Annotated in this window: 52 protein-coding genes and 1 tRNA gene (2 of these 53 running past the window's edge); 30 read left to right on the top strand and 23 right to left on the bottom strand. The window is 70.6% G+C overall.

What is annotated here, in order from left to right; all coding sequences use genetic code 11:
* Window positions 1-179, top strand: partial view of a transglycosylase domain-containing protein gene (locus JOD54_RS08130; protein ID WP_307859884.1) — the 3' end only. The gene continues 2,326 nt to the left of window position 1, outside the view; 179 of the gene's 2,505 nt are visible here — the last part of the coding sequence; its start codon lies beyond the left edge, outside the window; it ends in the stop codon at window positions 177-179.
* Between the two features lie 43 nt (window positions 180-222).
* On the opposite strand, the gene JOD54_RS08135 is transcribed toward JOD54_RS08130, so the two are convergent.
* A complete protein-coding gene (locus tag JOD54_RS08135) occupies window positions 223-1,014 on the bottom strand; it encodes an MBL fold metallo-hydrolase (protein WP_204449939.1) in 792 nt (263 codons plus the stop codon).
* 86 nt (window positions 1,015-1,100) lie between these two features.
* Between JOD54_RS08135 and JOD54_RS08140 the strand changes: the two genes are divergently transcribed.
* Together JOD54_RS08140 and JOD54_RS08145 are read left to right on the top strand one after the other, a co-directional pair.
* Window positions 1,101-1,889: an NUDIX hydrolase gene (locus JOD54_RS08140; protein WP_204456146.1), complete on the top strand. Its 789-nt coding sequence runs from the start codon at window positions 1,101-1,103 to the stop codon at window positions 1,887-1,889.
* 46 nt (window positions 1,890-1,935) lie between these two features.
* A complete protein-coding gene (locus JOD54_RS08145) occupies window positions 1,936-2,820 on the top strand; it encodes a Gfo/Idh/MocA family protein (protein WP_204449940.1) in 885 nt (294 codons plus the stop codon).
* 36 nt (window positions 2,821-2,856) lie between these two features.
* On the opposite strand, the gene dnaN is transcribed toward JOD54_RS08145, so the two are convergent.
* The 4 genes from dnaN to JOD54_RS08165 form a co-directional block, all read right to left on the bottom strand.
* Window positions 2,857-3,954, bottom strand: coding sequence for a DNA polymerase III subunit beta (gene dnaN / locus JOD54_RS08150; RefSeq protein WP_204449941.1), 1,098 nt, complete (start codon window positions 3,952-3,954; stop codon window positions 2,857-2,859).
* A 77-nt stretch (window positions 3,955-4,031) separates the two neighbouring features.
* A complete protein-coding gene (locus JOD54_RS08155; protein WP_204449942.1) occupies window positions 4,032-5,270 on the bottom strand; it encodes an MFS transporter in 1,239 nt (412 codons plus the stop codon).
* 401 nt (window positions 5,271-5,671) lie between these two features.
* Complete coding sequence (locus JOD54_RS08160; protein ID WP_018683904.1) at window positions 5,672-6,346, bottom strand: Crp/Fnr family transcriptional regulator; 675 nt, start codon at window positions 6,344-6,346, stop codon at window positions 5,672-5,674.
* A gap of 165 nt (window positions 6,347-6,511) precedes the next feature.
* A complete protein-coding gene (locus JOD54_RS08165) occupies window positions 6,512-6,760 on the bottom strand; it encodes a hypothetical protein (protein ID WP_092779188.1) in 249 nt (82 codons plus the stop codon).
* 218 nt (window positions 6,761-6,978) lie between these two features.
* Here JOD54_RS08165 and nth point away from each other — a divergent pair, with 218 nt between their 5' ends.
* Genes nth through JOD54_RS08185 form a run of 4 tightly spaced genes read left to right on the top strand, consistent with a single transcriptional unit; the run spans window position 6,979 to window position 10,158 of the window.
* Entirely contained in the window at window positions 6,979-7,695 is a 717-nt protein-coding gene (gene nth / locus JOD54_RS08170) for an endonuclease III (RefSeq protein ID WP_204456147.1), read from the top strand.
* The gene (locus JOD54_RS08175; RefSeq protein ID WP_204449943.1) at window positions 7,692-8,294 is read left to right on the top strand and encodes a TlpA disulfide reductase family protein; all 603 of its coding nucleotides are present in this window, start codon (window positions 7,692-7,694) and stop codon (window positions 8,292-8,294) included. The genes nth and JOD54_RS08175 overlap by 4 nt, the downstream gene beginning before the upstream one ends.
* Window positions 8,291-8,977: an NUDIX hydrolase gene (locus tag JOD54_RS08180; RefSeq protein ID WP_204449944.1), complete on the top strand. Its 687-nt coding sequence runs from the start codon at window positions 8,291-8,293 to the stop codon at window positions 8,975-8,977. Before JOD54_RS08175 ends, JOD54_RS08180 begins: the two co-directional genes overlap by 4 nt.
* Window positions 8,974-10,158: a MarP family serine protease gene (locus JOD54_RS08185; RefSeq protein WP_204449945.1), complete on the top strand. Its 1,185-nt coding sequence runs from the start codon at window positions 8,974-8,976 to the stop codon at window positions 10,156-10,158. The genes JOD54_RS08180 and JOD54_RS08185 overlap by 4 nt, the downstream gene beginning before the upstream one ends.
* Here JOD54_RS08185 and JOD54_RS08190 read toward each other — a convergent pair.
* The 4 genes from JOD54_RS08190 to JOD54_RS08205 form a co-directional block, all read right to left on the bottom strand.
* Window positions 10,155-11,084, bottom strand: coding sequence for an alpha/beta fold hydrolase (locus JOD54_RS08190; protein ID WP_204449946.1), 930 nt, complete (start codon window positions 11,082-11,084; stop codon window positions 10,155-10,157). The two genes, JOD54_RS08185 and JOD54_RS08190, sit on opposite strands and share 4 nt — an antisense overlap.
* A 7-nt stretch (window positions 11,085-11,091) precedes the next feature.
* Window positions 11,092-11,577, bottom strand: a complete 486-nt coding sequence (locus JOD54_RS08195) for a phage holin family protein (RefSeq protein ID WP_204449947.1) — start codon at window positions 11,575-11,577, stop codon at window positions 11,092-11,094.
* 14 nt (window positions 11,578-11,591) lie between these two features.
* Window positions 11,592-12,821: a Na+/H+ antiporter NhaA gene (nhaA, locus tag JOD54_RS08200; protein WP_204449948.1), complete on the bottom strand. Its 1,230-nt coding sequence runs from the start codon at window positions 12,819-12,821 to the stop codon at window positions 11,592-11,594.
* A gap of 80 nt (window positions 12,822-12,901) precedes the next feature.
* Window positions 12,902-13,624 (bottom strand): VIT1/CCC1 transporter family protein, encoded by a 723-nt coding sequence (locus tag JOD54_RS08205; RefSeq protein ID WP_204449949.1) that lies wholly within the window; start codon window positions 13,622-13,624, stop codon window positions 12,902-12,904.
* A 41-nt stretch (window positions 13,625-13,665) separates the two neighbouring features.
* On the opposite strand from JOD54_RS08205, the gene JOD54_RS08210 reads away from it, so the two are divergent.
* Window positions 13,666-14,403 carry a lysophospholipid acyltransferase family protein gene (locus tag JOD54_RS08210; RefSeq protein ID WP_372440279.1) on the top strand — a complete coding sequence of 246 codons (738 nt, stop codon included), beginning with the start codon at window positions 13,666-13,668 and terminating at the stop codon, window positions 14,401-14,403.
* 26 nt (window positions 14,404-14,429) lie between these two features.
* Here JOD54_RS08210 and acs read toward each other — a convergent pair whose 3' ends face one another.
* Window positions 14,430-16,406 (bottom strand): acetate--CoA ligase, encoded by a 1,977-nt coding sequence (gene acs / locus JOD54_RS08215; RefSeq protein ID WP_204456149.1) that lies wholly within the window; start codon window positions 16,404-16,406, stop codon window positions 14,430-14,432.
* Between the two features lie 277 nt (window positions 16,407-16,683).
* Between acs and JOD54_RS08220 the strand changes: the two genes are divergently transcribed.
* From JOD54_RS08220 to JOD54_RS08230, 3 genes are all read left to right on the top strand, one after another.
* On the top strand, window positions 16,684-17,871 hold the full coding sequence (locus tag JOD54_RS08220; protein ID WP_204449950.1) for an MFS transporter: 1,188 nt from the start codon (window positions 16,684-16,686) through the stop codon (window positions 17,869-17,871).
* 217 nt (window positions 17,872-18,088) lie between these two features.
* The gene (locus tag JOD54_RS08225) at window positions 18,089-19,480 is read left to right on the top strand and encodes a GGDEF domain-containing protein (protein WP_204449951.1); all 1,392 of its coding nucleotides are present in this window, start codon (window positions 18,089-18,091) and stop codon (window positions 19,478-19,480) included.
* A gap of 32 nt (window positions 19,481-19,512) precedes the next feature.
* Entirely contained in the window at window positions 19,513-20,241 is a 729-nt protein-coding gene (locus tag JOD54_RS08230) for a Fic family protein (protein WP_204449952.1), read from the top strand.
* Here JOD54_RS08230 and JOD54_RS08235 read toward each other — a convergent pair whose 3' ends face one another.
* The 5 genes from JOD54_RS08235 to JOD54_RS08255 form a co-directional block, all read right to left on the bottom strand.
* A complete protein-coding gene (locus JOD54_RS08235) occupies window positions 20,242-21,168 on the bottom strand; it encodes an N-acetylmuramic acid 6-phosphate etherase (RefSeq protein ID WP_204449953.1) in 927 nt (308 codons plus the stop codon).
* 43 nt (window positions 21,169-21,211) lie between these two features.
* The gene (locus JOD54_RS08240; protein WP_204456150.1) at window positions 21,212-22,129 is read right to left on the bottom strand and encodes a MurR/RpiR family transcriptional regulator; all 918 of its coding nucleotides are present in this window, start codon (window positions 22,127-22,129) and stop codon (window positions 21,212-21,214) included.
* A 167-nt stretch (window positions 22,130-22,296) separates the two neighbouring features.
* On the bottom strand, window positions 22,297-23,955 hold the full coding sequence (locus tag JOD54_RS08245) for a serine hydrolase domain-containing protein (protein ID WP_204449954.1): 1,659 nt from the start codon (window positions 23,953-23,955) through the stop codon (window positions 22,297-22,299).
* 6 nt (window positions 23,956-23,961) lie between these two features.
* Window positions 23,962-25,827, bottom strand: a complete 1,866-nt coding sequence (locus JOD54_RS08250) for a glycoside hydrolase family 3 protein (RefSeq protein ID WP_372440280.1) — start codon at window positions 25,825-25,827, stop codon at window positions 23,962-23,964.
* Window positions 25,828-26,326: 499 nt separating this feature from the next.
* Complete coding sequence (locus JOD54_RS08255; protein WP_307859886.1) at window positions 26,327-27,151, bottom strand: HAD-IB family hydrolase; 825 nt, start codon at window positions 27,149-27,151, stop codon at window positions 26,327-26,329.
* A gap of 486 nt (window positions 27,152-27,637) precedes the next feature.
* On the opposite strand from JOD54_RS08255, the gene ssd reads away from it, so the two are divergent.
* The 8 genes from ssd to JOD54_RS08295 all read left to right on the top strand — a co-directional run bounded on the left by ssd (window position 27,638) and on the right by JOD54_RS08295 (window position 33,437).
* Complete coding sequence (ssd, locus tag JOD54_RS08260) at window positions 27,638-28,699, top strand: septum site-determining protein Ssd (RefSeq protein ID WP_204449955.1); 1,062 nt, start codon at window positions 27,638-27,640, stop codon at window positions 28,697-28,699.
* Window positions 28,689-29,825, top strand: a complete 1,137-nt coding sequence (locus JOD54_RS08265; protein ID WP_204449956.1) for a TadA family conjugal transfer-associated ATPase — start codon at window positions 28,689-28,691, stop codon at window positions 29,823-29,825. Before ssd ends, JOD54_RS08265 begins: the two co-directional genes overlap by 11 nt.
* The gene (locus JOD54_RS08270; protein WP_204449957.1) at window positions 29,816-30,568 is read left to right on the top strand and encodes a type II secretion system F family protein; all 753 of its coding nucleotides are present in this window, start codon (window positions 29,816-29,818) and stop codon (window positions 30,566-30,568) included. Before JOD54_RS08265 ends, JOD54_RS08270 begins: the two co-directional genes overlap by 10 nt.
* A 523-nt stretch (window positions 30,569-31,091) precedes the next feature.
* Complete coding sequence (locus JOD54_RS08275; protein ID WP_204449958.1) at window positions 31,092-31,643, top strand: type II secretion system F family protein; 552 nt, start codon at window positions 31,092-31,094, stop codon at window positions 31,641-31,643.
* Entirely contained in the window at window positions 31,640-31,819 is a 180-nt protein-coding gene (locus tag JOD54_RS08280; RefSeq protein WP_204449959.1) for a DUF4244 domain-containing protein, read from the top strand. Before JOD54_RS08275 ends, JOD54_RS08280 begins: the two co-directional genes overlap by 4 nt.
* Window positions 31,816-32,139: a TadE family type IV pilus minor pilin gene (locus JOD54_RS08285; RefSeq protein WP_204449960.1), complete on the top strand. Its 324-nt coding sequence runs from the start codon at window positions 31,816-31,818 to the stop codon at window positions 32,137-32,139. The genes JOD54_RS08280 and JOD54_RS08285 overlap by 4 nt, the downstream gene beginning before the upstream one ends.
* Window positions 32,136-32,492 carry an Rv3654c family TadE-like protein gene (locus JOD54_RS08290; protein WP_204449961.1) on the top strand — a complete coding sequence of 119 codons (357 nt, stop codon included), beginning with the start codon at window positions 32,136-32,138 and terminating at the stop codon, window positions 32,490-32,492. The genes JOD54_RS08285 and JOD54_RS08290 overlap by 4 nt, the downstream gene beginning before the upstream one ends.
* Before the next feature lie 321 nt (window positions 32,493-32,813).
* Entirely contained in the window at window positions 32,814-33,437 is a 624-nt protein-coding gene (locus JOD54_RS08295) for a bifunctional DNA primase/polymerase (RefSeq protein WP_204449962.1), read from the top strand.
* Window positions 33,438-34,329: 892 nt separating this feature from the next.
* Here the strand turns inward: JOD54_RS08295 and sftH are convergent.
* Window positions 34,330-36,651 (bottom strand): DEAD/DEAH box helicase, encoded by a 2,322-nt coding sequence (gene sftH, locus JOD54_RS08300; RefSeq protein ID WP_307859887.1) that lies wholly within the window; start codon window positions 36,649-36,651, stop codon window positions 34,330-34,332.
* A 255-nt stretch (window positions 36,652-36,906) separates the two neighbouring features.
* Between sftH and JOD54_RS08305 the strand changes: the two genes are divergently transcribed.
* The 7 genes from JOD54_RS08305 (at window position 36,907) to JOD54_RS08335 (ending at window position 47,868) form a co-directional block, all read left to right on the top strand.
* Window positions 36,907-39,204: a sodium-translocating pyrophosphatase gene (locus JOD54_RS08305; RefSeq protein WP_204449963.1), complete on the top strand. Its 2,298-nt coding sequence runs from the start codon at window positions 36,907-36,909 to the stop codon at window positions 39,202-39,204.
* Between the two features lie 136 nt (window positions 39,205-39,340).
* The gene (locus tag JOD54_RS08310; RefSeq protein WP_204449964.1) at window positions 39,341-39,979 is read left to right on the top strand and encodes a hypothetical protein; all 639 of its coding nucleotides are present in this window, start codon (window positions 39,341-39,343) and stop codon (window positions 39,977-39,979) included.
* 122 nt (window positions 39,980-40,101) lie between these two features.
* On the top strand, window positions 40,102-40,512 hold the full coding sequence (locus JOD54_RS08315; protein ID WP_204449965.1) for a hypothetical protein: 411 nt from the start codon (window positions 40,102-40,104) through the stop codon (window positions 40,510-40,512).
* Window positions 40,513-40,626: 114 nt separating this feature from the next.
* Window positions 40,627-41,226: a hypothetical protein gene (locus JOD54_RS08320; RefSeq protein WP_307859888.1), complete on the top strand. Its 600-nt coding sequence runs from the start codon at window positions 40,627-40,629 to the stop codon at window positions 41,224-41,226.
* Between the two features lie 142 nt (window positions 41,227-41,368).
* A complete protein-coding gene (gene topA / locus JOD54_RS08325; protein WP_204449966.1) occupies window positions 41,369-44,239 on the top strand; it encodes a type I DNA topoisomerase in 2,871 nt (956 codons plus the stop codon).
* Between the two features lie 444 nt (window positions 44,240-44,683).
* On the top strand, window positions 44,684-46,678 hold the full coding sequence (locus tag JOD54_RS08330; RefSeq protein WP_239574118.1) for a bifunctional MFS transporter/dTMP kinase: 1,995 nt from the start codon (window positions 44,684-44,686) through the stop codon (window positions 46,676-46,678).
* A complete protein-coding gene (locus JOD54_RS08335) occupies window positions 46,678-47,868 on the top strand; it encodes a DNA polymerase III subunit delta' (protein WP_204449968.1) in 1,191 nt (396 codons plus the stop codon). Before JOD54_RS08330 ends, JOD54_RS08335 begins: the two co-directional genes overlap by 1 nt.
* Here the strand turns inward: JOD54_RS08335 and JOD54_RS08340 are convergent.
* The gene (locus tag JOD54_RS08340) at window positions 47,846-48,913 is read right to left on the bottom strand and encodes a hypothetical protein (RefSeq protein WP_307859889.1); all 1,068 of its coding nucleotides are present in this window, start codon (window positions 48,911-48,913) and stop codon (window positions 47,846-47,848) included. The genes JOD54_RS08335 and JOD54_RS08340 overlap by 23 nt on opposite strands.
* 555 nt (window positions 48,914-49,468) lie before the next feature.
* Here JOD54_RS08340 and JOD54_RS08345 point away from each other — a divergent pair.
* Both JOD54_RS08345 and JOD54_RS08350 read left to right on the top strand, forming a co-directional pair.
* Window positions 49,469-49,542 (top strand) — tRNA-Thr (locus tag JOD54_RS08345).
* A 102-nt stretch (window positions 49,543-49,644) separates the two neighbouring features.
* Window positions 49,645-50,274, top strand: coding sequence for an MSMEG_1061 family FMN-dependent PPOX-type flavoprotein (locus tag JOD54_RS08350; RefSeq protein WP_204449970.1), 630 nt, complete (start codon window positions 49,645-49,647; stop codon window positions 50,272-50,274).
* On the opposite strand, the gene JOD54_RS08355 is transcribed toward JOD54_RS08350, so the two are convergent.
* From JOD54_RS08355 to JOD54_RS08375, 5 genes are all read right to left on the bottom strand, one after another.
* Entirely contained in the window at window positions 50,271-50,747 is a 477-nt protein-coding gene (locus JOD54_RS08355) for a hypothetical protein (RefSeq protein ID WP_204449971.1), read from the bottom strand. The two genes, JOD54_RS08350 and JOD54_RS08355, sit on opposite strands and share 4 nt — an antisense overlap.
* Window positions 50,748-50,841: 94 nt before the next feature.
* Window positions 50,842-51,609 (bottom strand): phosphonate ABC transporter, permease protein PhnE, encoded by a 768-nt coding sequence (gene phnE, locus JOD54_RS08360; RefSeq protein ID WP_204449972.1) that lies wholly within the window; start codon window positions 51,607-51,609, stop codon window positions 50,842-50,844.
* Window positions 51,606-52,322, bottom strand: a complete 717-nt coding sequence (locus JOD54_RS08365; RefSeq protein WP_204449973.1) for a phosphonate ABC transporter ATP-binding protein — start codon at window positions 52,320-52,322, stop codon at window positions 51,606-51,608. The genes phnE and JOD54_RS08365 overlap by 4 nt, the downstream gene beginning before the upstream one ends.
* A gap of 276 nt (window positions 52,323-52,598) precedes the next feature.
* The gene (locus tag JOD54_RS08370) at window positions 52,599-53,495 is read right to left on the bottom strand and encodes a phosphate/phosphite/phosphonate ABC transporter substrate-binding protein (RefSeq protein WP_204449974.1); all 897 of its coding nucleotides are present in this window, start codon (window positions 53,493-53,495) and stop codon (window positions 52,599-52,601) included.
* Window positions 53,492-54,607, bottom strand: a complete 1,116-nt coding sequence (locus tag JOD54_RS08375; protein WP_204449975.1) for a TIGR03364 family FAD-dependent oxidoreductase — start codon at window positions 54,605-54,607, stop codon at window positions 53,492-53,494. Before JOD54_RS08375 ends, JOD54_RS08370 begins: the two co-directional genes overlap by 4 nt.
* Before the next feature lie 146 nt (window positions 54,608-54,753).
* On the opposite strand from JOD54_RS08375, the gene JOD54_RS08380 reads away from it, so the two are divergent.
* On the top strand, window positions 54,754-55,500 hold the full coding sequence (locus JOD54_RS08380) for a GntR family transcriptional regulator (protein ID WP_307859890.1): 747 nt from the start codon (window positions 54,754-54,756) through the stop codon (window positions 55,498-55,500).
* Entirely contained in the window at window positions 55,497-56,165 is a 669-nt protein-coding gene (locus JOD54_RS08385) for a phosphonatase-like hydrolase (RefSeq protein ID WP_204449977.1), read from the top strand. Before JOD54_RS08380 ends, JOD54_RS08385 begins: the two co-directional genes overlap by 4 nt.
* Before the next feature lie 193 nt (window positions 56,166-56,358).
* Here the strand turns inward: JOD54_RS08385 and JOD54_RS08390 are convergent, their stop codons facing one another.
* Window positions 56,359-57,170 carry the 3' end of a serine/threonine-protein kinase gene (locus JOD54_RS08390; RefSeq protein ID WP_204449978.1) on the bottom strand. Its footprint extends 913 nt past the window's final position, so the window shows 812 of its 1,725 coding nt (coding positions 914-1,725); its start codon lies beyond the right edge, outside the window — the gene reads right to left on this strand; it ends in the stop codon at window positions 56,359-56,361.

A 57,170-nucleotide genomic window follows, 5' to 3' on the forward strand; every position in this document is an offset into this window, starting at 1 on the left:
AGGTCAGCACCGGGTACGTGCCGCCGCCGCGCACCACCGACCCGTCGATCCCGCCGCCCCCGGGCACGACGGACATCCCAGGGCCGGGCAACGGCGGCGGGGGCGGCAACCCAGGCAGACCGGGTAACGGTGGTAGGCCCGGTGATCCGACCTTCACGATCATCCCGCCGATCCCCTAGCTGAAGAGACCGCCGGGCCCGTAGTGGCCCGGCGGTCTCTTGTTCAGGGCTGGCGGCGTAGGTATTCCAACTGCGCGCGGACCGACCACTCGGCAGGCGCCCATAGAGCCTGGTCGACGTCGGCGTAGACGACCTCGACGATCTGGCGTGGTGTCGCTGAGGGGCCTAGCTGTGCCAGGGCGCGCCGGATCTGGTCCAACCGCTGCTCTCTATGCGCGAGGTACTCCTGGGCGACAGCGGCCAGATCGGGCAGATCTGGGCCGTGCCCTGGAAGTACCGCCGCGCCTGGCTTGTGCGTTGCGAGGGTCTTAAGGGCATCGAGGTAAGAGCCCAGTTCACCGTCGGGCGGTGCGATGACGGTGGTGCCTCTGCCGAGGATGGTGTCTCCGGTGAGCACCGCGGAGCTGCCCGCGTGGTCTATGGCGATGCAGATCGAGTCGGCTGAGTGGCCGGGGGTGTGGAGGATTTCCAGGTCCAGCCCGGCGAGTTGGAGGATGTCGCCGTCGCGCAAGGGCCCCTCGCCGCGGCACAGGGCCGGGTCGAACGCGCGCACGGGCGCGCCCGCTTTCTCCGCCAGCCAGGTCGCGCCGCCGACGTGGTCGGCGTGGTGGTGGGTGATCAGGATGGATTCGATCTCCCCGGCCTCGGCCAGCACGCGCTCCAGGTGGGGGAGGTCCTCCTCGCCAGGGTCGACGACGACCGAGCCGGTCGAGCCCGGCGCCCGCAACACCCACGTGTTGGTGCCGTCCAGCGTCATCGGACCCGGGTTGTCCTCGAGCACGACGCTCGCGAACGGCGTCACCTGGCGCGGAACACCGTAGGCGGGGTGGGACATCGACACTCCGTTCGGGTGGAGGGCTGTTCGGCCAACGCGACAGTAACCCCGGTTAAGGTCGCACCGTGCCCGAGTTGCCTGACGAGATGGTCCTGCCGGAGGGGTTCGCCCCGCCGGAGGTACCCGATCCGCCCGCTGTCGCACGAGACGCCGCCACCGTGATGCTCGTCCGCGACGGCGCGACCGGCCTCGAGGTCTTCCTCCTGCGCCGCGTCATGGGCATGGCCTTCGCGGGCGGCATGACCGTCTTCCCCGGCGGCGGCGTGGACAAGCGCGACGCCGACGCGACCATCCGCTGGCACGGCGAGCCCCCGTCCTGGTGGGCCGCCCGCTTCCGCTGCGACGAGTCCCTCGCCAGGGCGCTCGTCTGCGCGGCGGTCCGCGAGACCTTCGAGGAGTCCGGCGTCCTGCTCGCTGGCCCCGACGGCAGCAGCGTCGTCTCAGACACCCGCCCGTTCCACGCCGCCCGCCAGGCCCTGGTCGACCGGGAGTACTCGTTCGGCGAGTTCCTGGCGGACAACGACCTCGTGCTGCGCGCGGACCTGCTGCGCCCGTGGTCCAACTGGGTCACCCCGGTGCCGGAACCCCGGCGGTACGACACCCGGTTCTTCCTCGCCGCGGTGCCGACCGGTCAGCAGGCCGACGGCGCCACCTCCGAGGCCGACGACGCGATCTGGCAGACCCCGGCCACCGCCATGGCCGACTGGAAAGCGGGGAACCGGGCGCTGCTGCCCCCCACCTGGATGACCTTGGCCGAACTCGACGAAGCGGGTTCCGTGGCCGCCGCCATGGCCGAGTCCCGCGTGATCGTCAAGACCACGCCGGAGATCATCCGCGACGGCGGCAAGCTCCGGGTGGTCCTCACCACCGCCTGAGGGGCCGGGGCTGTGCCGCCCGGGTGCAGTGGCCCAGGATGGGCGCATGAGCGGTGTGCTGCGGGTCGGGTTGGTCGGAGCGGGACCGTGGGCGAAGGCGGTCCACGGCCCGGGGTTGGCGGCGCACCCCGGGGTTGAGCTGACGGCGGTGTGGGCCCGGCGGCCGGAGGCGGCCGCGGAGCTGGGCGCGCCGGTGGTCGCGGACTTCACGGAGCTGCTCGAGCGGGTGGACGCGGTGGCGTTCGCGGTGCCGCCCGGCGTGCAGGAGGAGTTGGCGGTCCAGGCCGCCGAGGCTGGCAAGCACGTGATCCTGGAGAAGCCGATCGCCAGCGACCTCGCCGGTGCCGAACGCGTGGCGGCGGCGATCGGGCAGGCTGGGGTGGCCTCGATCGTGGTGTTCATCCGCCGGTTCGCGCCGGAGGTCGAGCAGTGGCTGGCCGAGATCCACGCCCGCGACGGCTGGGCCGGTGCCAGCGCCCGCTGGCTCTCCGGCGCCCTCCTCGGCGGTGCCTACTCCGGCTCGGCCTGGCGCCACACGGGCGGCGCCCTCGCCGACATCGGCCCCCACGTGGTCGACCTGCTCGACGCCGCCCTGGGCCCCGTCACCGACGTCCTCACCGCCCACAAGGGCGACCCGGACATCTGGCACCTGCTCCTGCGGCACGCAGGCGGCCAAACCAGCACAGCCACCCTGTCGATGGCCCTCCCCACCCGCCCCACAGTCACCGACCTCGCCACCTACGGCGTCAACGACCTCGGCTACCTGGAACTCTCCGGCCGAGCGACCCCAGCCCAAGACGCCTACACCCGCCTCCTGGACGAGTTCATCCCCCTCACCGCCACCCCCAACCCCACCCACCGAGTAGACGCCACCCGAGGCGTCCACATCCAACGCATCCTCGACAAAGCCCTCCGCCTAACCACCGACTGAGCCCACAACAAGCTGGCCTGCCCGGAGCGCCGCTCGCTATGCCTTGGGCGGGAGCATGGGCATGAGGATGTAGCGCAGCTCCACCTCCTCCGCCTCCACCGCTGTCACCACGGTGGCGCGCATGCCCGGCTGGATCGCCAGCTCCACCTGTCGACCGGCGAACGGGCGGAGGGCGTCCACCAGGTAGCGCGATTGGTACGACGGGCTGGTGCGGCCGCCGGTGGGGGTTGCTTTGACTGACTCCTCCGCTTCGCCCGCGTTCTGGTCGGTGGCCCTGAGGCGGACTTCGGCGTCGCCCACCTCAAGCCTCACCACGCCTCGGGCGTCGCTGTAGAGGGCGACTCGGCGGGTGGCGGCGGCCAGGGCGTCGGCGTCGACGGTCACCTTGGTGTCCACATCGGACAGGGCGAGTTTGGTTTCGCTGAGGTAGGAACCGTCCAGGACGGCGGTGGTCACCAGGGTTTGGCCCCAGGTGGCGGCGAACTGGTTGGGGGCGACCAGCAGTCGCACCCGGTCCACACCGGACACCTGTTTGGCCACCTCGACCAGCAGTGTCGCCGGGACCATCACGTCGATGTCGCCGTCGGCCGCCCACGGCAGGCTGGCGATCGCCATGCGGTAGCGGTCGGTGGCGCGCAGGACCAACCGGTCGGCCTCGGACCGCAACCGGACCCCGGTGAACACCGGCAGGGCCTCGTCGCGGGCGGCTGTGCTGGCGACCGTGGACAGGGCGGTCGCCAGGGCCGCGCCGGACACCACGCCGCCGGGGCCGGTGACCTGGGTGACGCCGGGGTGCAGTGCGTGGTCGAGCAGGGGCAGCGCGAAGCGGGCACCTTCGGCGCGGATCGCCAGCCGGTTGCCCTCCACCACCAGCCGGACCTCCGGGGCCGTCAGCGCCCGCAGCGTCTCAGCCAGCGGTTTCGCGGGCACCAGGACCTGGCCGTCGGTGTGCACGAGCGCCGAGCAGGCCACCCGTGCAGTGCGCTCCCGGTCGCTCGCGGCCAGTTCGACCCCGGCCGCCGTCGCCGTCAGCAGGACGCCGCTGAGGACGGGGTCGATGAGCTTGCCGGGGACGAGGCGCACGAGGTCCGCGGCTGCCGCGGCGAGCGCTCCGGTGGGGGCGGTGAGGTCCATGCGGTGAAGGTAGCGGCGCGGACCGACAGGCGGCGGAAGTTGTCCACAGGCCCGGGCAGGCCCCGAGCAGGCCCAGGTCAGGCCATGGCGGGGACGGCGTGCGGGTTCGGCGCGGCCGCCGCGGTGACCGTGGCCCGGCGGGCGTAGACCACGGCGGCGAACGCCAGCCCGACCCCCGTCGCCACCAGGTACGACGCCCAGATGCCCACGTGCTCGACCAGTTGCCCGCTGACCAGTTGCCCCAGCGCCAGGCCGAGGGTGACCGCGGTGATGATCCAGCCGAACGCCTCGGTGGCCGCGCTCGGCGGCGCGACCAGGTCGATCGCCGCCGAGTGGGTGGTGGCCTGCGGGGTGACCATGGTGCCGACCAGCAGCAACGCCACCGCCAGCCACACCAGGGTGGTCGGGATCGCCAGCACGGCCACCAGCACGGCGAACGCGGCGAGCAGCGCCGACAGCCGCAGGTTCAGCGCCCGCGGCCACGGCCGGATGCCGTAGACCACGCCGAAGAGCACCGAGCTGATCGACAGCAGCCCCAGCAGCAGCCCGCCCGCCGGGGTGTTCCCCGCCGCGGTCGCCGCCGCGGGGACCGCGACCTCCACGAACCCGATCACCGCGCCGAAGCCCATGGCGGCGATCGCGAGGGTGCGCATGCCGGGGTAGGCCAGTGGTCCGAGCAGGCCGGAGGAGTGCTCGACGGGTTCCGGGCGGTGCGTGCGGATGGTGTGCGTCATCGCGAACCAAACGCTGCCCAGGATCATGCACAGCGCGGCGGCCGCGAGTCCCGTTCCCGGCCACGGCAGTGCGATGAGCAGGCCGGAGATGGCGGGTCCGAGGATGAAGAAGACCTCCATGCTGATCGCCTCGTAGGCCAGCGCGGCGTCGCGGACCGGTCCTACTGGGGTGACCCGCGTCCACATCGTGCGCGAAGCGGAGGCCACCACCGGTTCCGTAGTGCCGACGAAGACGCCTAGCGCGACCAGCAGTGCGGTAGGCGCGCCTGACTCGGTCGCCACGATCGTCAGCCCGACGAACACGCCAAAGAGGGCCGTGGTGATCAGCAGCGGGATGGCGGCGCCGACCCGGTCCATGATCCGGCCCTGGCCGACCGACCCGATGGCCAGCCCGACCAGGGTGCCCGCCGACACGAGGCTCGCGGTGGCGTAGGAGCCGGTGGTCTCGCGGATGTAGAGCAGCATCGAGAAACCCACCATGGCCACCGGGAGCCTGCCCAGCACCGAGGCGAGCGCGGGCCCCCGGGCGCCCGGGGTGGTGAGGGCAGCGCGGTAGTCGGCGAGACCGGCGGAGTGGGACATGCGTACCAGTATGCATTTTCCGGTACGCCCGTACCAGTAATTTCCCCGGTGGTTTCCGCCACCCCGGATCGGGGTACATCTCGGTTGCGTAACAGTGACGCGGATTCTCCGTGAACCGAGGCAACGCGACCGGGACGAGGTGAGTCCTTGAGGGTGAAACCACTTGAGGTTGGGGTGGGCAACCGTGCGATGGTTTCCCGAGTGGGTACCCCCACCACGAGTTCCCTCCGGTAACGGGTCGGGGCCTGGGCCGGAGGGGCGGGGAGCGTGAGCCGTCGGGGGATGGTTCACGCGAACAGCGGGAGGTCGGTGCGCCGCGTCGGGGGCGGCGCCCGGCCTCTCGCCGAGGAACGCGAGAAGGCCCGGTCCGCGGGGGACCGGGCCTTCTCGTATCTCACGCTCTACCGCGCGCGGCGCGCCAGGCGCTCGGGGTCGAGGATCAGCACGCTCTTGCCCTCCAGCCGCAGCCAGCCGCGGTGGGCGAAGTCGGCGAGCGCCTTGTTGACGGTCTCCCGGGAGGCGCCGACGTACTGCGCGATCTCCTCCTGGGTGAGGTCGTGGGTGACCCGCAGCAGCCCGGCCTCCTGGCTGCCGAACCGCTGGGCCAGCTGCAGCAGCGCCTTGGCGACCCGGCCCGGCACGTCGGTGAAGATCAGGTCGGCCAGCATGCCGTTGGTGCGCCGCAACCGGCGGGCGATCACCCGCAGCAGCTGCTCGGCGATCTCCGGGCGGGTCGCGATCCACTGCCGCAGCGCGGGCCGGTCCATGGTGACCGCGCGGACCTCGGTGACCGTGGTCGCGGTGGACGTGCGCGGGCCCGGGTCGAAGATCGACAGCTCGCCGAACATGTCGGACGGGCCGAAGATGCCGAGCAGGTTCTCCCTGCCGTCCGGGCTCTTGCGGCCGAGCTTCACCTTGCCGGACTGGATGATGTAGAGCCGGTCGCCCGGTTCGCCCTCGGCGAAGATCACGTGCCCCCGCGGGAACTCCACGGCTTCCAGCGTTTGAGCGAGCGCTTCGGCCGCGGCCGGCTCGACCCCTTGGAAGATGCCCGCGCGGGCCAGGGTCTCATCCACCTCGGTCCTCCTGTTTCCACCCGACGTCAGCGCATTCCCGCGACGTCGATCACGACACACAGTGTAGGGCGTGCCCCGGGGATCTCCCGTCGGCTCGCCGCCTCGGCGGCGCTAAGACCACCCGCGACGTGCCTGCTCACGCACCCAGCCGCATGACCTTAGCGCTTAGGCCCCGCCCCGGCGACCGCGCTTGGCGGCCCGGCCACCGAGCCTGCGCAGCCGGAACAGCTCCAGCGCCCGGCCGATGCCGTGCCCGTAGAGCGCCCGCACCTCGTCCGGCCGCGCCGACTCGAGGAACTCCTCGACGTCGGTCTCCTGGACCGCGACGTGCCGCAGCCGGGCTTCCACGCGCTCCATGAACAGCGCGAAGAACATGATCACTAAAGGTACCGCGAACACGAACCAGACAGCCATGTCTCGTCGATCCTCGCTCCGTAGCCGCTACCGCCTCGCCGACCCCGGGTCCCGCCTCCGGTCCCGGTGCCGTGTCACCCTGGTTGACGTCCGGGGCGCACTTGGGGTTGTCCGACGGCCCGTAGGCTAGCGAGGTGCCGCCGACGACCCGACGCCCGCCCCAGCCAGCAGCCGAGGAGACCGGGCGCGACCTGGGCCTGACCAGGCGGGTGCGCAGGATGACCCGCGCGCTCGCGGAGGGCTACCCGGACGCGCACTGCGAGTTGGACTTCACCACCCCGCTGGAACTGGCCGTGGCCACGATCCTGTCCGCGCAGTGCACGGACGTCCGGGTCAACCTGACCACGCCCGCCCTCTTCGCGAAGTACCGGACGGCCGCCGACTACGCCTCCGCCGACCGCCTAGAGCTGGAGGAGTTCATCCGGCCGACGGGCTTCTACCGCAACAAGACGAGCTCTCTTATCGGTCTTGGCGCCGCGCTGGTCGAGAACCACGGCGGTGAGGTGCCCGGGAAGCTCGAGGAGCTCGTGAAGCTCCCAGGCATCGGCCGCAAGACCGCGAATGTGATCCTGGGCAACGCGTTCGGCGTGCCGGGGATCACTGTGGACACCCACTTCGGCAGGCTTGTGCGGCGCTGGGGGTGGACGGAGGAGGAAGACCCGGTCAAGGTCGAGCACGCGATCGGCGCTCTGGTCCCGCGCAAGGACTGGACGATGCTCTCGCACTGGGTGATCTTCCACGGCCGCCGCGTCTGCCACGCCCGCAAGCCCGCCTGCGGTGCCTGCCTGCTCTACCGCGACTGCCCCTCCTTCGGCGATGGACCCACTGAGCCGGAGCAGGCCGCGAAGCTGGTCAAGGGCGTCGAGGCACCGCACCTGATCACGCTTGCGGAGAAGACCCGCGACGGCTACAAGCCCGGGAAATCGACCGGGTGACCACGACCGCGAGGTGGGTGCTGGTAGCGGTGATCCTCGTGGTCGCCGGGGCGGTGGCGTTGTGGCCGCGCGGGTCGGACCCGGCCCCGGCCCAGCCGGGGCCGGACCTCACCGCCGAACGCACGGCCGCCGCCCTGCAGCCCTGCCCGACCGGCTCCGGTGTCCCCGGCCTGGCCGACGCAGGCGCCGAGTGCCTCGCCGACGGAACCCGGGTCAGCGCGGGCAACGTCCTCGGGGGTCGACCCGTCCTGGTCAACGTGTGGGCGACCTGGTGCATGCCGTGCCGCGACGAGCTCCCGCTGCTCGCTGAGTACGCGGCGAGCCCCGGCGCGGTCGAGGTCGTCGGGGTCGCGGTGCAGAGCCCGGACAAGGACGCGCTGCAGCTGCTGACCGCACTCGGCGTGCGGTTCCCGAACCTGCTAGACCGTGATGGTCAAGTTCAACGGGGGCTGCGGGTGCCGGACGCCCTCCCAGCCTCGTACCTGGTCGCCGCGGACGGCACCGCCACGCTGATCACGCAGCCACGGCTGTTCCGGTCGGTCGAGGAGGTCCGCTCGGCCGTGGAGAGCCACGTCAGCCAGGTCGGAGGGGGCCGATGAGCACGCATGGACCGCTGGTGGACCCGGCGGGGCTGCCGGACTGGCTCGGCCCCGTCGTCGCCGCGACCGAGAACCTGGACCTGGGGCTGTGGCGCCGGTTCGCCGCGCCGGGGCCTGGCTCGCGCGACGCCGCGGTGCTGATGCTGCTCGGCGAGACCGAGGACGGCCCCGACCTGCTCTTCCAGCTGCGCGCCGACACCGGCGGCAACCACTCCGGCCAGGTGGCCTTCCCCGGTGGTGGTGCCGAGCCAGGTGACGCCGGACCGGTGGACACCGCGGTGCGGGAGGCGGTCGAGGAGACCGGCTTGGACCCGACCGGTGTCCGACCGGTGGCGTTGCTGCCGAGGCTGCACGTCCCCGTGTCCGGGTTCGACGTGGCGCCGGTGCTGGCGCACTGGGAGCGGCCGAGTCCGGTGCGCGCGGTCGACGCGGCCGAGACGCAGGCCGTGGCCCGGATCCCGGTCGCGCACCTGGCCGATCCGGCGAACCGGTTCCGGGTGTCGCACCCGAGCGGCTACACCGGCCCTGCCTTCGCCGCCCCCGGCATGCTGATCTGGGGTTTCACCGCCGGGTTGTTGACCATGCTGCTGGCCGTGGGCGGCTGGGAGCGGCCTTGGGACACCGGTGACGTGCGCGACCTGGCCCAGGCGTGGCGCGGGGTCGGTTCGGGGGTCCGGTCGTGAACTGGGTGGATGTGCTGGTGATCGCGCTCGCCGTGCTGGCCGCGGTGTCCGGGGCGCGCCAGGGCGTGGTGACCGCGCTGCCCGCGTTCATCGGGGTGCTGATCGGCGCGATCGCCGGGATCAAGCTGGCGCCGCTGGTGGTCGAGCAGATCGACTCGACGCCGACCAGGGTGGCCTTCGCGGTGGCGGTGTTCGTGCTGCTGGTGGCCCTCGGCGAGACCTTCGGCGTGTGGATCGGCCGGACGATCCGGCAGAAGATCTCCTCGCCCAAGCTGGCCGGGGTGGACAGCGCGCTCGGCGCCGTCGTGCAGGGCGTGGTCGTGTTCGTCGTGGCGTGGTTGATCGCGCTGCCGCTGACCACCGTCGGCGGGTTGCCCGGCCTGGCGTCGGCGATCAACAACTCCGCGGTGCTCGGCGGCGTCAACGACGTGATGCCGCAGGCCGCGCGCGGGTTGCCCAACGAGCTGCGGCAGCTGCTGGACGTCTCCGGGTTCCCGGCCGCGGTCGACCCCTTCGACCGGACGCCGAACAAGGAGGTCGACCCGCCCGACCCGGCCTTGCAGGCCAGCGCGGTGGTGCAGCGGGTGCGGCCGAGCGTGCTGAAGATCAACGCGAAGGCCCCGTCCTGCGAGCGGGCGCTGGAGGGCAGCGGGTTCGTGGTCGCCCCGCAGCGGGTGATGACGAACGCGCACGTGGTCGCGGGCACGGACGAGGTGAGCGTGGAGGCGGGCGATCGGACACTGCGGGCCACCGTGGTGCACTACGACCCCGCCACCGACTTGGCCATCTTGAGCGTGCCCGCGCTTAAGGCCGATGTCTTGCCGTTCGCACCGGATGACGCCTCTAGTGGCCAAGACGGCATCGTGCTCGGCTACCCGCTCGACGGGCCTTACACCGCCGCGGCTGCGCGCATCCGGGATCGTCTCCCACTGCGCGGTCCGGACATCTACGACGCCAACACGGTCACACGGGACGTGTTCACGCTGCGCGCCAAGGTGCTGAGCGGCAACTCCGGTGGCCCTGTGGTCAACCCGAACGGCGAGGTCATCGGCGTCGTGTTCGGTGCGGCGGTGGACAACTCGGAAACCGGGTACGCCTTGACCGCGGCTGAGGTGCGCGCCGAGGTCGATCAGGCGCCGTCGCTGCGGGAGCCCGTGGGCACCGGTCGCTGCTCCAACTAGCCCTTCACGAAGGCGGTTAGGAGCGCGTTGGTCGCCTCCGGGGCCTCTTCGTGGGGGAAGTGCCCAACCATGGGGAGCTCGTGCGCCTCGGTAGCGCCACCGATCCAGGGCGCGGAGGTACCACGGGTGCGTGGCAGCACGCAGGGGTCGTCGGCGCCATAGAGCTGCAGGACGGGGGCCTCGATCTTGCGGCCTAGCGCCTCTGTGAACCGGCGTCCCTCGCCGCGCACCTGCGAGCGCACAGCCCAACGGAGGTACTCGAGCGAGCTGTGCGCGGTACCAGGAACCAGCATCGCGGTCCGGTAGCGCTGCGCGGCTTCGGGTAGCTCGGCCCAGTACTTGCCCGACCAGGAGCGCAGCCGGTCTTCGATCAGGGCAGCGCCGTCGTTGGTGAGGCGCCGCTCGGGCAGCATGGGGAGCTGGGCAGTGAACAGGTGTCTTAGCGCGCGGGCTTGATTTCGTGGGCTCCTGCGCAGAGCAGTCCGGCGGATCTGTCCTCTTAGGGCAAGAGGGTGCGGGGCAGAGAACGTCGCCAACGACTGCACAACGCGCGGGTGCAGTGCAGCGACTGTCCAGGCCAGGAGACCACCCCAGTCATGCCCGACCAGGTGCGCCTTCGGCTCGCCAAGGGACTTCACCAACCCGGCGACGTCACCGGCCAACGTCCAGGCGTCGTAGCCGCGCGGCGGCTTGTCCGAGTCGCCATAGCCGCGCAGATCGACGGCGACGGCTCGGAATCCGGCATCGCCCAGCGCGGTCAGCTGGTGGCGCCAAGACCACCAGAAGCCGCCGAACCCGTGCAGCAGCAGCACGAGCGGACCCTCACCGGTCTCGGCCACGTGCAGCCGGATGCCGTTCGCGTAGACGTCGCGGTGCGCCCACGGGCCATCGATGCGGACGCTCGACGGGTCCGGGCGGGCGGGCACGGGTCGCTCAGGACTTGGTGTCGCCGCGGTGGGTCAACGCGGCCGCGGTGTCCTTGACGGTGGAGATCGTGCGCTCCGGCGCCCGCAGCGACTTGAGCTTGCGCATGCCCAGCAGCGTGAACAGGAATGACACGGCCAGCATCAGCAGGAACACGCCGCCGAAGGCGATCGAGCGCAGCACGCCGAAGTCGGCGACCATCTCGGCCAGCGCGAAGAACAGGAAGAAGGAGCTGTAGAGCAGCACGGTCAGCGCGATGATGAAGAAGACGCTGCCCTTGATCCCCTTCTTCACCTCCTTGGTGACCTCGGACTTGGCCAGCTCCACCTCGGCCCGCACCAGGGTCGACAGGTGGGCGGTGGCGTCCTTGACCAAGTGGCCGATGGACTGCTCGCCACCCGCCGCGATGGCGCGGTCGTCAGCGAGGGGGATCGAGGGGACTTGCGGCAGCCCCGAACCGTCTGCTTTTCCGTGCGCGCTGGTCACCTGCGTCATCGTGCCATGCCCGGTCACGGGGGGCCGGGCGGGCGGTCCCCCGCCGCGTTTCGCCGGTGCGCCCGGCCACGTCCGATGAGCAGCGCCGCTGCCACCAGCGAGGCCACCATGGACGCGATCAGCACCCCCGCCTTGGCCAGTTCGGCGTCCGCGCCGCTGAGGGACAACTCGGCGATGAGCAGGCTGACCGTGAACCCGACGCCCCCCAGCATCGCCACCGCCGCCAGATCGCGTTTGCCGAGGTCGGCGGGCAGGGCCGCCACTTTGAGGCGTACCGCGAGCAGGGCGGCCCCGGTGATGCCGACGAACTTGCCCACCACGAGGCCCGCGAGGACCGCCAAGACCAGGCGGTCGCTGGTGAGCTTGCCGAGCGCATCGGCCCCAACGGGGACCCCGGCCGCGAACAGCGCGAACACGGGCACGGCGACGGCCGCGGACCACGGCTGGAGGCGGTGTTCCAAGCGGAGCGCGGGGGCTTCCTTCTCATAGGGGTCTTTCCGGACCCGGGTCAGCAACGCCAGCGCGACCCCCGCGACGGTCGCGTGCACCCCAGAGGAATGCACCGCGACCCACACGGCGACCGCGAGCGGCACATAGAGCCAAGCCGAGGTGACCCGGCGGCGTTGGAGGTACCAGTACCCGGCGAGGAGGACCGCCGCCACGCCCGCCGCGACCAGGTTGAACGAGCTGGTGAACAGGATCGCGATGAGCAAGATCGCACCCAGGTCGTCCACCACGGCAAGACTGAGGAGGAACACCCGCGCACTGCTGGGCATCCCGGAGCCTGTCAGCGCCAGCACGCCCAGCGCGAAGGCGATGTCCGTCGCCACAGGTACCGCCCACACCGCCTCTGCGCGCGGATCGCCCCACGCGACCGACAAGGCGACCAAGGCGGGCACGACCATGCCGCCGACCGCCGCGATCACCGGCAGCAGGGCCGACTTGAAGTCGGACAACTCGCCAAGCACCAGTTCGCGCTTGAGCTCCAAGCCCGCGACGAAGAAGAAGATCGCCAGCAGCCCGTCCTTGGCCCACTCGCCAACGGTCAGGTCCAGGTGCAGGAGGTGTGGACCGATCACGGTGTCCCGAACACCGGTGTAGAAATCGGACAGCGGCGAGTTCGCCAGCACCAAGGCGAGCGCGGCAGCGCCTAGTAGGACCATCCCGCCGACGGTCTCGGTCCGCAGGTAGCGGGCGAACTCGGTGAGCACCTTGGGGGCGGATGGGCGGCGGCGGTGCGACAAGGGCTGCTCCTAGGCATGGCTGATCGTCTTGCCGACCAGACTTCCCGGCGCACCTAACGCCAAGCCTAACCTGCCTGGTCCTATCCCACCGTCACGCCGAAGAGCACTCCGACGTAGTAGGTCACCACCATCGCCAACACGCCTACGACGACATTGCGTGTCACGGCCCGGCGGGCCTGGGCTCCTCCAAGCCGCGCACTTATGTAGCCGGTCAGCACCAGGCCGACGATCACCGCCGCCATGCAAGTGCCGACGCGAGCACCTACGGGTGGCAGCGCGATCGCGACGAGGGGGATAAGAGCACCCACTGCGAACGACAGGAACGATGCCCACGCGGCCTGCCACGGGTTGGTGAGGTTGTCCGGGTCTATCTGCAACTCGGCCTCTGCGTGCGCGTGCAGCGGGTCCTTCTCGGTCAGCTCGTGCGCGACCTGCGCTGCCAACTCGGGGGAGAGGCCCTTCTGCTGGTAGATGTCGGCTAGCTCGCGCTCCTCGGCCTCTGGCATCTCGAGCAGTTCGCGCTCCTCCTTGCGCAGCGCTGCCAGTTCCGTGTCGCGCTGTGTGCTCACAGACACGTACTCGCCGCCCGCCATCGATAACGCGCCCGCCGCCAGACCCGCCACCCCGGCGGCCAGGATCGCGGTGCGCTCCGCGGTGGCCCCGGCGACGCCCACCACGAGCCCCGCGGTCGAGATGATGCCGTCGTTGGCGCCGAGCACCCCGGCACGCAGCCAGTTCAGCCGCCCGGCCAGTCCGTTGTGGTGCGGCTCACCCTCGTGCGGGACGCGTTCGTCGGTATCCACTAGGGCATTCTCCTCTCGATGTGGTGAGAGGGAGTGTTGCGATGCCTGACTCGGGCAAGCCCATGCCGACCTGGCGTGCTGTCGCGTTGATGTTCCGGGTACCCCGCCGCGGCCGGGGGTTCTGGTTCAGCCTGGCGATCGATCTGATCTGGCCGTTGCTCGCGGTGTTCACCCGGCTGCGGTTCCGCGGCGCGGAGAAGCTGCCGAAGTCCGGTGGCGTCGTGCTGGCGTCCAACCACCTGTCCTTCGCCGACCCGGTGACGGTGACCGCGTTCTCCTTGGCCGCGGGCCGCATCCCGCGCTACCTGGCGAAGGCCAGCCTGTGGAAGATCCCGGTCGTCGGCAAGGTCCTCGCGGGCGGCGGGCACATCCCGGTCGAGCGCAACACCGCCCAGGCGCGGCACGCCTACCTCGGTGCGGTCAAAGCGATCGAGGGCGGTGAGTGCGTGATGTTCTTCCCCGAAGCGGGGTTTTCCGACGACCAGGACCACTGGCCGTCCAAGCGCGTGAAGAACGGCGTCGCGCGGGTAGCGCTGGAGACCGGCGCCCCGGTGATCCCGGTGGTGAACTGGGGCACGCACAAGCTCTTGCCCGCCACGGCCAAGTTCCCCAAGCTCTTGCCACGCAAGACGATCGACATCGTCGCGGGTGACCCGGTGGACTTGTCCGATCTGAACGGTACCGACCGCGAGTCCATTGAGGAGGCCATGAAGCGCATCATGAACGCCATTGCCGAGCTTCTGGCCACACTGCGCGACGAGGCGCCCCCTACCCGGTGACCGGGTAAGAGGGCGCCTCGTATGCGTTAGTCCTCAGAGGTGTTGGTCTTCAACCCGCTGCTGATCAGGTCCATCACCGTCGAGTCCGCGAGCGTGGTGGTGTCACCGATCGCCCGGTTCTCCGCCACGTCGCGCAGCAGTCGGCGCATGATCTTGCCGCTGCGGGTCTTGGGCAGCTCGTTGACGATCAGGACCTGCCTCGGCTTGGCGATCGGGCCGATCTCGCTGGCCACGTGGTCGCGCAGCGTCTTCACCGTGTCGTCGGCCGCCTTCGCCGAGCCGCGCAGGATCACGAACGCCACGATGCCCTGGCCGGTGGTCGCGTCGCTCGCGCCGACCACCGCCGCCTCGGCCACCGTCGGGTGCGACACCAGCGCCGACTCGACCTCGGTGGTGGAGATCCGGTGCCCGGAGACGTTCATCACGTCGTCCACCCGGCCGAGCAGCCAGATGTCGCCGTCCGCGTCGTACTTCGCGCCGTCACCGGCGAAGTAGAAGCCCAGGTCGGCGAAGCGCGACCAGTAGGTGTCGCGGTAGCGCTCGTCGTCGCCCCAGATGCCGCGCAGCATCGACGGCCACGGCTGGTCGAGCACCAGGTAGCCGCCACCGCCGTGCGCCACCTCCCGGCCCTGGTCGTCGACGACCTTCGCCGAGATGCCCGGCAGCGGCCGCTGCGCCGACCCCGGCTTGGTGTGCGTCACGCCGGGCAGCGGGCTGATCATGATGGCGCCGGTCTCGGTCTGCCACCAGGTGTCCACGATCGGGGTGCGATTGGCGCCGATGTTCTCCCGGTACCAGATCCACGCCTCGGGGTTGATCGGCTCGCCGACGCTGCCGAGCACCCGCAGGCTCGACAGGTCGTAGCGGGCCGGGATGTCGGCGCCCCACTTCATGAACGTCCGGATGAGCGTGGGCGCCGTGTAGTAGATCGACACCCGGTGCTCCTGGATGATCTCCCAGTGTCGACCTTCGTGCGGGGTGTTGGGCGTGCCCTCGTAGACCACCTGGGTCACCGCGTTGGACAGCGGCCCGTAGACGATGTACGAGTGCCCGGTGATCCAGCCGATGTCGGCGGTGCACCAGTAGACGTCGGTCTCCGGCTTGAGGTCGAAGACGGCGTGGTGGGTGTAGGAGGCCTGGGTGAGGTAGCCGCCCGAGGTGTGCAGGATCCCCTTGGGATTACCGGTCGTCCCGCTGGTGTAGAGGATGAACAGCGGGTGCTCGGCGTCGAAGGCCTCGGCCGCGTGCGTCTCCGGCTGGCGATCGACCAGCTTGTGCCACCACACGTCGCGGCCCTCGGTCCAGCCGACCTCGCCGCCGGTGCGCCTGACCACGAGCACGTGCTCGATGGAGGGCGTGTGCGCGGTGGCCTCGTCGGTGTTGTCCTTCATCGGGGCCGGTGCGCCGCGCCGGTACTGCCCGTCTGAGGTGATCAGCAGCCGCGCCTGGGCGTCGTCGATGCGGGTGCGCAGCGCGGTCGAGGAGAACCCGCCGAACACCACGCTGTGCACCAGGCCGAGCCGGGCGCAGGCCAGCATCGAGTAGATCGCCTCGGGGATCATCGGCATCTGGATGGCCACCCGGTCGCCCGCGCGCAGGCCGAGCTCGCTCAGCGCGTTGGCGGTCTTGCTGACCTCGCGCAGCAGGTCGGCGTAGGTGATCGTCCGGCTGTCGCCGGGCTCGCCGACCCAGTGGATCGCGACCCGGTCACCGAGGCCCGCCTCGACGTGACGATCGACACAGTTGGCCGCGACGTTGAGCTTGCCGCCGACGAACCACTTGGCGAACGGCGCGTCGTCCCAGTCCAGCACCCGCTCCCAGCGGGTGTCCCAGGTCAGCCGCTCGGCCTGCTCGGCCCAGAACGCCTCGCGGTCGGCACTACCCCGCTCGTAGGCGGCCGCTCCGACGTTGGCCGCCGCGCTGAACTCCTCCGCCGGGGCGAACACCCTGCTCTCGGTCGACAGGTTGTCCAGCGTCGGTTGCTGACCGGACTGCTCGGTCATGGACCTGACCTCCTCGGTGATCTCCTGGCGGCTGGCGCGGCCGGTTGTCGAGAGGAATCTAGTGCTCCTGGCGCCCGCCCGACAGTCCGACACCGCATAGGTATAGACCAGTAGGGCCCTGCTCGGAGTTCGTCCGATCGGTGGGTATCTGCTCCGTTCGGCTGTCCTCTTCCGATTCTGCGGAAAGTAGCCTGGTGGGGACGTACCGTGGTCGGCGGTGATCCGGACAGGAGATGGCCGAGCAGGCGCGAGGAAGTCGATGTCGGGTGGGGGGACGATGGGTGGGCGCTCACCGCTGGCGGGACCGGAGTTCCGCGCCCTGTGGGTCGCCGAGGCGCAGTCGGTCGCCGGTGATCAGCTCGCCAGGGTCGCCATCTCGGTCCTGGTCTACCAGCGCACCTCGTCCGCGGCGCTCACCGCGCTCACCTACGCGCTGACGTTCCTGCCCGACATCGTCGCCGGGCCGCTGCTGTCCGGGCTCGCCGACCGCTTCCCGCGCCGCGAAGTCATGGCCGCCGCCGCGCTCAGCCAGGCGCTGCTGGTCGCCGTCATGGCCATCCCGGGCGCCCCGATCTGGCTCGTCGCCGTGTGCGTCGCGTTGGAGGCCGCCGCGCAGGCGCCCTTCAAGGCAGCGCAAACCGCACACGCCCGCGTACTCCTCGGCAACGAGCACCTGGCCGCCGGGCAGGCGCGGTTGACCACGCTGCGCGAAGTCGGTCAACTCGCCGGACTCGCGGGCGCCGCCGCCGTAGTGGGTCTGCTCGGCACCACGCCCGCGCTCATCATCGATGCGGCGACGTTCGTGGCGTCGGCCGCGCTGCTGCGGTTCGGGCTGCGGCCCCGGCCCGCCGCCAGGACCGCCGCCGTCGCCGGGGACGGTGTACTGCTCCCGGATCGCCGTAGGCGCGCGGTGGTGGCTCTCTCGCTCTTAGCCGCGCTGACGGTGCTGCCGCACGGGTTGATCGTGCCTCTGGTGCACGAACTCGGCGCCCCCATCTGGACGGTGGGGTTGCTGCTCGCCGCTGACCCGCTCGGCCTCGTCGTCGGTGCTTACGTCTTCTGCCGGTCCGGCAGACCGCGGGACTCGCAGCACGCGCTGATCGCCCCGCTGGCACTGGTCTGCCTGGGTGCGCTGGTGTTCTTCGCGGCTCGCCCGCACCCGGTGCTCGCCGCGCTGCTGCTGGGGATCTCCGGACTCGGCGCCGCTTACCAGATCCTCGCCAAGTCGGCCTACGTCGAAATGCTCCCGGACGCGATCACCGGGCGCGCCACCGGCATGGTCCGAACCGGCCTGCGTGCAGGGCAGGGCCTGTCGGTGCTGGTCGGTGGCCTGCTCGCCGAAGCTCTCGGTTCCGCTTCGCTGACCATCGCGCTGGCCGGTGTGGTCGGGACCATAGGCTGCGCGATAGCGGGCTTCGTCTGGCACCAGGGGAGGGCCGCGGTACCGAGGGAGGCGGTGGCATGAACCAGGATCAGTACTCGCGGTTGCGCATCGCGGCTTCCTCCTCGACGGTTGGGACTGCTGGATCGACTCGGACCGAGGTGGGGGCCATCGCCCGCACCGCCGGGCTCAGTACTCGCGGTTCCGCACGGTCATACCTCCCTCTCGGGTCCTGGGGGACCACCCGTACCCCGCCCGCCGCGGGGCACGTCCAGTGTCCCGTCTGTCGCAAAGGGGGACAATGCCCAGTCTGACAAGTCCCCGGGGCTCCCGCTTGTCCGGCATCCCCCTACCGAACCGGATAAGGGGCCTCGACCTCCTCGCCCACACGACGACCTCCGGTTTCGCGTGGATCGTGGCCACCGAGGTGACGATCTTCGCATGGGCGGTGGTCGGTGCGGTGTCGGCCGGATGGCCGGATTCCCTTTCCCTGCGGCTGTTCGCGCTGCTCACCGCGTTCGCGATACTGCACATGGAGGCAACCCGACCGGCGGAAGAACGACGCAGGGCCGCGCATCTGGCGGGTGAGCACATCGACCACACGGGGGTATGGACGGCGGCGGGCGCGCTGGTGCTGCCGATCCCGCTCGTCGTGGTGCTCGTGCTGATCATCCGGGTGCGCCGGTACTTCATCGCCAGGAAACCCCCCGGACGCTACGTGTTCACGACCTTCGCCATCACGTCGTCCGCTTTGGCCGCCCAGGCGCTGGCCACCGCGACCCCGCTGCACAACTGGGTGCGCGGTGCGGCGGTCGAGCCGAACCAGGTGCTGCTGGCCACGATCACCGTCGCGGGCGCGTTCGGGGTGTACTACCTGGCGCAGACGGTCGTGATCGGGATCGCGCGGGGACTGCGCGGCGACTGGTCGTGGGTGTCGATCCTGGGCAACCGCAAGGAGAACGCCGACCTGGCGATCACGCTGTGCCTCGGCCTGATCGCGGCATGGGGCGCCGGTGTCGCCTATGGCCTGCTGCTGGCGGCGTTATCGGTCGTCGTGGTCGGCTACACCCGGCACACGCAGCGCATCGAGCAGTTGGAAGTGGAGCGCGACCGGCTGGAGGTCGACGCGCTGCACGACCCGTTGACGGGCTTGGCCAACCAGCGCGGGTTCAACCCGGCTGCTGCGCTGGCGCTGGTGGCGGACCAGGCCAGGCGCCGTCCCACCGCGGTGATGATGTTCGACTTGGACCGGTTCAAACAGGTCAACTCCCGGTTGGGCCATTTAGGCGCCAACGAGGTTCTTAAGGCGCTCGCGGGGGTCTTACGCTCCAGCGTCCGCCGCGACGACCTTGTGTGCCGTTGGGGCGGCGAAGAGTTCTCCGTGCTCTTACCGAGCACCTCTAGGGCCGACGCGTGGGCGATCGCGGAGCGTATAAGAGGTGCGGTGGAGGCGATGACCGTGGAGCTGACCAAGGCTGCCGGTGGGCGCACAGAGTTGGTCGGTGAGTTCACCATCTCCGGCGGTATCGCGTTATCCCCTGAGCACGGGACGGATCTGGCCACACTGCAGGAGTACGCCGACCAGGCCCTGGCGAAGGCGAAGGACGGCGGCCGCAACCAGATCCGGGTCTCGCCGTCGGTGCCGCTGCCCGGCCCGCGCACGAACCGGGAACGGACGCTGGACCCGAGCTAGCGGCCGGTGAACCCGCCGGTAGTGTCGGTGGGGTGACCGATCCGTTGGCCCCGCTGCTGGACCTGCCCGGTGTCTCCGACGCTGTTGAGCGGGCCAGGAACGCGGTCGCCGAGGTGCACCGGCACCCCGCGAACCGGCGCGGCTGGCCCACTACGGCTGCTGAGGCCTCTGTTCGCGCCGCCCGGGCTTCGGCCGTACTGGACGGTGGTCCTGCCGACATCCCCGAGGACGGTGGGGTGACCGACCCGGTGTTGGCGGGCGCACTACGAGTCGCTGAAGCGCTAGGGCCGTTGCTGCCGACCTGGGAGCGGGCCCCGATGCAGGCGTTGGCCAAGTTGCACGTTCTCGCTGCCGCGGATCTGGTCCACAGTGACCACTTGGGTAGGCCTCGCCCCGGTCTTGGGGTGACGAGCAGGCTGGACCTGCTCGCCGGACTCGTTGCCGGTGGCTCTAAGGCGCCTGGTCCTGTTCTGGCCGCGATCGTCCACGGTGAACTACTCGCTCTTAAGCCATTCGGCGCCGCAGATGGTGTGATCGCCCGCGCGGCAGCCCGCCTTACGCTCATCAGCACCGGGCTGGACCAAAAGGGACTCGCTGTCCCAGAGGTCGCTTTCCTCCGCCGGGCAGAGGTCTACCGCGCTAAGGCGGCCGCGTTCGCCTCTGGTGGCCCTGATGGTGTCACCGAGTGGATTGTCTATAGCTGCGAGGCCATCGAGGCCGGGGCGCGCGAGGCGACCGGGATCGCCGACGCCGCGGGCTGATCAGTAAACGTGTGCGCCGAGGAGCCCCAGCGCCCGGCGGACGTGCCCGCTGGACTCCGTGAGCGCCCACGCCGCTTCCCTGATGTCCACACCGGACAGCAGGTGCACCATGGCCACCTTGAGGTCGCCGTGCGCGGCCAGCAGCGCCGCCGTGCACTCCTGCTGCCCGGACCCCGTCGCCTCGCGCAGGATCCGCAGGCTCCGGCCGCGCAGCTTGGCGTTGGTGGCGCGCATGCTGACCATCAAGTTGGAGTAGGTGCGGCCCATCTTGACCATGACCGCGGTGGAGAACGTGGTCAGCAGGATCTTCTGGGCGGTGCCCGCCTTCATCCTGGTCGAGCCGGAGATGGCTTCCGGGCCGGTGTCCACGGAGATCACCAGGTCGATGCCGGGTGCGCGAGCGGCATCGGGGTTGTTGGACACCAGCGCGGTCGCAGCGCCGATCCCGTGCGCCTCCGCGAGCGCGCCCAGCACATAAGGCGTGCGCCCGGAGGCAGTTAGGCCGAGGACGAAGTCACCGGGGCGGGAGTCGCGGCGCATCTCGGCCGCACCCGCGAGCTCGTCGTCCTCCGCGCCTTCAACCGCTTCCCGCAGCGCGGTGGGGCCGCCCGCGTGGTGGACCACGAACCAGCCGTCGGGCACGTTGTAGGTGGGGGTCAGCTCGGCGGCGTCAAGGGTGGCCAACCGGCCAGACGTGCCCGCGCCGACGTAGTGCACGCGGTGACCGCCTTGTAGCGCTTCGGTGGCCATGTCGACCGCCCTGCTCAACTGCGGCAGTGCGGCGGCGACCGCCGTGGGGACCAGTTGGTCCTCGGAGTTGATGGTGCGCAGGATCTCGAGCGTGCACATCTGGTCGATGTCCTTGGTGCGCGGGTTGCGCCGCTCGGTCGGGGAGTCCACGTGGACCGACTGTCGTGGCACGGTCATCTCAGTTCCCCCTCCCCGGAGCGGTTCACCCGCGCACCCGGTCTCATTTCCCGGTCTCCCGCGGCTTGCGCCGCCCGTCGTGCCTGGTCTCCAGCCGGTGCGTGCCGACCGCGTCGCGGGTGGAGTCCAGCGCCCGGATCGACTGGTCGAGGTGGCGCTGGGCGACCCCGATGAACAGGCAGTCCACGACCGTCAGCTGCGCGATGCGGCTGGCCGTCGCCCCGGAGCGGAAGGTGGTCTCCCTGGCCGCGGTGGTGAGCACGAAGTCGGCCACCTCGGCGATCGGGGACGTGGGGTAGTTGGTCAGCGCGACCGTGGTCGCGCCGTGCTCGCGCGCGGTGCGCAGCGCCTCGACGGTGTCGGCGGTGGCGCCGGTGTGCGAGATGGCGACCGCCACGTCGCCGGGGCCGAGCACCGCGGCCGAGGTCAGCATGATGTGCGTGTCGTTCCAGGCGAAGCTCACCCGGCCGATCCGGTGCAGCTTCTGCTGCAGGTCGGCGGCGACGAACGCGCTCGCGCCCACCCCGTAGACGTCGGTGCGGCCCGCGGTGGCCACCGCCTCGACGACCTTGGCGAGCACGTCGATGTCGAGTTGCTCGGCGGTTTCCTCGACGGCCCTGGCGTCGGCGAAGGTGACCTTGCCGACCACGGTCTTCAGGTCGTCGTCGGGGGCGATCTCACCGCCGAGGTCCCGGTCGGCGCGCGCGGCGGTGCGAGCCGTGTCGGCGGCAAGGGCGATCCGCAGCTCGGGGTAGCCCCCGACGCCGATCGCCTTGCAGAACCGGGTCACGGTTGTCTCGCTGGTACCCGCCGCCTCGGCGACCTCGGTGATGCTGCGCCGCGCCACGGTGGACGGGCTGTCGAGCACGACCTTGGCCACCCGCTGCTCCGCACGGGCTAGGCCGGGCAGGAGCGAGCGAATGCGGACCAGTGGGCTTGACTCGCTGTGTTCTGGCGTCATTTGACTCGCACTCACGTGGGAAACTTACTAACAGTTATGAGGTAGTACAAGGCGGTGCATGACATCCGGCGGCAACGCTACCCGGATGTGTCCGTACCGGTCGTCGCCCCTGGTGGGGGCTTGCTCACCGCATCGCTGGACGAACGCGGATTGTTAGCACCCAAAGGTCAACGAGTTTTGGCCTCCCACCCGAGCGGGCGTATCAAGTGGGGTTGTTTCTCACCGTTGAGCAGGATTCGACCACCGTGAGTGACGAGAATTCGATCAATCGTGACCCCCCGTCCGGTGTAGCGACTGTCTGTGACATACCGCCACCGAAACGTCACATGCGGCCCGACCGGCACAATCGCGTTGACTGTCCACCAACTGCGGTGCCCAGAACCGGACAAAGCGGCTACTTCTCCCCCCGGTGCGCCCGGCCCGACCGCCCGCAGGGGCACCGTTCGCCAGGTTTCGCCCACCCCCGCCTCGAGCACGAGACCGTCCTGTGGATCAGTGTCGACGAACACGTCGAACCGCACCGCCGTGGCCGCCAACGGGGGAGTGAGCAGCGTCGCGCCACCCGTCGCGGTGTACCAGGCCGTTGGACCCTGGCGCGGGCGGACCGCTAGTGCTCTGGCCAGCGAAGTCGCCAACGCCTCCCGGGCGGAGTTGATCGAACCGTTGGTGCGCACGGGGTGCACCCGGTTGGTCAGCAGGACCGCGATGGACCGGGACGCCGGGTCGAGCACGAGCGAGGTGCCGGTGAAGCCGGTGTGCCCGGCGGTGCGGGGACCGGAGAGGCCGCCCATGTACCAGCGCTGGTCGAGCTCGAACCCGAGCCCGTGGGCGTTACCCGGGTAGGCCGCGTTGTGGTTGGTCAACATCTCCCGGACGCTGGCCTCCCGCAGGACCCGCTTGCCCCGGTAGCTGCCGCCGTTGAGGATCGCCTGGCCAAGCACGGCCAGGTCCGTCGCGGTGGAGAAGACGCCCGCGTGTCCGGCGACCCCGCCGAGCGACCAGGCGTTCTCGTCGTGGACCTCACCCCGAACCATCCCGCGCGCGGGCGACGTCTGGTACTCCGTCGCCGCGATCCTGCTCCTCTTGGCGGCCGGGGGGGTGTAGCCGGTGTCTTGCAGCCCTAGCGGCCCGGTGATCCTCTTAGCGACTACTGCGTCTAGGGGTTCGCCGCTCAGTTGCTCGACCAGCACGCCCAGGGTGATGAGGTTCAGGTCGGAGTAGGTGTAGGTGCTGCCTGGCGGAGCCGACGGCGCGTGGTCCATGACGGCCTTGATCCGCGAGGGCTTGTCCGGCCAGTCGCGCCAGAGGGGGATGAACGGCTCTAGGCCCGAGGTGTGGGTCAGCAGCTGCTCGACGGTGATCGCCTCTTTGCCGTTGACGCCGAACTCCGGCAAGTAGGTCGCCACCCGTTCACCGATGGCGAGCTTGCCGTCCTCGGCTAGCTGCAAGACGGCTATAGAGGTGAACAGCTTGCTCACCGACGCCACGTCGAAGATGGTGTCCGTGCGCATAGAGACCTGCTGATCGCCGGGCAGTTCCGTGGTGGCATCTATGTACCGCACGGCCTTGCCGGTCGCGGTCAGGTCGACGACTACGCCATCGTGGGCGAGTAGCGACACCGCGCCTGGGAAGAGCGGGCTGCTGGCGATCGCTGCCTTAGCCGTCTCTATAGGCGCGGGATCCAGACCGGCGGACTCGGGGCTACCGGCGCGCAAGACGGTTGTCGGCGGGGAGAACCCCTCCTGCGGACGGTCGAACCGGCCGGACGGGCCACCTCCCGCTGTGATCGCCAAGACCGCCACCGCCGCTCCCAGCTGCGCGAGCACCGCCTGCTACCAGGTCAAGCCGTGGTCATAGGGGTACAGCGGCAGCGCGGGGTCGTTTTGCAGGAACACGTCCACCGGCAACTTCCCGCGCGGCGCGACCTCCCCGAACAGGACCCTGGCCAGGGACTCTAGAGACACAGCGCGCCACGAGTAGGTCGCCACCCAGTTCGGTGCCGCGGCGAACCCAGGGTCGTAGGGCGTCTGCGTCGCCACTGCCACTACCGGAATCCCGGTCTTCACCAACGCCGCGACCAGGGCCTGCTGCTCGGTGTTGCTCGCCAGGTTGTTGGTCAGCACGACCACGAGGTCGGTGCCATTGGCGGCGGCAACGGCCTGGTCGACCAGCGCCTTCGCGGGCCGCGGGCCCGTCGGGATCGAGTTCGCAGTCGAACCGCGCGTGCCTATAGCGGCCGCCAGGGTGTTGGGGGAGTTGTCCGGGTTCGACGGGTCGCCCACGCCGGTCACCAGGACTCGACCAGGTGCGGTGCGCAGTGGCAGGGTCCCGTCGTTGGCGAGGACCGTCACCGTCCGGTCGGTCAGCCGTTGGATCGCCGCTTTGTGCTGCGGTGCGCCGACAAGACGGCCGACCGTGCGTTCGTCCACCAGCGGCTGGGACACGATCCCGCGCCGCCACTTCAACGCCAGGATCCGCCGCACGCTCTCCTCAATCCTGGCCGGGGTCAGCCTGCCCGCGTTGACCGCGGCGAGCACCGATTGCTCGGCCAGTGCCAGGTCGGGCGGCATCAGGAGCTGGTCGACACCGGCCTCCAGCGCCAGCACCGGGATCTCGGCGTCGCCGAACATCTCGCGCACACCCTGCATCCCCAGGGAGTCGGTGACCACGACGCCGTCGAACCCGAGCTCGCCGCGCAGCAGCCCGGTGATGATCGGCCGCGACACCGTGGCGGGCACGCCGGACGGGTCGAGGCTGGGGAACTGGATGTGCGCCGTCATGATCGAGTCGACACCCGCCTCGACCGCGGCCCGGAACGGCGGCAGGTCCACCGACCGCCACTGCTGCGCGGTCCGGGTGATCGCGGGCAGACCGGTGTGGCTGTCGGTCGCGGCGTCGCCGTGGCCCGGGAAGTGCTTGGCCGACGCGGACACCGTGTCGGCGGGCTTGCCGCTGGACTGGTAGCCCCGCACCTGGGCGGTCACCATGTCGGAAGCCAGGTCCGGGTGTGCGGAGAACGACCGCGCGCCGATCACCGGGTTGCGCGGGTTGGAGTTGACGTCCGCGACCGGGGCGAAGTTCTGGTTGATCCCCATGGCCCGCAACTCGTTGGCATTAACGCTCGCCAGCGTCCGCGCATCAGCCGCACTACGACCGGCGCCTATAGCCATCGCGCTGGGGAACTCCGTAGCTGGCGCGGGTACCCGAGTGACGTTCCCGCCCTCTTGGTCGATCGACACGATAAGAGGCAGGTTGGGGGCAGAGTTGAGTGCCGCCCGCTGGAGACCATTGGAGAACGCGGCCAGCTGGAGCGGGTTGTCGACGTTGTCCGTACCGGAGTTGTTGAAGTAGATGACGCCGCCGACCTGGTAGCGCTGTACGACCTCGGCAGGGGTGTCCACGCCATAGTGCTGCCGGTTGCTCGGGTGTACCTCGGTCGCGGACTTGCCCCAGACGGTGGCCACGAACAGCTGCCCGACCTTCTGCTCCAGTGTCATCCGCCGCACGCGCGCGTCCACCCAGGCGTCCATCAGCGCATCCTGGCCCAGTTGCGGCGCGGGTTGGGTGCTGGCGCCGTCCTCGGGCGCGGCTGTGGACGCAGGCGCGACGACCAGCGGGACGACGAGGACCGCGGAGGCGGCGCAGGTGCAGGCAGCGGCGACCGCGGTGAGCGACCAGCGGAGGGCGCGAGTGGGCACTGCCGTCTCCCGGGTTGTGAGTTCTTCACCACAAGCAGGATTACCGTGGTGAAGTTACCCATTGCCGGGAGCGGTGGTCAACGCGGGAAACGATTTGGGCGGTCCCGCTCACCAGGAGCAGGACCGCCCAAAGTCGCGGCGCGAATCACTCGGTTTACCAAGCGTGCAACTGAAGTCGTACCTACCTGGCCTCGGCGTCCGGCGTCCCGGTACGCAGTCCCTTGACGACATGCCTCCCGCGGCGTGCTGCGCGTGGGTGCTCCGGTGTTCGCGCACGGAGCCCGCTCGGGGTGGATCGGAGCTTCTCTTCGCTCCGCCCCTGGCCGACCCGGGGTCCGCACCACCCTTTCTACCCAGTGAGGAAGGTCACTTCAAGGGCACTTTCGTGTGCACCGGTCAAGGTCTCGGCAAGCGTCGACCGCGACTCCCGGTGAGCGTAGGCTGCGCGGCCTCCCCCGACCGTTGCGGGTGACATCCCTTGCGCGACCTGGGAAAGCCGTTATCTGCGCCGCCGCCGGTGCAGTCCGTACCAGGCGGCGCCCGCGGTGGCCACCGCTCCGAGGCCGATCGCGGTGACCGCGACCGCCGTCCCGGACGGGGCGTGGAAGCGCGAGCGCAGCGACACCGGCTTGGTGAAGGTGAGCACCGGCCACTCCCGCTCGGTGGCCAGCTTGCGCAGGCCGCGGTCGGGGTTGACCACCGACGGCTTGCCGACCGCCTCCAGCATCGGCAGGTCGGTGCTGGAATCGGAGTAGGCGTGGCTGACCGCGAGGTCGTAGCCGTTGCTCGCCGCCAGCTCGCGGATCGCGGTCGCCTTGTTCGGGCCGTAGCAGTAGAAGTCGATCTCGCCGGTGTAGCGGCCGTCCACGGCGACCATCCTGGTGCCGACGCTGTGCGTCGCCCCGATCATCAGCGCGATCGGGGTGACGATCTCCTCACCGGAGGCCGACACCACCACCACGTCGTGCCCGTCGGCCTTGTGCGCGGCGACCAGTTCGGCGGCCTCGGCGTAGACGAGCGGGTCGACGATGTCGTGCAGCGTCTCCTCCACGATGGACCGGACCTGCTCGACGTCCCAGCCCTCGCACAGCGCGGTCAGGTGCGCGCGCATCCGCTCGACCTGGTCGGCGTCGGCACCGGAGGACGCGAACACGAACTGCGCGTAGGCGCTCTTGAGCACGCCGCGCCGGTTGATCAGGCCGCCCTGGAAGAACGGCCTGCTGAAGGCCAGCGCGCTCGACTTGGCGATCACCGTCTTGTCGAGGTCGAAGAAGGCCGCCACCCGGCCGGGCTGGGGCGCCGCCTGCGCGCCGGAGTCGCTCACCCGGCCAGCATAAGGAGTCGGGTCGGGTGGGCGGGTCGCAGCGGGTTCGGTTGCCGGTTGCCGGGATGTCGCCCGATGCCGTGGGAAGCGCACGTGGACACTCGGGTGGCGGTCGCGGATACCGGTCACGGACGCGCCGGGCCGGAACTCGGCAGGGTGTCTTCTGCCGTATGTGGCCATCGGGTGGCGCGGAGGGGATACAGTATGGCTACCCGGCCTTGGAGCCGGGCCGGTTCAGTCCGACCCCCCGGGGCTGAACCCGTTGACGACCCCCGCCCCTCCCCCCTGGCGGGGGTCGTCCCATTTCCGGGGTGCGGCTGCCCCCTCCAGCTTGCCCTAGGCCACCGACAGTCTGCCGCCACGACCCGCCAGACAACTCCCAGTTATCCACAACGCGGCCAGCCATCCACAGTCTGACCAGCCCTCTTCCGGTCGTTCCCAGTTTCACCAGATTCTGGTCACAGCCCGGACGAACGAGGAGGAGCTGTGAACCGACCGACCGCGTGGCTGCGCGCGGAACCTGTGCTCGAACACGTGCTGCGGCTGTGCGCCGCCGCGGGCACCGAGGCCGACCAGGCGCACCGGGTCGCCGAGGTGCGGGCGGCCTGGGCCGGTGCGCCGCTGGTGCTGCTGGACGACCGCGCGGTGATCGCGTGCGCCGAAGCCGGTTTGCCCAGGCGCGGCGGGATCGTGCTGGTCGTGGCGGGCACCCCGCCACCGGACTGTTGGGAGCACGTGGTCCGCCTCGGCGTCGAGCAGGTCGTGTCGCTGCCGGAGGACGAACCCTGGCTGGCCGCGGCGTTGGCCGACAGCACCGACGCCCCAGCGGGGACCAGGGGGCGGGTGCTCGCCGTCCTCGGTGGCCGGGGTGGTGCGGGCGCATCGGTGTTCGCGACCGCCGTCGCCCTCGCCGCCGTCGGCGCGGGCGCGAACGCGCTGCTGGTCGACTGCGACCCGATGGGCGGCGGCCTGGATCTGTTGCTGGGCGCGGAAGAAGAGCCCGGTCTGCGGTGGCCGGATGTCCGGTTGCGGTCGGGTCGGGTGCCGGTGTCCAGCCTGCACGCGTCCCTGCCCGGCCGGACCAAGGGGAAATCCCGGCTGACGCTGCTCTCCGGTGCGCGAGAGGGCGACGGGCCCTCGTCGGACGCGGTGGTCTCGGTGGTGGAAGCCGGGAAACGGGCGGGGGAGACGGTGGTGTGCGACTTGCCGCGAGCACCGGATCCCGCGACCAGGGCGGTGCTGGACCGGGCGGACCTGACCGTCATCGTCATCCCCGCCGAGCTCCGCGCCGCCGCGGCGACCAAGAGGCTGAGCAAGTACCTTGCCGCTCAAGGAGTCCAGCCCGCACTGGTTGTTCGCAACGCGCCGCACCTGCGTCCATCGGACATCGCCAAGGCCGTGGACCTACCGCTGCTGGCGACCTACCGCCGCGACCCTGGCCTGCCCGCTCGCCTCGACGGTGGCACGTTCCCCTTGCGCGGCTCGCTGTCCCGGGCCAGCAACACCGTGTTGCGCGCGTTGAAGACGGGGGCGGGCCGTGTCCGCTGATCTGGTCGACAGGGTGCGGCGCCGGTTGATCGGTGGTGGAGCCGACGCCTCGCCCGCGGCGGTCGCCCACGCGGTCCGGGCCGAGGTCGGGGTGGTGGGCGACGCGGACGTCATGTCAGCGCTCGCCTTGCTGCGGCAGGAGTTCGTCGGTGCCGGACCACTCGACCCGCTGCTGCGCGACAGCGGCACCACCGACGTCCTGGTCACCGGCCCCGATCAGGTCTGGGTCGACGGTGCCACCGGTCTGCGCCGAACCGCCGTCCGGTTCCCCGACGAGGACGCTGTCCGCCGGTTGGCCCAGCGGCTGGCCATGGCGGCCGGGCGGCGGCTCGACGACGCACAGCCCCATGTGGACGGTTGGTTGCCCGGCGGCCAGGTGCGGCTGCACGCCGTCCTCCCACCGATCGCCGAGCACACGTGCGTTTCGCTGCGGGTGCTGCGGCAGGCGAACCACCGGCTCGCGGATCTCCAGGCGCTCGGCACCTTCAGCGCGGAGGTCCACCAGTTGCTCGCCGCGATCATCAGCGCCCGGTTGGCCTTCCTCGTCACCGGTGGCACGGGGGCGGGCAAGTCGACCCTCCTGGCCGCCCTGCTCGCCGTTGTCCCCCTGGGCGAGCGCATCGTCTGCGTTGAAGACGCGGGCGAGCTCCACCCCGACCACCCGCAGTTCATCCGATTGGTGAGCCGCCCGCCCAACATCGAGGGCGCGGGCGAGATCACCCTCCGCGACCTGGTCCGCCAAGGGCTGCGCATGCGACCTGATCGCATCGTCGTCGGTGAAGTCCGCGGCGCCGAGGTCATCGACCTGCTCGCCTCGCTCAACACAGGGCACGACGGCGGCGCGGGCACGGTCCACGCCAACTCGCCCCAGGAGTTGCCGGCACGCCTAGAGGCCCTCGCTGCACTGGGCGGCCTGGACAGGCTGGCGTTGCACAGCCAACTGGCCGCCGCCGTCCACCTTGTCCTTCACATGCGCCGCGACCCCACGCCAACCCTCAGTGAGATCGCTGTGCTGACTAGATCCCACACCACAGTCACCACGCAGACCGTCTGGCACAACGGAACTTGGACAGATCGCCCCGCGCTGGCCGCGCTGCTGGCCTCTAGGGGTGTGTCATGGTCCTAGCCCTGCTGGCGCTGGCGATACTTGCGTGGCCCTCTATGCGGGCCACCCGGCGCCTGCGCGCTCTCAAGGCTGCGTCACCCAAGCAATGGCGGCTGCCGCGTCCCGCGATCGGGGTGCTCGTCTTGCTCAGTGCTGCCGCCTGGTTCGCCCTAGGACCGGCAGGCACCGCCGCCGCCGTCCTCGTCGGCTCCGCCCTACTGCGCCGACGCCAAGCCAGCCTCCGCCTACGTCAGCGCCTAGCCGAATCCGAGGAGCTCAGCGAGGCCCTAGCCAGCCTCGCCAGCGAACTGACCACCGGCGCCCACCCCGTCACCGCCGCCGAACGCACCGCCCAAGACCTCACCCCACCAACCGCCCGCAGCCTCCAAGCAATAGCCACCGCCACCCGCCTAGGCGGCGACATCGAGATCAACCCCCCAGACCTCCACCGCTCCTGGCGCCTCACCACCCGCTATGGCATCCCCCTAGCCGCCACCCTCACCGCAGTCGCCCACGCCTTGTCCCACCAAGCCCGCTTCAGCAAAGCCGTACTGGCAAAGCTGGCAGGCCCCCAAACCAGCGCAGCTGTCTTGTCCGCGCTCCCCCTGATCGGCCTAGCCCTAGGCGAAGCCATCGGCGCCCACCCCCTAACCACCTTGACCTCAACCCCCCACGGCCAACTCCTGCTCCTCCTAGGCGCCACCTTCACCACCGCCGGTCTCCTCTGGACCACCCGAATCATCACCCGCGCGGTTCCGACATGATCGCCAACCCTTGCCTCCCCAGTCGCATCGTTCAGCGAGCGACGGTTCCGGCTCCTGACGGCGCTAGGCGGGATCTCCACCGGCCGTCAGCCTCCTCTGGCCCGCCGAATCGTCATCCGCGCGGTGCCCACACGATCTCCACATCGCCCACGATGCAGCGGATCCGGTCTTTGCCGCGCCTACCTCAACTCCAACACGGCCAGGTCATGCTGATCAAGGGCGCGATCTTCACCCTCCTCGGCCTCACCCCGCGCGGTGTCCGCATGGTCCCCAGCCCTCCACTCCGGGCCATCCCAATCGCCACTCCGCCCTCGCCCTGCTCGATCGCCACGCCACCCCTCGTCCTCGATTCCCTCCACCTCTGCGGCCCGCTACCAACTCGCTGTCCTCCCCGGTCTCGTCCAGGCGACCCGCCCGGCTGCTCATGCGGGTCCGATCGCCGCTCCGTTCTCGTCTTGGTCGAGACCCTCGCCGCTCTCCGTCCTGTGTGGACACCCAGTGCCATCGGTCGCGAGGTGCCGACATGATCCTCAGCCTCCTGCTCCTGACCGCGGCCCTCCTGATCGTCACCCCGTCCAGCCGACGGCGGTTCCGGCGCGTCATGGGCCTCATTCCCCTTCGACCACCGCGACCACCCCGGCCCCGCAAGGTCGACAGCCTGCACCTCGCCGCCACCTGGGACCTGCTCGCCGCCTGTCTGCGCGCTGGACTGCCGGTCCCGACCGCCGTCTCGGCGGTGAGTGATGACCTGCCTGTCTTGCGTGGTGTGGCGGAGCAGTTGGCGTTGGGCGCCGATCCCCGCCAAGCGTGGGCTGCCGCGCTTGAGTGTCCGCACACCAAGGGTTTAGCCAGGGCCGCTCGGCGTACCGCGTTGTCCGGGGCGGGGCTCGCGGAGGTCGCCGGGCGGTTGGCGGAGGAGGTCCGCGGTCAGGTCGAGCACCAGGCCGAGGCGCGGGCGCAGCGGGCGACCGTGCTGATCACGTTGCCGCTCGGGCTCTGCTTCTTGCCCGCGTTCCTCTGCCTCGGCGTCCTCCCGGTCGTCCTCGGCCTTGTCGCTCGAACGTTCGCTCTATGACCACTCACTGGAGGCTTTCCATGCACGACTCCCTCGACGAAGGTTCGATCTCCATCGAGTTCGCGCTCATCACTTTGTGCGGCGCCGCGCTCGCCGGAGTGCTGCTCGCTGTTGTCACCAACTCCTCCGTGTCCGATGCCCTGGCTCGGCTCATCGCGGACGCGTTGTCGCCATGAAGGAAGAGGGGTCGGTGTCGGTTGAGGCGGCGATGGCTATCGGTGCCGTCGTGGCTGTGGTGTTGGTGGGGGTGGTGGGCATCGGCGCCGCCGTGGATCAGGTTCGGTGCGTTGACGCCGCGCGGGAGGCTGCGCGCTTGGCGGCCCGGGGCGAGGGCGAGCGGGCGAGGTCGACCGCCGCAGACGTCGCACCCCGTGGTGCGTCGATCGAGGTCAGGGTGCACGGGGACGAGGTGTCGGTGACGGTGCGCAGCACGCGTGCCCTCTTACCGGTGCACGGCGACGCCCACGCCGTGGTCGAGCCGGGTGCATTGCCATGACCGGCGACGGCGGGTTCGCGACGGTTTTCGCCGCCTGGGTGATCACCGGGCTCCTGTCACTGGTACTCATGGTCATGACGGTCGCTGGTGCGGTGTCCGCCCGGCACCGCGCCGAGAGCGCCGCCGACCTCGGTGCGCTGGCCGCCGCGGGACACGTGCTCGACGGTCAAGCCTGTGCTCGGGCCAGGTGGGTCGTCGAGCGGGCCGGTGCCGAGCTCGTCGGGTGCGCGGTGAGCGGTTGGGACGCCACCGTTGAGGTGGCCGTCCGACCGGCGGCGCTGATCGGCTCCGCCAGGGCCACCGCCCGAGCCGGGCCGGTCGTCGACGGCCAAGCGGTCGGGTCTGAACGGTGAACGGCATCACAACTCGGCAAGGGCCGACCGGGTGGCGTTGCTGATCACTCGCCGTGTCGACCCGCGTTTCCGCAGGTGGTGGCGGCGCTAAACGCCTCTCAACGGTTCGCTGTACGGCCGCGCGGCCGCCTCGGCGGGGTGTCCGGTGGCCCCGGGGTGACCGGTTCGCCGAGTTTGGTCGCTCCGGTCGGATGACAGGTCATTTACCTCGTCAGAGCGACCAGTTGTCGACAGCGAGTTTCGTACGGCGTCCCCGATGCCGTTGAGTGAGGTGTAGGGCGCTGAACCCGGCGCCCGCACCCCGAGGAGGCAGTGCCCGAGATGTTGGGAACCGTGAGGTCGGACAACTGGCGGCGAGCGTTCCGCGTCGAGCTGCGCGCCGAGGCGATCGGCCTCGCGTTCCGCGGCTGGCCGGTGCTGCCGGGTACCTACCCGGTGGCGGGCCACTGGGCCGGTCGCGACGGTTCCGAGGACAGCAGCGGCCCGGTGCCGGTGCACGCGGACTGGCAGGACCGGATCGGCACCCAGCCGGAGCAGGTCGCCACCTGGTGGACCGGTCAGCCCTACAGCCTGCTGCTGGCCACCGGCCTCGGCTACGACGCCATCGAGGTCGGTGACGAGCTCGGCCGCGGCGCCGCCCGCGTGCTGCGCTCGGTCGGCCTGCCGGTGCCGATCATCGCCACCCCCGAGCACCGCTGGTTCTTCCTCACCCGCACCGGACCCGGCCTCGCCGCCGAGCTGGCCGCCAACCCCGACATCGCACTGCGCGGGGCTGGCGACTGGATCACCTTGCCGCCCAGCCCGTTCCAGCACGGCGTCGTGCACTGGCGGGTCAAGCCCGAGGTGTGCGGCTGGCAGATCCCGAGCAGCGAGACCGTGCAGGACGCCCTGCTGGACGCCATGCACAGCGACATCCGCCACCTGGTGACCACCGCCCGAGACTGATCACTTCGACCACCACCCGTGGTTCGACCGGGACCACCGCCCACCCGCCCGGGCGCCCGGCCAACCACACCCAGCCTGTCCACCGGTCGACGCCGTACTCCCGCCCGAGTGCGTCGCCCACCGGACAGGCAGCCAGCCGAGTACCGCAGGAGCCTCCGGTCTCCCGCGCACAGCGTCACGGAACAGGGACAGCGGCCCAGCCGCCCAGTCGACACCCCGCCCCGGGATGACCACCCCTGCACCGGCACCAACCCGCCTCCTGGTGCCACCCGCAGGTCGAGGTACTCCCCGTCGACGGTCCCGCGCACACACTCCGTGGCCAGCGCGGTAGCAGCCCAGAGCGCCCCCACCTCGGCGGCATGCGGCGCGCCGGGAAGCGCGACCGGTCCTCGACCGGTCGCCCCCGGCGCGCTGCCGCATGTGGCGCTTGTTCGTGCGCTTGTCCACAACGGGGCTGGTTGTCCACAGGGGAAAGTTTGTGCTGCCGATCGCTTGTGTTGCCTCGGTAGGCTGTGTATTCGGGGGATCTTGGGTTAGTTGATCTTTCGGCTCGCCTGCGGCATTGCGACGGGGCCCGTGGTGGGTTGGGTGTGCTCGATGGGGCGGACTTGTTTTGCGCGGGGCCCCTGCGCCAGTCGTGGCAGGACCGCAAAGCTGGGGCCGAAGAGCATGGCCCTGTCCGCGCAGAACGCTACGACTGCCGCCACCCCACGCAAAACAAGTCCGCCCCATCGAGCAGTTGGCACCGGCGGCTTCCGAGTGTCCAGTGGCTGGGTTGAGCGGTCGGAGTCGGGGGAGTCGAGGTGGCACCGGCTGTTCCGAGTGTCCAGTGGTCGGCAATGCCGTCGGAGTCGCGGTCGTGGTCGGCGCTGCTGTTGGAGTCGGGTGGTTGCTAGGCGGGGCCTGCTCGTAGGGCTTGGGTGGCGATTCGCAGGACTTTGAGGGCGCCGGGTTTGTTGAGGGGTTCGTTGCCGTTGCCGCACTTGGGGGATTGGACGCAGGAGGGGCAGCCGGTGGGGCAGGTGCAGGCGGAGATGGCGGCGTGGGTGGCGGTGAGCCAGGGGAGGAGGGCGGCGTGGCCGCGGTCGGCGAAGCCCGCGCCTCCTGGGTGTCCGTCGTGGACGAAGATGGTGGGTTGGGCGGTGTCGGGGTGTTGGGCGGTGGAGACGCCGCCTATGTCCCAGCGGTCGCAGGTGGCGAAGAGGGGGAGCAGGCCGATCGCGGCGTGTTCGGCGGCGTGCAGGGAGCCGGGGATTTCGGGGCGGGCGAGGCCTGCGGCGTGCAGCAGGTCGGGGTCGATGGTGTACCAGACCGCCCGGGTGGTGAGGGTTTGTTCGGGGAGGTCGAGGGGGATCTGGTCCAGGACCTGGCCGGACGGGAGGCGGCGGAGGTAGCCGACTACCTGTGAGGTGACCGCGACCTCGCCCAGGCACACGGTCACTCCGCCGTAGGAGTCCTGTGACAGCGTTGACAGCACTGAGATGTCTACGACTTCGCGCGGTGTCGTAGTCCAATCAGGACTCTCTGGGTGCACCAATGCCAAGAGACCGTCGAGGTCCAGTTCGTCGACCACGTAAGAGCGGCCCTGGTGAAGATAGAGCGCTCCCTCGTGCACGGTCGAGCAGGCCCGGCCTTGTCCTACCGTCCCCAGCATCCGCCCAGAGTCGGCTTCCACCACCGCGACTTGTTCGCCGCCCGAGCCGCGGATGTCGACCTCGGCGTGCGGGCGATCCTTAGCAGTCCAGTACCACCCGTTAGGTCGCTTACGCAGCGTCCCAGACGAAACCAGCGAGTCGAGGACAGCGCGGGCCCCCTCGCCGAACGCGGGTAGGTCCGAGGCTGTAAGAGGCAGTTCGGCTGCCGCGCATGCCAGCTGCGGAGCCAAGACGTATGGGTTGTCGGGGTCGGTGACGGTTGCTTCCACCGGTTTGTCGAGGATCGCCTCGGGGTGGTGCACCAAGTAGGTGTCCAACGGATCGTCCCGGGCCACGAACACGACAAGTGCCGAATCGCCCGAGCGTCCTGCCCGGCCCGCCTGCTGCCAGAACGATGCCAGCGTGCCCGGGTAGCCCGCCATCACCACCGCGTCCAACCCGGCGATGTCGACACCGAGCTCGAGTGCGTTGGTGCTGGCCACGCCCAGCAGGTCACCCGACGCCAACGCGTGCTCCAGTGCGCGGCGCTCTTCGGGCAAGAAGCCCGCGCGGTACGCGGCGACCCTGCTGGACAGCGATCGGTCCACGTCGTCCAGGATCCGCCGGGCACCCAAAGCCGTCAGCTCCGCGCCGAGCCGGGAGCGGACGAACACCAGGGACCGCGCGCCCTCGATCACCAGGTCCGCCAGGATCCGGGAGCTCTCCGCGCCCGCCGACCGCCGGACCGGGGCGCCGTTCTCCCCGGCGAGGTCGGTCAGCGGCGGCTCCCACAGCGCGACGGTCCGCGACCCGCGCGGCGAGTGGTCGTCGGCGACCGCGACGCAGTCCACACCGGACAGTCGGGTCGCCGACGCGGCCGGGTCGGACACCGTGGCCGAGGCCAGGACGAACACCGGGTCGGCGCCGTAGCTGCGGGCGACGCGGCGGAGGCGGCGCAGCAGGAGGGCGACGTGCGAGCCGAAGACGCCCCGGTAGGAGTGGCACTCGTCGACGACCACGTACCGCAGGCGGCGGAAGAAGGTCGTCCAGCGGCCGTGCGCGGGCAGGATGCCCCGGTGGACCATGTCCGGGTTGGTGAAGATCCACCTGGAGTGGGCGCGCACCCAGTCGCGTTCGACCATCGGCGTGTCGCCGTCGTAGCTCGCGGCCCTGAGGTCGGTCAGCCCCAGTTCGTGCGCGGCGCGGAGTTGGTCGGCGCCCAATGCTTTGGTGGGCGAGATATATAGAGCCGTCGCGCGCGGGTCTTCGGTCAGCGTCGCCGCGACCGGTAGCTGGTAGGCGAGTGACTTCCCCGAAGCCGTGCCTGTCGAGATCACGACGCTGCGGCCCGCGAAGGCGTGCTCGGCGGCGGCAACCTGGTGCGCCCACGGAACGCGGACACCGCCGCGGATGAACGCCTCGCGCACCACGTCCGGTGTCCACGCGGGCCACGGTTCGGTGGACTCGGTCCTGGCGGGCAGTTCGGCGACATGTGTGACCGGACTCTCACCGCTGGGCACCCCGGCCAGCACGCGGCCGAGCAGAACAGCGCCGCGATCGGTCGCCGCGTCGACACTCACCCGTCGAGCTTCGCACATCCGATCGACCAGCAGGCCCCCGGGCAAGATGATCATGAGATTTTGATCACACTCCGCCCTCGCAACATCACTTAACGTGCACGGTATGGGACAGCTCGCGTAGGTGATCCGCTTTACCAATAGACTCCGCCGACATCCCACCGTTTGTGGTGGCGCACACGCGAAAACGGGGCCGGTAGACGTCTTGTGGTAATGGCGGATGACGGCGCTGTGACACGCAGATCATCAGGAGGACGGATGTCTGGGCAGTTCCTCGCGGAGGGCCTGACGCTCACCGGCGGGGACCGCGGTGTAGTCGCCGTGGTCGCCGTGATCGCCCTCGCCGCTCTTGCCGTCGGCTATGTGCTGCTCAAGGAGGTCCTGGCCGCAGGCCAGGGCACCGCGAAGATGCAGGACATCGCCAAAGCGGTCCAGGAGGGCGCGGCGGCTTATCTGAAGCGGCAGCGAAACACTCTTCTCATCTTCGGCACAGCTGTGTTCCTGCTGCTGTTCCTGCTACCCGCCGACACCGCGGGTGAACGGATAGGCCGGTCCCTGTTCTTCCTCGTTGGTGCGGTGTTCTCGTTCACCATCGGCTACCTGGGCATGTGGCTCGCCACCCAGGCCAACCTGCGCGTCGCCGCCGCCTCCATCGAGGACGGCGGCCGGGAGAAGGCGACCCGCATCGCCTTCCGCACCGGTGGCGCGGTCGGCATGGCCACCGTCGGCCTCGGCCTCTTCGGCGCGGCGATCGTGGTGCTGGTCTACACCGGCACCGCGCCCAAGGTGTTGGAGGGCTTCGGCTTCGGCGCCGCGCTGATCGCGATGTTCATGCGCGTCGGCGGCGGCATCTTCACCAAGGCGGCCGACGTCGGTGCCGACCTGGTCGGCAAGGTCGAGCAGAACATCCCCGAGGACGACCCGCGCAACGCCGCCACCATCGCCGACAACGTCGGTGACAACGTGGGTGACTGCGCGGGCATGGCGGCCGACCTGTTCGAGTCCTACGCGGTGACCCTGGTCGCCGCGCTGATCCTGGGCAGCACCGCCTTCGGCGCGTCCGGCCTGCTGTTCCCGCTGATCGTCCCCGCCCTCGGCGTGATCACCGCGATCCTCGGCGTCTACATCACCAAGGCGCGCCCGGGGGAGAACGGCCTGACCGCGATCAACCGGTCCTTCTACATCTCCGCGCTCGTCTCGGCCGTGCTGTGCACCGCGGCGTCGTTCATCTTCCTGCCCGGCTCGTTCTCCGAGCTGGTGGGCAGCGAGCAGCAGAGCACCGCGGGCAGCCCGGCCGTGATCGCCGCGGTCGCGGTGATCATCGGCATCGTGCTGGCAGGCGTGATCCTCTGGCTGACCGGCTACTACACCGGCACCGAGCACAAGCCGGTCCAGGAGGTCGGCAGGACCTCGCTGACCGGTGCGGCCACGGTGATCCTCTCCGGCATCTCGGTCGGTTTCGAGTCCGCCGTGTACACCGCGATCGTCATCGGCGCGGCCGTCTACGGCGCGTTCCTGCTGTCCGGGTCGATCGTGGTGGCGCTGTTCGCCATCGCGCTCGCGGGCTGCGGTCTGCTCACCACCGTCGGCGTGATCGTCGCGATGGACACCTTCGGCCCGGTCTCCGACAACGCCCAGGGCATCGCGGAGATGTCCGGTGACGTGCACGGCGAGGGCGCGCAGATCCTCACCGAGCTCGACGCGGTCGGCAACACCACCAAGGCCATCACCAAGGGCATCGCGATCGCCACCGCGGTGCTGGCCGCGACCGCGCTGTTCGGCTCCTACCAGGACGCCATCGGCAAGGCGCTCAAGAGCGTCGGCCAGACGATCGGTGACGGCGGCAACGCCTTCCTCTACGAGGTGTTCAGCCCGAACGTCCTCGTCGGCCTGGTGATCGGCGCTGCGGTCGTGTTCATGTTCTCCGGGCTCGCGGTCAACGCGGTGACCCGCGCGGCAGGCGCGATCGTGTTCGAGGTGCGCCGCCAGTTCCGCGAGATCCCCGGGATCATGGAGGGCACCGGCAAGCCCGAGTACGGCCGCGTGGTCGACATCTGCACCCGCGACTCGCTGCGCGAGCTGGCCACCCCCGGTCTGCTCGCGGTGCTCGCCCCGATCGCGGTCGGCTTCGGCCTCGGCGTCGGCCCGCTCGCCGGGTACCTCGCCGGCGCGATCGCGACCGGCACGCTGATGGCGGTGTTCCTGGCCAACGCCGGTGGCGCGTGGGACAACGCGAAGAAGTTGGTCGAGGACGGCAACCACGGCGGCAAGGGGTCCGACGCGCACGCCGCGACGGTCATCGGCGACACCGTCGGCGACCCGTTCAAGGACACCGCCGGTCCGGCGATCAACCCGCTGATCAAGGTGATGAACCTGGTCTCGGTGCTGATCGCGCCCGCCATCGTCACCCTGTCGGTCGGCGCGAACGCCTCGACCGGCGTGCGGGTCGCGATCGCGGCGGTCGCGGTGCTGCTGATCGTGGCGGCCGTGGTGGTCTCCAAGCGGCGCGGCACGGCCATCGTCGACTCCCCGGCCGAGGCTCCCGCCAACGCCTGAGCAGGCAACTGAACCGATGAGGCAGGTCCCGGGTCCGGGACCTGCCTCATCCGGTCTCTGGCTGGTCCGGGGCCCGTGGGACCATCGTGGCATCGCCGGGCGAGTCCCCGGAGGAACCAATTTGAGGAGAACTGACATGGCGCGTCGATTCGTCGCGATCACCGCGGCGACCGCTGCCCTGGCCATCGGACTCACCGGGTGCGGCGGCAACGACAGCAAGGACGCGGGCGCCTCCAGCGCACCCGCCGGTGCCACCACCACCGCCGCCACCTCGGCCGCGTCCGGCGGCGACGCCACCGCGTGGGCGGAGAAGGTCTGCGCGTCGGTCGCGCCGCAGGTCACCGCGCTCTCGGCGCAGCCGCAGATCGACCAGAGCGACCCGGTCAAGGCCCAGGCCAGCCTGGTCGAGTACCTGGACAAGTTCGCCGGTGCGCTGGACAAGATGATCAGCAGCTTCGCCGACGCCGGTGACCCGCCGGTCGCCGACGGCAAGAAGCTGGTCGAGAGCGCGACCGGGGCCCTCGAGGAGGCCAAGACCGCGGTCGAGACCGCGAAGAAGAACCTCGCGGCGGCGTCGCCGTCGGACCCGGCCGCTTTCCAGGCCGCGTTCGTGAAGGTCGGCGAGGACCTGCAGGCGCTGTCCAAGCTGGAGGACCCGACCAAGGGCCTGCGCGGCAGCGCGGAGCTGGACAAGGCGTTCAAGGAGGCCCCCAGCTGCAAGGCGCTCGACGGCGACTCCGCTTCTGGCACCGCCAGCAGCACGCCGACCTCCTGATCACCAGGGGTACCGGACTGATCGCGGCCGCGGCGGGCGTCCTGCTCGCCGCGGCCTGCGGTGCCACGCCTGAACCGGACCCCGCCACCCGCGTCGACTGGGCCGACCGCTTCTGCGCGGTCGTGGCCGACACCGCGCACGTCCTGGCGACCCCGGTGCCCGACATCGACCTCGACGACCCGTCGGCCGCCCGCACCGCGCTCAGCGCCTACCTGGCCGCCGTCACCGAAGGCCTCACCCGCGCCGTCACCGCGATTGACGCGCTCGAAGTCTCCCCGATCACCGGGGGCGACCACCTGGCCCAGGTCGCCGCGGACACCTACCGCGGCCTGCGCGCCCCGCTCGCCGAGGCCAGGACCGCGCTCGACGACAACACCGGCCCGCAGATCGTCGCCGAGGTGGCCGCCGAGGTCGTGCCCAAGGTCGCCGCGCTGGACCTGGCCGATCCGCTCGCGGGCGGCACCGGCTCCGACTTCACCCGATGGGCCGAACGCGCGCCCCGGTGCGCCCACCTGCCCGGCCTGCACGGCTGACCCGTACGGGGTCGCGGGCATTCCGCCGTTCGGGTCAGCAACGGCCCCGGTCACCAGGGGTTCGGGCCCGCGCGACCTTTACCGTGATCGAACTGCTGTTCTACTCTGGCCGTCGTGGCGCAGCAGATGTCCTTCTTCTCCGCCGAGGCGCGCCACCCCAGGGTCGCCGACCTCGCGGGCCTGCTGTGCGGGCCGGGGCGGACGGTCACCTTCGCCAAGGCGACCGCGCGGCTGCTGGTCCCCATAGACGCCCCCTGGCGGGTGAAAGCACTGGTCAGGGCCTGCGCTGAGCGCGGGGTCGGTGCCGAGTCGCACACCGACGAGCAGGGCGGCACCTGGCTGCGGACCGCCTTCCGGGTCGACCTCGCCCCGCTCGCCGCCGACTGGGGCTGCCAGGACAAGGCCGTGCCCGCCGGGTTCGTGCCCGATGGGGCGGCGTTGCGGATGTGGGTCGCCGCGGTCGGGTGCTGGGCCGAGGGCTCCTACCTGCTGCCGCTGGACCCCGACGCCCCGACCACCCACGAACCTCTCGCCTCGGCCCTCGCGCAGTGCGGTTTACCTGCGACAACGGTCCAATCCGATGCCGTGGGACCCGCGCTGCGGTTGATCGGCAGGCGGCGCCTGGGCAGGCTCCGCGAGCTGGTCGGACCACCCGCCGGAGCGGGCTGCGCGGACCAGTGGCCCGCCGTTTCCCGGATGCGCGTCGTGTCCTGAGCGTGCTAGAGGTGGAAATAGGGGCATACTTCGTCGGCCGATCCGCCGTGCTGGGGCAACCTGGGAGTGGGCTCCCCCGGTGCGGCGTGCACACTGGCAGGCTGACGCGGGACGGACACGGGGTAAGAAGAGAGCGGGACACGTGGCAGGCTCGACTGGGACGAAGAACGGCAACGGCACGGGCGGTGCTGAGCCACGTCGGCTCGTGATCGTCGAGTCGCCAGCGAAGGCGCGCAAGATCGCCTCGTACCTCGGCCGCAACTTCGTCGTCGAGTCATCCCGCGGCCACATCCGCGACCTGCCGCGCAAGGCGGCCGAGGTGCCGGAGAAGTTCAAGGGCGAGGCCTGGTCGAACCTGGGCGTCAACGTGGACAACGGCTTCGAGCCGATCTACATCGTCACCCCGGACAAGAAGTCCACGGTCACCGAGCTCAAGGGCCTGCTCAAGGACGTCGACGAGCTCTACCTGGCGACAGACGGCGACCGCGAGGGCGAGGCCATCGCCTGGCACCTGCTCGAGGCGCTCAAGCCCAAGGTGCCGGTGCGCCGGATGGTCTTCCACGAGATCACCGAGCCCGCCATCCTCGCCGCCGCGCAGAACACCCGCGACCTCGACCGCGACCTGGTCGACGCCCAGGAGACCAGGCGCATCCTCGACCGGCTCTACGGCTACGAGGTCAGCCCGGTGCTGTGGAAGAAGGTCATGCCGAGGCTCTCGGCTGGCCGCGTGCAGTCGGTGGCGACCAGGATCGTGGTGCAGCGCGAGCGCGAGCGGATGGCGTTCATCGCGGCCACCTACTGGGACATCTCGGCCACCATGGACGCCGGTGCCGAGGCCGAGCCGCGCAACTTCGGTGCCCGCCTGCTGTCGGTCGACGGCACGCGCCTGGCCACCGGCCGCGACTTCGGTCCGGACGGCAAGCTCAAGGGCAGCCAGGTCCTCTTGCTCGAAGAGGCCGAGGCCCGTCGTCTTACCGAGGCGCTGCAAGGGGCGGCTCTTACCGTCTCCAGCGTCGAGGAGAAGCCGTACACCCGTAAGCCTTACGCGCCGTTCATGACGTCGACGCTGCAGCAGGAGGCGGGCCGCAAGCTGCGGTTCGGCTCGGACCGCACGATGCGCACGGCCCAGCGGCTCTACGAGAACGGCTACATCACCTACATGCGTACCGACAGCACCACGCTGTCGGAGACCGCGATCCAGGCGGCCCGCACGCAGGCCTCAGACCTCTACGGCCCGCAGTTCGTGCACCCGACCCCCCGCCAGTACACCCGCAAGGTCAAGAACGCCCAGGAGGCGCACGAGGCCATCCGCCCGGCCGGTGAGGTGTTCCGCACCCCCGGCCAGGTCGCCGGTGAGCTGGAGACCGACGAGTTCCGCCTCTACGAGCTGATCTGGCAGCGCACCATCGCCTCGCAGATGGCCGACGTGCGCGGCACCACGATGACCGTGCGGATCACCGGCAACGCCACCAGCGGCGAGGAGTGCGTGTTCTCCTCCTCCGGCCGCACCATCACCTTCCCCGGCTTCCTGCGCGCCTACGTCGAGGCCGTGGACTCCGAGGCCGGTGGCGAGGCCGACGACGCCGAGCGCCGCCTGCCGCTGCTGACCAAGGGCCACGCGGTCACCGCGACCGAACTGGCCGCCGACGGGCACACCACCAGCCCGCCGCCGCGCTACTCCGAGCCCAGCCTGGTCAAGGCGCTCGAGGAGCTGGGCATCGGCCGCCCGTCGACCTACGCCTCGATCATCAACACCATCCAGGACCGCGGCTACGTGTGGAAGAAGGGCTCCGCGCTGGTCCCGTCCTGGATCGCCTTCTCCGTGGTCGGCCTGCTCGAGCAGCACTTCGAGCGACTGGTCGACTACGACTTCACCGCCGCCATGGAGGAGGAGCTCGACGGCATCGCCGCGGGCACCCAGCAGCGCACCAACTGGCTGTCCGGGTTCTACTTCGGCGGCCCCATCGGCCCCGAGGGCTCGGTCGGGCGCTCCGGCGGCCTCAAGAAGCTGGTCGGCTCCGGCGTCGAGCACATCGACGCCAAGGTGGTCAACTCCATCGAGGTCTTCAAGGACGCCGAGGAGCGGTCGGTCGTGGTCCGCGTCGGCCGGTACGGGCCGTACCTGGAGCGCGAGGTCGACGGCGCGGCGCAGCGGGCGAACCTGCCGGAGGACCTGCCGCCGGACGAGCTCAGCGTGGAGATCGCCGAGAAGCTGTTCGCCACCCCGGTCGAGGGCCGCTCGCTGGGCACCGACCCGGTCACCGGCCACGAGGTCGTGGCCAAGGAGGGCCGTTTTGGGCCGTACGTGACCGAGGTGCTGCCCGAGGTCGAGGAGCCGCCGCCCGCCGAGGGCGCCAAGAAGACCAGGGCCAAGGCGCCCGCCAAGCCCAAGCCGCGCACCGGCTCGCTGTTCAAGTCGATGACGCTGGACACGGTCACCCTCGACGACGCGCTCAAGCTGCTGTCGCTGCCGCGCGTGGTCGGCGTCGACCCGGCCAACAACGAGGAGATCACCGCGCAGAACGGCCGCTACGGCCCGTACCTCAAGCGCGGCACCGACTCGCGGTCGCTCGCCGGTGAGGACCAGATCTTCACGGTCACCCTGGACGAGGCGCTCAAGATCTACGCCGAGCCCAAGAAGCGCGGTCGGCAGAGCGCGGCCACCGCGCCGCCGCTGCGCGAGATGGGCACCGACCCGGCGTCCGGCAAGCCGATGGTGATCAAGGACGGCCGGTTCGGGCCCTACGTCACCGACGGCGAGACCAACGCCTCGCTGCGCAAGTCCGACGCGGTCGAGTCGATCACCGACGAGCGCGCGGCCGAGCTGCTGGCGGAGAAGCGCGCCAAGGGCCCGGCGCCGAAGCGGGCGCCTGCCGCGCGCAAGGCACCGGCCAAGAAGGCGACCGCGGCGAAGTCGACGGCGACCAAGACGGCCACGGCCAAGACCAGCACGGCCAAGACTGCCGCTGCCAAGACTGCTGCGGCCAAGAAAACCACCGCCAAGTCGAACTAGTGGCTCGACCCAGGAGGTTGGTGGGGTATCGGCCTGTCCACGGCGTTCCTGGCAAGGCGCCGGAACGGCCTCGTACTGGGCGTACTCGGTCGTTTCGGCAACGCAGCCAGGGACGTCGTGGGCAGGTCGAGATCCCGTCAACCTCCTGGGTTGGGCCACTCGGCGCCCGGCAAGATCACGCGATGTCACCCGCTCTCAGCATGGGCCGGCTAGCCTGTGCCCGACGAGGTGCAGTCGTCACCCGGGTGGCGTAGCCCGGTTCGCGCCGTTAGCCCGGTGTGACCGGGGCCCTGCGTGCCGTGCGCCACCCGGATGACCAGGCCAGACCCGCTTCCCGGTTACCCTGGGACAGGTCGGGCCGCGTGGAAGGTGGGTGGGGGTCTGAACAGCGAGAGCAGTGCGGGCACCGTGACGGCGGCGGTTGAGCCGGGGGCGGACGCCTCCATGGCGCACCGGGCCCGCAGCGTGCTGTCCATCCGCCCCTTCCGCAGGCTGTGGGGCGTCACCTACCTGTGCAGCGTCGGTGACTGGCTGTCGCTGCTCGCGCTGACCGGCCTGGTCACGCAGGCCACCGAGGACTACAAGGCGCAGAGCTTCGCCTTCGCCGGTGTCGTGCTCACCCAGTTGCTGCCCGGCCTGCTGTTCGCCCCGCTGGGCGGCCTGTTCGCCGACCGGTTCGACCGGCGCAAGGTGATGGTGCTCGCCGACGTCGGCCGGTTCGGGCTGCTGCTGTCGATCGCCATCGTCGGCTCGCCGCTGTGGCTGTTCATCGGCAACTTCCTGGTCGGTTGCTGCGCGCTGCTGTGGATCCCGTCCAAGGACGCCGCGGTGCCCAACCTGCTGCGCAGGCCGGACCAGGTCGAGACGGCCAACCAGCTGGGCATGGTGATGACCTACGGGATCGCCGTGATCAGCGCCGGTGGCCTCTACGCGGCGATCACCGGGATAAACACCAACTTCAGCCTGCAGACCGCCGCCTCGGAGGCGGGCGCGACCAGGCTGGTGCTGTTCATCGTCGCGGCCCTCTACCTGGCCAGCGCGGTCACCATCGCCACCCGGATCCCCGAGCTGTCGCGGCGGGTGTCGACCGCGCCCGTGGTCCCGCAGGCGGACAAGCCAGACACCAGCGGCGGGTTCGGCGCGATGGTGCGCGACGCGGCCCGGTTCGTGCGGACCTCCCCGCTGGTGCGCGGCCTGCTGATCGGCATGATCGGCGCGTTCGTCGCCGCCGGTGCCCTGGTCGGCTCGTCGCAGGTCTACGCGACCAGCGTGCTCGGCGGCCAGGCCAGCTTCGGCCTGCTGTTCGTCGCGCTGTTCATCGGCCTGGCCACCGGGATGGGCGGGGCGCCGAAGCTGGCCCGCAAGCTGCCGCGCAACCGGCTGTTCGGCATCGCGATCGTCACCGCGGGCCTCGACCTGCTGCTGGTGGCGCTCTCTCCGCACCTGGTGGTCTCGCTGATCACCGTCGCCATCCTCGGCATGTGCGCTGGCGCGGCCTTCCTCACCGGCGTCACCATCATCGGCACCGAGGTCGACGACTCGATCCGCGGCCGGATCAACGCCATCTACCAGTCGCTGATGAAGATCATCTTCGCTGGCGGGATGGCGCTCACCCCGGTGCTGGTCGGCCTGGTCGCCCCGCACAGCATCAGCCTGTTCGGCCGCTCGATGATCGTCGACGGGACCCGGCCGGTGCTGCTGGGCGCGGGCCTGCTGGCCACCGTGATGGGCGTGCTGGCCTACCGGCAGATGGACGACCGCCGCTCGGAGACGATCCTGTCCGACCTGCGCGCCGCGATCAGCCGCAAGCCGCGCAGGCGGTCGAGCGGGCTGCTCATCGCGGTCGAGGGCAACACCCACATCGACACCTCCACCCAGGCCACGCTGCTCGCCGAGTGGCTGCGGGCGAACTCGGGCACCGAGGTCCTGCTCGCCGCCGACCCCGCCCTCGACGACGTGCGGCTGCGCACGGTGCTCACCGGCGCGGGCCTCAACAGCGCCCGCGCGCACGCCCTCGTCGCCGCCGCGGTGCGGGCCGACCTGGTGGAGCGGGAGATCCAGCCCGCGCTCGACCGCGGCGCAGTCGTGGTGATGGAGCGTTTCGTCGACAGCCCGCTCGCGCACCTGTCGGTCGCCGCCGGGCTCGACCCGAGCGAGCTGGAGGGCCTGGCCGACTGGGCGACCGAGCGGCTGCGCCCCGACATCACCGTGCTGCTCGACCGCGACCCGGCCACCCTGACGCCGCGCGCGGGCAACGCGGAGCATCATTGGCACGTGCAGAGCGTGCTCACCGACATGGCTGCCGCCGACCCGGACCGCTACGTGGTGGTCGACGGCGACGGGTCGGCCACCGACGTCCACGACCGGGTGCTGATCGCGGTGCGCACCACGATGGCCGGGCGCCGCTTGACCGAGTTCGCGCTCACAGAGGCGCGCTGATGGCGGTGTGGTCGCAGCTGGTCGGCCAGACCGACGCGGTCGAGGTGCTCAGCGCGGCCGCCACCGCTGCGGCCCACCTGGTCGACGGCACCGGCTCGGCCGCCGGGATGACGCACGCCTGGTTGTTCACCGGTCCGCCGGGGTCCGGCCGCTCGGTCGCCGCGCGCGCCTTCGCGGCGGCGCTGCAGTGCACGACGCCGGGCGGTGTCGGCTGCGGCGAGTGCCAGGGCTGCCACACGTCGATGTCGGGCACCCACGCCGACGTGCGGATGGTCGTGCCGGAGGGGCTGTCGATCTCCGTGGCCGAGATGCGCGCCCTGGTGCAGACCTCGGCGCGGCGGCCGACCGGCGGGCGCTGGCAGGTCGTGGTGATCACCGACGCCGACCGGCTCACCGAGGGCGCGGCCAACGCCCTGCTCAAGGCGGTCGAGGAACCACCGGCGCGGACCGTGTTCCTGCTCTGCGCGCCCTCGGACCACCCGGACGACGTGTCGGTCACCATCCGGTCCCGGTGCCGCGTCGTGGCGCTGCGGACCCCGTCGGCACCCGCGATCGCCGAGGTCCTGCAGCTGCGGGACCGCATCGACGCGGAGACGGCGTCCTGGGCCGCCTCGGTGTGCGGCGGCCACGTCGGGCGCGCGCGGCGACTGGCCACGGACCCCTCCGCCCGTGAGCGGCGGGACAAGGTGCTGCGCATCCCGATCAACCTGCGGCGGCTGTCGGACGTGTTCGACGCGGCGGACGACCTGGTCAAGGCGGCGGAGACGGACGCTGGCGAGGTCAGCGGGTCCCGGGACGAGGCCGAGAAGGAGGCCTTGAAGACCGCGCTCGGGGCGGGCGGCACTGGCAAGGGCACCGCGTCGGCGACCAGGGGGAGTGCCGGGGCGATCAAGGAACTCGAGCGCAGGCAGAAGTCCCGGGCGACCAGGACCCAACGCGATGCGCTCGACCTCGCGTTGGTCGACCTGGCCGGGTTCTACCGCGACGTGCTGGTGACCTCCTCTGGTTCACCGGCCGCGCTGAACCACCCGGACCATTCTTCGAGTTCTTCGCAAGCGGCGGAGAAATGGACTCCGGAGTCCACCCTCCGCCGCTTGGAAGCCGTTCTTTCCTGTCGCGAGGCGATCGAACTGAACGTCAAACCGCGGATCGCGGTCGAGGCGATGATCACCCAGCTCTACGTTGGCTGAGTCGCCGCTTCTTAGGTAATGCGGCGACGAGCACCACGCCGAGCATGAGCATTGCGGTGCCGGTCCAGAAAATGGGCACGGAATGGTAAGCGGCGTTCGTGTAAGCCAGTGCGGGCCCCTTCGGCTGCGGCGCGGGCGGCGCTTGGGGCGGTGTTGAAGCCGCCGAGCACACCACACCACCGGTCGGCGCGTAGGCCCTGGCGACCTGCTCACCCAGCGAGATCTGCGCCAGCGCCGACGGCAGGTTCGGCAGCCCGAGGGCGTCCGTGGGCAGTACCTGGAGGTCGAGCAGCCGCGCGGTCGCCCCGAGCTGATACCCCTTGAACGGCTGCGTCGACTCCTCCGACTTCTGGTTCAGCCCGGCGACGGAAAGCCGCAGCACCCCGAGGTCCAATTTCGACAACCCGGTCGGCAACGCCTGCCCGGTGCCGAGCAGGGTGCCGATGATGGGCAATTTGTCCACCGGGTTCTGCAGCGGGATTCCAATGGGGACGTCCAACCGGGGGTTCGCCGCGTCCAACCTGCCCATGCTCTTCCCGCCCTGGATGACTTCCAGAACGGGCGCGGTGTAGCGGACCGACGAAGTGGCTTTGTCGCCAGTGGAGGTAACCGTGAGCGTCGGCTGGCTGACCACGTTGATGGACAGCTCGAAAGGCGTGCCCGCCAGCAACTTGACCGCCGCCACCTGCAGCGTCGATGTGGACTCGACGGCCTTGGTGGCCGAGCCGGGGATGTCCACGAGGCGGACGACGGAGCGGGCCGAGAGGGTGTTGGGGAGGCTGAGCAGGGAGGAGTTGCCCAGGACACCGCCGAGCGTGCTGAGCCCGCCGGTGAGGTTCTTGAGCCCGCCGATCACGGCCTGGTCAGCGGCAGGATCCAGGTTCGGCGCGTCGAATACCCCAGTGAGGTCGGGGGTGCTGGGCAGGGTGGGGATCGCGTTGAGCGCGGAGAGACTGGCCAACTCGGTCGAAGAGTCGGCGATCGTGCCTACGCAGTTGTCGTTCCACTGCGCCTGCACCCGCCCGTTAAGCACCCCCACCTTCACCAACGCATCCAACGGCGTAGACGGCGGGTTGAGCCCCCCACTCCGGGGCTCACCGTTAGGCGGCGCGGTCTGCGCCAACGCCCCCGGAGCCTGCGGACTAGCCCCCTGCACAGCAATCCCCCCAGGCGTCGCCTGAGCTATAGACCGCTCAAAGCTCAGGTACGCCTCGGAGTTGACCTGCGCACTGGCCAACCCGAACCCAACCTCCACCCCAGCCTGCTTAGGTAACTTGTCCTCAGCCCCCGGGATGATCGACCGCGTAGGCGCCGAGTTCGGTAAGAGCCTGACCACGGCCAGCCCAGTCCCAGCATCCCCCACCGCATGGCTGTTGACGTTAGGCACCACAGCAGGCGGTGCACCCGGATCAGCCCCCGGCGGCACCGGCGTAGTCGGTGGCTGCGCAGCAGCAGGCCCCGCGGCCAGCACCAACAGCGCCACCGCCCCGGGTAAGGCAACCAGACGCATCGAAGCTCCTCTCGCGCACCTACTCCCCAGTAAACGACGTAGCCGCCTGCAAGTCACGCCCGGGTACCCGCTATAGTGGTCACCGGTCACGCCGCCTTAGCTCAGTCGGCCAGAGCGGTTCACTCGTAATGAACAGGTCAAGGGTTCGATTCCCTTAGGCGGCTCGCAGGTCAGAGGGGTCGTCCCGGTTTCGGGGCGGCCCCTCTGGCGTTGTCATGGGGGAAAACACAGCGCAGGTGCCGGTGGGTCGGCGCTAGCTTCGGCTGGTGGACTACTTCTCGGGTGCGATCACCGACGAGGCCGGGTTGCGGGAGATCTACGCGTCGCCGCCGCCGCGGGCTTGGGACAAGGTGGTGGGGGAGATGGACGCGTTGGCGCGGGAGTTCGTGGCTTGTGCGCCGATCGTGTTCGTGGGCAGCTACGACGCCGGTGGGCGGTGTGATGTCACGCCGCGGGGTGGGCCGCCGGGGTTCGTGGGGGTGGCGGAGGACGGGACGGTCCTGATCCCGGACGCGACGGGGAACAAGCGGATCGACACGTTCCGCAACGTGGTGCAGACGGGGCGGGTCGGGTTGGTGTTCGTGATCCCGGGGCGCGGTCAGACGCTGCGTGTCAACGGGCGGGCGTGCGTCACGGCGCGGCCGGACGTGCTCGACGGGCTCACCGCGGTGGGGAAGCCGCCGATGCTGGCGCTCGTGGTCGCGCCGGATGAGGTGTTCACCCACTGCCCCAAGGCTTTCGTGCGCTCGCACCTGTGGGAGCCGCAGACCTGGCCGGACGCTTCGACGCAGCCGGACCCGGCGGCGTTGTCGCACGGGCACCTGGGCGACCCGACGCTCACCGTCGAAGACGTGCGGCAGAGCCAAGTCGACTCGCTGCTGTACCGGTTGGACTAGTCGCCGCCGCGGCACGGCGGGCCCCACAGGCCGACCGCCGAAGCCTGCGCCGCCGACTGGGCCTCGGTCAACGACCGCGCGGCGACGGCGGTGGTCTTGCCCATGCCGTTGACCAGGGCCAGCCGGGCGAAGTCGGTGCCGTCGGACAGGCGCACCGAGTCCAGCTCGCTGATCCGGACTTCCTTGCCGCGCAACGCATCCCGCGCGAACGCCAGTGCGGGCGCGCGCCAGCAGTCGCCCGGGTCCGCGAGGCCCGCCACCACGACCCGCTCGCCCGCCGAGGTCAGGACGGTTCGGGCGTCGAGGACGTCGGACACCACGGCTTTCGCCTGCGCGGGTGGTGCCGACGCCGCGGTGGCGGACCCCGCGGTCCCGTGCGGGGTGGTGGGCGGTGCGCTGCCCGCCGCCCCGGTCTCCGCCCGGCCGCAGGCCCCGGTCAGGGTGAGGCACAGCAGCGCGGTGATCGTGCGCATCTGCCTCCCTGTCGACCGGACGGTGTGGATAGTCCATCGGAGACAGACACGAGCTGTTACTTGAACGTTCAGTAGTCACTCGTTCGGCGCAAGGTCAGGCGAGGCGGCGCCGGACCGCCGCGCTGAGCAGGTCGACCGCCACCACGAGCACGAGGACCATCAGGATGTAGGTCGCCATCTCGTCGAACTCGAACAGCTGGATCGACTGGTTGATCAGGAACCCCACGCCGCCAGCGCCGACGAGACCGAGCACGAGCGACGAGCGCACGTTCACGTCGAACCGGTACAGCAGTAGCCCGATCAGCGCAGGCACCACCGCTGGCAGCACCGCGTTCGCGATCACCTGCGGCTCGCTGGCGCCCGACACCCGCAGCGCGTCGGCTGGCCCGGGGTCGACCTCGTCCATCGCCTCCGACCACAGCTTGCCCATCACCCCGACGTTGTGGCAGATCAGCGCGAGCACACCGGCGAACGGGCCGAGCCCGACCGCGGTGACGAAGATCAGCGCGAACACCACATCCGGTACCGCGCGCAGGAACGACATGACCGAGCGTGACACCTGGTACACGATCCGGTTGCGCCCGCGCGTGCCCATGACGGCGAACAGCAGTGCTGCCGGAACGGACAGCGTGGTGCCGAGCAGGCCGATCGCGAGCGTGGTCAGGCAGGCCTCGAGGCCCGGCTGGACCACCGTCGCCCAGTCCAGGTCCGGCGGCAGCGCCTCGGCGAGGAACCGCGCCATCCCGCGCCACCCGTCGACGAGCGCGCCAGGTGACACTTCCGTTGTCTCCCAAGCGAAGACGTGCGCCACCCCGAGTACCGCGATCACCACGGCCGCGGTCAGGTACTTGCGGGCGCTCATGCGGCTGCCGCCCGGTCTGGCGCGTACAGTGCGTCGATGTCCATATCGGATAGTTCAGATCCCTTGGTGGACAAGCGGATCTCGCCGTTCAGCAACCCGAGTACCCGATCGGCATATCTGCGCGCGAGGTCTGGTTGGTGCAGCACCGCGGCGACCGCCAGCCCATCGTTGTGCGCGAGCTTCTGCAGGAGCTCCATCACCTGCGTTGCGGCAGCGGGGTCGAGCGCGGACACGGGCTCGTCGGCCAGCAGTACTTTTGCACCCTGGCACAGCGCTCGTGCGATCGCGACCCGCTGTTGCTGCCCGCCGGAGAGGCTGCCAGCCCGGTCCTTCGCCCGGTCGGCCAGCCCAACCCGGTCGAGGCAGGCCATGGCGCGGTCGCGGAGGTCCTTGGGGAACAGCGCGGGGGTGAGCGAACGCGACAGCGGCAGTCCCGCCAACCCGCCCGCGCACACGTTGTCGACCACGTTGCGCCTGCGCACGAGGTGGATCTGCTGGAACACCATCGCCGCGGCCCGCCCCGCGACCCTGACCACCCCCGCGTCGGCCTCGACCAGCCCCACCACACACCGCAACGCCGTCGACTTCCCCGACCCGTTCGCGCCGAGCAGGGCCACCAGCTCCCCCGCCCCGACCGAGAAATCAACCCCGTTGAGCACCGTCCGCTCGCCGAACGATTTCCGCAGCCCAGTCACGGTGAGACCGCTTTCCATGCCCACTTCCCTTTCCACACCAACCACCCGACCGGCTGAACTTCCCCGCCCCCACCACCCCCGACCTGGCCATCCACTTATCCACAACCCCCGCCGTTGTCCCCAGCAAACCGCGCGACCCCCTCCCGCCTGCCAGCGCCGATAGACTGGACCAGGGACGCCCCCCGGGGAGTGGTGGGGGCTGCGGTTTTGGGGATTGCGGGGGAAATCAGTGGGGGGTGGGCTGGTGGGGGACCGAACTGCTCGGTCAGTCGGGGGTGTGGCGAGGGTGGTCGGTTAAACGTCGCCTTCGGTGAGGCCTAGGGTGTCGGCCAGGTCGAAGAGGGGCTGGTAGGTGGCCTTGTCGACGGTGACGAGGGGGCCTGCGGGGTCTACGTCGAGGAACTTGCCGACCTTGGCGACTTCTTCTGGTTTGAGGTTGAGCAGGGCCTTGCGGACGGCGTCCTTGAAGGCGGGGTCCATCGAGCCCGCGACGGTGATCGGGTCGTTGGGGATCGGGTCGGAGGCCCAGACCTGGCGGAACTTGGTGTCGTCGAAGGTGCCCGCGGCCTTGGCGGTGGCCAGTTGCTGGGTGTTGATCTCGGCGGCGTCGACCTTGCCGTTGGTGAGGGCGAGGAGGGCTTCTGGGTGGCCGCCCGCGTAGTCGAGCTTCACCGAGGACTTGTCCAGGTTCAGCTTGGCCAGTGCGGCCCGGGGCAGGGCGTCGCCCGAGGTGGAGCCGGGTTCGGAGAGGGCCAGCGACTTGCCGCGCAGGTCGGCGAGGGACTGGATCGGGGAGTCCTTGGGAACCCAGATGCCCGCCTTGTAGCTGGTCAGCTTCCCTTGCGCGTCACCGAAGGAGACCAGCGGCTCGGCGCCTGCGCGGCGGCTGGCGAAGACGAAGCCGAGCGGGCCGAACTGGGCCAGTTCCAGCTTGCCGTTCTGCATGGCCAGCACCTCGGCCGAGTAGTCCTGCACCACCTGCAGCTTCACCGGGCAGTTCAGCTCCCGCTTCAGCGCGCCGGTGAGCACCTCGTAGGCCGGGGTCAGCTTGGCCGGGTCCTCGTAGGGTTCGATCCCGAATCTGATCTCGCCGTTCGGGCAGGTCTTCGACTCACCGGCGGCGGGTTCGCCGCTGCCGCAGGCGGTGAGGGCCATGGCCGCGGCGGCGACCAGGACGACGATGCGCTTCATGATGCTCCTAGGCTGTCGAGAACGGTGGGGGCGAGGCCGAACGCGGTGGTCATGCCGATGCCGGAGGTCACCGACACCACGCGGACCTCGGGGGAGGGTTGGGCGATCAGGAACTCGGCCCGCTCGGCGGCGGCGTAGACGCCGCGCCAGCGGGCGCGCACGGCGAGGCGGTCGACGCCGAGCAGGCGGGCGGTTTCCCGCAGGACGAGGTCGCCGGTCGGCTCGTCGTCGAACGGGTCGTGGGTGGTGCCGTACCGGTGGGTGTCACCGATGACGAGATCACCGTCGGGGCGCTGGGTGAACATCAGGTTCATCGCGACCTCGAGCAGTTCGGGGTCGGTGCGGGTCAACCGCTGCCGGACCGCCTCTGCCGACGGGCAGGCGCTCAGCCCCGCGTACCGCAGCATCGACAGTCCGGATAGGACAGCGGGGGCGAAGGTAACGGAGTCCGGTGTGGACACTTGCATCATCCGCAGCAGGCACCGCTGGACCCCGGCCGCGTCTGCTACGTCGGGCAGCAGGCGGTCGATGTCGTGCCCTACGGCGACCACGACGCGATCGGCGGTCACGGTGCCTCGGGTCGTGTGCACCGCGCCCGACTCGACACCGGTGACCGTTGTGCGCCAACGGAACTCGACGCCGTGCTCGGCCAGCCACGCCGCCACGGCGGGGACGGCTTCGCGCGGGTCGACGCGCAGGTCCAGCGGGAGCCAGGCGCCACCGACGACCTCGGGGGAGACCACCGGCAGGTGCGCGCGAACCCCGGCCGCGTCCAGCAACCGCACCTGGTCGCCGCGCTGGGCTGCGAACTCGGCGAGTACCGCGACCTCGTCCTCCGCCCGCGCGGCGACCACGGTTCCCGCTTCGGACAGCCAGAACCCCGCCTTCGCGGCCAGTCGCAGCCACCGCTCCCGCGCGGCGAGCCCGTAGGTCAACGCGTCGCCGTGCTGGGCGGTCAGGCAGATGTGGCCGAAGTTGCGGATCGAGGCGCCGACCGCGCGGTCATCGCGGTCGAGCACCACAACCCGCAGGCCGCGGTCGGCTGCCTCGACGGCGTGGGCGAGGCCGACGATGCCCGCGCCGACGACGACGAGGTCTGCTCGGGGGTTCATGGCTACAGAAGGTGCGGGTCGCCGGTCGGTGATCGCAAGGCCTCAACGGGACTTGTTTGAACAAGTTTCCACGTTGTTCACCCAGTTCAAGCCGATTCCCGAGACGGCTTGACAGTGGGCGGGGCGCAACTCGTATGGTCAAGTCTGTGACACCGCCACTGCACCACAGGGTGGCCGACGCGCTGCGCGGCAGGATCAGCCGGGGACAGCTCCCGGTCGGCGCCGCGCTGCCCTCCGAGGCTCAGCTGTGCGAGGAGTTCGCCGCTTCCCGCGGCACCGTGCGCCAAGCGCTCGCCGCGCTGCGCAACGAGGGGCTCATCGGCGGCGGCCAGGGCAAGCAGCCCGTGGTCCGGCAGGCCGCCGTCGCCCAGCCGTTCGAGACCTTCCTGTCGTTCACCCGGTGGGCGCGGGAAATGGGCCGCGAACCCGGGCAGCGCACCGTGGAGATCGCGCGGCGCGGCGCCAGCCAGGTCGCGGCCGACGTGCTCGGGATCGACGAGGGGACGCCGGTCATCGAGGTGCTGCGGCTGCGGCTGCTCGACGGGATCCCGACCATGCTCGAGCGCAGCAGCTTCATCGAACCCGTCGGCAAGCTGCTGTTCGACTTCGACCCCGACGCCGGATCGATCTACGCGCACCTGCTCGAGCGCGGCGTCGACCTGCGCGCTGCCCGGCACACCATCGACGCGATCGGCGCCGACGAGGTCGACGCGCGGCTGCTGGCGGTCGCGCCGGGCGCCCCGCTGCTGCGGGAGCGGCGACGGGCGACCGACGCGAGCGGCGCGCGGGTCGAGTACGCCGACGACCGGTACCGGCCGGACCTGGTGACCTTCACCATCGACAACGTGCAGGCGGGCCGGGTCAGCCCGCACATCCTCAAGGAGACCTCGTGAGCATCGACCTGGTGGCCCTCGACATGGCGGGCACCACCGTCCAGGAAGGCGGAGCGGTCTACCGGGCCCTCGCCGACGCCGTCGCCGCGGCCTCCGGGTCGCCGGTGCCCGGCACCGACGTGCGGCGCTGGATGGGCGCGGACAAGCGCGAGGCGATCGCCGCGCTGCTGGCAGGAGCCCCCGCCGAGGTCGACACCGTCTTCGACGACTTCCGCACCCGCCTCGCCGCCTACTACGCCACCACCCCGCCCACGGCTCTCCCCGGCGTCGAATCGGCCCTGACCGAACTCCGCGCCCGCGGCATCAAGGTCGCCCTCACCACCGGCTTCTCCCGCGACGTCGCCGAGGACATCCTCACCGCCCTCAGCTGGAAGGTCGGCGGCTGCGTCGACGCCCTCATCACCGCCGACGAGGTCCCCGCGGGCAGGCCGGCGCCGTACATGATCTTCCGCGCCATGGAGGCCACCGGCGTCCACTCCGCCGACCGGGTCCTCACCGCGGGCGACACGGTGCTCGACCTCCGAGCAGGCACCAACGCCGCCGCCCACTACGTCATCGGCGTCCTCACAGGCTCCCAGGACGCCGAAACCCTAGGCCAAGAACGCCACACCCACCTGCTGTCCTCCGTCGCCGAGATTCCCCTCCTCCTCACCCGACACGGGTAGGCGCGAGTGGGATCCAGAGACTGGGTCTAGTGGCACGACCCAGAACCTTGACCATGTCTCGACCCGCCCACGACGCGCCTGGCTGCGTTGCCGAAACGACCGAGTACGCCCAGTACGAGGCCGTTCCGGCGCCTTGCCAGCCACGCCGTGGACGGGCCGATACACGGCCAACATCCTGGGTCGCACCACTAGCTCACCCGCGTGCGCGGCGGGCGGACCAGGCGGTTGCGAGGACGAAGCCCGCGGCGGCTATGGCGCCTGCGGCGGCGCTGCCCAGGGCGTGGGGGAGGGAGGGTTCGTGGGTGCTGACCGCCGTGATGAACAGCCACACCGTTAGGCCGAACAGGAGGCCTAGGGGGATGGCCGTGTAAGGGGCCGCTGGGCGGCGGTGGCCTCGGCGGAGGGCTCGCATCTGGGCTTCGATGTTGGCCAAGGCGAACAGCGACAGCAGGAGGCTTCCCGCGCCCATGACCGTTGCCATGGGGTGTGAGGCGGACAGCAGGGTGAACTGTTCGGCGGGGTCGTTGCCGATCTTCACTTCTGCCGTGACGGCTCCACCCGCCAGCCAGCGCATGAGCGGGTCCGGTTTGAGGCTGGTTTCGAACCTGCCATCCGGGCCGGGGGCCACGCCTTGGCTTCGGACGCGGCCCAGCAGTACCCCGGCGGCTCGGAGTTCGAAGACGAGTTCGACGGGGCCGGGGGCTTGGCCTGAGACGGTGATCTGCTTGCTCAGGTCTACCTGAACCGTCTTGTCCGCCACCTGGTTGTTGACCATCAACGCCGAGGCCGGGTGGTCCAGTTTGGTGGGGGACAAGAGGGGCAGCAGTACAAGCGCGATAAGAGCCACCGTCGCGATGAGGGCAGGCCATAGTGGTGAGGGGCCGCGTTGGGCGATGATCTCGCTCGCGGGACGGAGTTCCTTGCCGCGGAAGTCGCCGAGGGTGCGTGTCGGATCTGTGGTTGTGCCGCGGATCGGCGGGGTGATGATGGTGGGGGCGTCCGGCT

Source organism: Actinokineospora baliensis (assembly GCF_016907695.1).
Taxonomy (GTDB): Bacteria; Actinomycetota; Actinomycetes; order Mycobacteriales; family Pseudonocardiaceae; genus Actinokineospora; species Actinokineospora baliensis.

Bases quoted from the DNA above. Each gene is read 5' to 3' on its own strand.
- JOD54_RS08135 (WP_204449939.1), bottom strand. From the start codon at position 1,014: ATGTCCCACCCCGCCTACGGTGTTCCGCGCCAGGTGACGCCGTTCGCG.
- JOD54_RS08140 (WP_204456146.1), top strand. From the start codon at position 1,101: ATGGTCCTGCCGGAGGGGTTCGCCCCGCCGGAGGTACCCGATCCGCCC.
- JOD54_RS08145 (WP_204449940.1), top strand. From the start codon at position 1,936: ATGAGCGGTGTGCTGCGGGTCGGGTTGGTCGGAGCGGGACCGTGGGCG.
- dnaN (WP_204449941.1), bottom strand. From the start codon at position 3,954: ATGGACCTCACCGCCCCCACCGGAGCGCTCGCCGCGGCAGCCGCGGAC.
- JOD54_RS08155 (WP_204449942.1), bottom strand. From the start codon at position 5,270: ATGTCCCACTCCGCCGGTCTCGCCGACTACCGCGCTGCCCTCACCACC.
- JOD54_RS08165 (WP_092779188.1), bottom strand. From the start codon at position 6,760: ATGGCTGTCTGGTTCGTGTTCGCGGTACCTTTAGTGATCATGTTCTTC.
- nth (WP_204456147.1), top strand. From the start codon at position 6,979: ATGACCCGCGCGCTCGCGGAGGGCTACCCGGACGCGCACTGCGAGTTG.
- JOD54_RS08180 (WP_204449944.1), top strand. From the start codon at position 8,291: ATGAGCACGCATGGACCGCTGGTGGACCCGGCGGGGCTGCCGGACTGG.
- JOD54_RS08195 (WP_204449947.1), bottom strand. From the start codon at position 11,577: ATGACGCAGGTGACCAGCGCGCACGGAAAAGCAGACGGTTCGGGGCTG.
- JOD54_RS08210 (WP_372440279.1), top strand. From the start codon at position 13,666: ATGCCTGACTCGGGCAAGCCCATGCCGACCTGGCGTGCTGTCGCGTTG.
- acs (WP_204456149.1), bottom strand. From the start codon at position 16,406: ATGACCGAGCAGTCCGGTCAGCAACCGACGCTGGACAACCTGTCGACC.
- JOD54_RS08220 (WP_204449950.1), top strand. From the start codon at position 16,684: ATGGGTGGGCGCTCACCGCTGGCGGGACCGGAGTTCCGCGCCCTGTGG.
- JOD54_RS08225 (WP_204449951.1), top strand. From the start codon at position 18,089: ATGCCCAGTCTGACAAGTCCCCGGGGCTCCCGCTTGTCCGGCATCCCC.
- JOD54_RS08235 (WP_204449953.1), bottom strand. From the start codon at position 21,168: ATGACCGTGCCACGACAGTCGGTCCACGTGGACTCCCCGACCGAGCGG.
- JOD54_RS08240 (WP_204456150.1), bottom strand. From the start codon at position 22,129: ATGACGCCAGAACACAGCGAGTCAAGCCCACTGGTCCGCATTCGCTCG.
- JOD54_RS08270 (WP_204449957.1), top strand. From the start codon at position 29,816: ATGGTCCTAGCCCTGCTGGCGCTGGCGATACTTGCGTGGCCCTCTATG.
- JOD54_RS08275 (WP_204449958.1), top strand. From the start codon at position 31,092: ATGATCCTCAGCCTCCTGCTCCTGACCGCGGCCCTCCTGATCGTCACC.
- JOD54_RS08280 (WP_204449959.1), top strand. From the start codon at position 31,640: ATGACCACTCACTGGAGGCTTTCCATGCACGACTCCCTCGACGAAGGT.
- JOD54_RS08285 (WP_204449960.1), top strand. From the start codon at position 31,816: ATGAAGGAAGAGGGGTCGGTGTCGGTTGAGGCGGCGATGGCTATCGGT.
- JOD54_RS08290 (WP_204449961.1), top strand. From the start codon at position 32,136: ATGACCGGCGACGGCGGGTTCGCGACGGTTTTCGCCGCCTGGGTGATC.
- JOD54_RS08295 (WP_204449962.1), top strand. From the start codon at position 32,814: ATGTTGGGAACCGTGAGGTCGGACAACTGGCGGCGAGCGTTCCGCGTC.
- JOD54_RS08305 (WP_204449963.1), top strand. From the start codon at position 36,907: ATGTCTGGGCAGTTCCTCGCGGAGGGCCTGACGCTCACCGGCGGGGAC.
- JOD54_RS08310 (WP_204449964.1), top strand. From the start codon at position 39,341: ATGGCGCGTCGATTCGTCGCGATCACCGCGGCGACCGCTGCCCTGGCC.
- JOD54_RS08330 (WP_239574118.1), top strand. From the start codon at position 44,684: ATGGCGCACCGGGCCCGCAGCGTGCTGTCCATCCGCCCCTTCCGCAGG.
- JOD54_RS08335 (WP_204449968.1), top strand. From the start codon at position 46,678: ATGGCGGTGTGGTCGCAGCTGGTCGGCCAGACCGACGCGGTCGAGGTG.
- JOD54_RS08355 (WP_204449971.1), bottom strand. From the start codon at position 50,747: ATGCGCACGATCACCGCGCTGCTGTGCCTCACCCTGACCGGGGCCTGC.
- phnE (WP_204449972.1), bottom strand. From the start codon at position 51,609: ATGAGCGCCCGCAAGTACCTGACCGCGGCCGTGGTGATCGCGGTACTC.
- JOD54_RS08365 (WP_204449973.1), bottom strand. From the start codon at position 52,322: ATGGAAAGCGGTCTCACCGTGACTGGGCTGCGGAAATCGTTCGGCGAG.
- JOD54_RS08370 (WP_204449974.1), bottom strand. From the start codon at position 53,495: ATGAAGCGCATCGTCGTCCTGGTCGCCGCCGCGGCCATGGCCCTCACC.
- JOD54_RS08375 (WP_204449975.1), bottom strand. From the start codon at position 54,607: ATGAACCCCCGAGCAGACCTCGTCGTCGTCGGCGCGGGCATCGTCGGC.